Genomic DNA, 56,658 nt, shown 5'->3' with positions numbered 1-56,658 from the left:
AGGGCTTCCGGAACCGAGCCCCTAATACGAGTTTACGCTGAGGCGCCCTCTCAGGAAGAACTTGAGGAGCTAACAGAGGCTGGTATATCCCTCATAAGTGTATAATTTTTAAGCTTAAACTCCCCGGAGGTAGTTAGGTTGGCAAACATAGTGGTTTCCCCCATGACCTTTGAACCCGTATACTCCCAGGATGCGGAGATAGTTGAGAGGAAGGGCACGGGACATCCCGATACAATATGCGATTCCATAGCGGAGGAGCTCTCCGTTGAGCTCTCCAAGCTTTACCTTGAAGAGTTCGGTGCTGTGATGCACCACAACGTTGACAAAGCCCTGCTTGTGGGAGGGGTAGCCCATCCCGTATTCGGCGGGGGCGAGGTCATATCCCCGATAGAGATATACCTGGTGGGCAGGGCTGTTAACGAGAGAGAGGGCAGACCGCTCCCCGTTGAGGAACTCGCCATAGAGGCTACCCGCAGGTGGATAAGGGAGAACGTGAGGAACCTTGACCCGGACAGACACATAATAATCAAGCCCAGGATAAAGCCGGGGAGCAGGGATCTCGTTGACCTATTCCTGAGGTTCCAGCAAAGGGGAGAAGTCCCCCTCGCCAACGACACATCTTTCGGTGTCGGTTTTGCTCCCTTTGACGACCTGGAGAGGGTCGTGTTTGAAGCGGAGCGCTTCCTCAACTCGGAGGAAGTCAAGAGGGAACACCCTGAGGTAGGCGAGGACATAAAGGTGATGGGCGTGAGGATAAGGGACAGGATAAGGATAACCGTAGCCTGCGCCTTCGTCAGCAGATACGTGGAGAGCCTTGAGGATTATCTCGGGAAGAAGTCCGTGATACACGGTAAGCTCAGGGAGCTCGTGTCAGGGCTGACCGATAAAGAGGTTGAGGTCTTCATAAACACAGCGGACGACCCGGAGCAGGGTTCAGTCTACATAACTGTTACGGGAACTTCAGCCGAGCAGGGTGACGATGGACAGGTGGGCAGGGGCAACAGGGTCAACGGGCTGATAACGCCTTACAGACCCATGAGCCTTGAAGCTGCCGCCGGAAAGAACCCCGTATCCCACATAGGGAAGATATACAACGTGGTGGCAAACCTCATAGCGGACAGGGTAGTGAAGGAGATAGAGGAAGTTGAAGAGGCTTATTGCTACATAGTATCCCAGATAGGAAAACCCATAAACGAACCTCAGGTGTGCGACGTTAAGGTGAGAACCGCAAAGGACCTCCCCGGTATAGAGGGGGAGATTGCAAGGATTGCCCAGGAGGAACTTGACCGGATGCCCAACACCTGGGAGAGGTTCTTGAAAAAGGAATTCTCTGTAGCCTGAGATGCTTACAATTTCCTTGACAGTAGGGTCATAACGCTGTTATATTTTTGACTACCTTTTTGGAGGCGTCTATGGGAGAGTACGGGGCTCTTTTTGTCTTTGCGCTCATAGCGGTTACTATCGGGCTCGTGTTCGCTTTCCTGAACGATATCTTAGGAACACGCAGGAAGGATCCCATGGAGGACTACCCTTACGAGTGTGGAGTTCCCCTCTACGACCCGGAGGCGCGGGGAACCTTCAAACAGGGTTACTACCTTTTGGGGCTCTTGCTCATACTCTTTGATATAGAGGCTGCCTATCTTTTTCCATGGGCGGTGGTGTTTAAGGAGATAGGTCTCTACGGGCTTATAGAGGCTGCTCTCTTTATATTTATACTCGCCCTTGGCTTTCTCTACGCCTGGGCTAAGGGTGCGCTCAGGTGGCAGACCTGAAGAGGAGGTAACGGCTATGGCCAGCATAAACTCAAACGGCTTTGTGACTACAACCGTGGACGAGCTCCTGAAGTGGGGCAGGAGGAACGCCCTCTGGCCCGTGACCATAGGGCTCGCCTGCTGTGCTATAGAGATGATGCACGCTGCTGCGTCTCGCTTTGACTTAGACAGATTGGGGGTGATATTCAGGGCTTCTCCACGCCAGTCGGACGTCCTAATAGTGGCTGGAACTGTGGTGAATAAGGTCGCTCCCATGCTGAAGCTGATATGGGATCAGATGCCCGACCCAAAGTGGTGCATATCCATGGGTGGGTGCTCAAGCGCAGGGGGACCCTTTCCCACCTACTCAACCCTTCAGGGCATAGACAGGATAATACCCGTTGACGTTTACGTTCCCGGCTGTCCTCCCACACCGCAGGGGTTGATCTACGGAATACTTCAGCTCCAGAGGAAGATAAAGGAGCAGGGCGTAACCAAGTACGACAGGGCTTTTGACCAGTTCAGGAAGGACGTTGAGAAGGAAGGTCTCTTCGTTCCTCAGGAGATGAGCGTTTAAGGAGGAAAGGGTGCCTTGGATTAACAGAGCTTCCGTTGACAGGATAGGGCAGGAGTTCGGAGGTGATGTAAGCTTCTCCTTCGGGGAGCACGCCACCTCCGTGGAGGTTTCACACCTCAGGTTTAAAGAGTTTCTCCGGCACCTAAGGGATAGGGAACGCTTTCTCCACTTCATAGATATGACATGTATAGACTTCCCCGAAGACCCCCGCAGGTTTCAGGGCGTTTACATCCTGTACAACCCCGACGAGAACGAGAGGCTAATCGTAAAGACCTGGGCTAACAACGGGAAACTCCCCACGGTGTCAGACCTGTGGCCCGGCGCCAAGTGGGCTGAGAGAGAAGCCTACGATATGTTCGGCGTGGAGTTCGTTGGGCACGAGAACCTTAGAAGGATGTTCATGTGGGAAGGATACGAGTACTTCCCTCTCAGAAAGGACTTTCCCATAGAGGGTATACCTGAGCAGGAACTTCCCTCCCTCACGGAGGTTCTTCAGGGCAGAACAGACCCACCTTCTCATGACTATGAGCTTTTGCACACCAAGGTTCCGACACTTGAAGACCTTGAGAGGACGGAGAAAGCTCGTCTCCAGAAGAAGGCTCAGCTCGTTCTAAACTGGGGACCCCTCCACCCGGGGACTCACGGGACTATATGGTTCTTATTTGACCTTGAAGGCGAGTTTGTAGTTCAGAGTGATGTGGTTCTGGGACAGCTCCACAGGGGAATGGAGAAGATAGCGGAGAACGTATATTACTTCCAGTTCCTACCCTATACGGATCGTATGGACTACATCTCAGCTATATGCAATGAGCTCTCCTACGTGACCGCTGTTGAGAAGCTTCTAAACATAGAGGTACCCGAAAAGGCAAGATACATAAGGACTATGTTCGCAGAGCTCCAGAGGATAAACTCCCACCTGCTGTGGCTCGGGACGGGTGCCCTTGACCTCGGAGCACTGACGGTTTTTCTCTACTGCTTCCGTGAGCGTGAGAAGATAATGGACCTCATAGAGGGGAACGCAGGATACAGGCTCACCACCGCCTTCCTCAGGATAGGGGGTGTTCACTACGACCTCGCTCCTGGAACCCTTGATGCAGTTAGAGCCTTCATAAAGGACTTTCCCCAGAAACTCAAGGAGTACCACATGCTCCTTACAAGGAACAGGATATGGCTCAGGCGAACCAAGGACGTGGGCATCATAACCAGAGAGGACGTTTACGCCTACGGACTCTCCGGTCCCGTGGCCAGGGCTTCCGGCGTTCCCTACGATCTCAGGAAGCTTGAACCTTATGCAGCCTACGACGAGGTTGATTTTGATGTTCCCGTGGGAGAGGTGGGCGACGTTTACGACAGGTATCTGGTTCGTATGGAGGAGATGGCTCAGAGCGTGAGGATTATAGAGCAGTGTGTTGATAAGCTTGAGAAACTTCCAAAAGACGCACCTTACATAAACAAGGATCACCCTGCGGTTATCCCTCCCAAGGAAGATGTCTTTATGTCCCTTGAGGACATGGTTCAGTCTTTCAGGGTTGTGGTGCACGGTGAGAGCGCACCCGTAGGAGAGGTTTACTCCTCCGCTGAGAACCCGAGGGGTGAGCTCGGCTTTTACATATATTCCAGAGGCGGAAGCAAGCCTTACAGACTAAGGATAAGGTCTGGGGCTTTATACAACCTCTCCGTATTTCCCAAGCTTATAGAGGGAAGAACCATAGCGGACGCCATAGCCTTGCTGGGTAGCTTAGACCCTGTGGTGGGAGAGACGGACAGATGAGCGTGAAGGACAGGGCTATCTCTTACGAGGATATTGCGAGTATACCCGAGGGGTATGAGGTGATAGAGGGGAAGTTGAAAGAGTTGGCACCTGCAGGTGGGGAGCACGGATATTTTGAACAGAAGGTAAGTAGGAAGATTGATGAGAGATTTGAGAGTAGCGGCTACGTCCTTGTGGGTGAGGTCGGCATAGTCATATCCAGGGATCCTCTCACCGTCCGGGCGGCGGACATAGTGTATATCTCCAAAGATAAATTAAAGAGCGTTCCTAAGGGTATGCTGGAGGTTCCTCCAGACCTCGTGGTGGAGATAATATCTCCCTCCAATACCTTTGAAGAGGTTGAGGAGAAGGTGGCGGACTACCTTAACTTCGGTGTAGGTAGAGTCCTCCTAATAGACCCGAATGCCAAAAAGGTTACGCTCATAAACGAGGATAGGAAGATAGAGATAAAGAACTTTGACGAAGAGGTTGAGATCCTTCCGGAGCTGAAGGTGAGAATGTCCGATCTTGGAGGTTCTGAATGAACGAGTTCGTGATCTCACTTGTAGTGACGCTCGTGAAGATAGGGGTTCTTTTGGGTGTTGCCCTCGGGCTGGGCGCCTATCTGACGTGGTTTGAGAGGAAGCTCGCTGGACACATACAGGCGAGACTGGGACCTACGGTGGTAGGACCCTTCGGTCTGCTACAACCTCTCGCTGACGGGCTCAAGCTCATGACCAAGGAGTCCATAATCCCGAGGGGAGCGGACGTTCCCGTTTACTACCTCTCAATAATGATGGCGGTGGCACCCGCCATACTGCTCTTCTCGGTCATACCCTTTGGTCCTGAGTTCACCCTCTTCGGATACCAGATAAAGCCCATCATATCGGACGTGAACATAGCCCTTCTGGTGGTCTTCGCCATGGGCTCGCTTGCGGTTTACGGGACTATATTCTCCGGATGGGCTTCCAACTCTAAATACGCCTTCATAGGTTCCCTTCGTAAAGCGTCGGTGATCATCGCCTACGAGGTGGTATTGGGCTTTTCCGTTTTGGGTGTGATACTGCTGGCGGGCACCATGAGCACCGTCGGTATAGTTGAATCTCAGATAGAGAGGGGTGTCTGGTTCATCTTTTACCAGCCCGTAGCCTTCATACTCTTTCTTTTCTGTATGTTGGCTGAGTCCGGAAGGGTTCCCTTTGACATACAGGAGGCTGAGGCGGAGCTCGTCACGGGATACAACGTTGAGTACGGGGGCATGAGGTTCGGAGCCTTGCCTCTTGCGGAGTGGTATCTGAACGTTATGGCTCTCTCCGCCATAGCGGTGGTTCTCTTCTTCGGCGGTTGGTCGGGACCCAACATACTGGGTGCCTTCTCTCCGTACTTCTGGTTCCTAACCAAGATGTTCGGGCTTGTCTTCTTCGTGATATGGCTTCACTGGACGCTCCCGAGGTTTCAGGCTAAGGACATAACCGAGATAGCCTGGAAGATAATGCTGCCCCTTGCTCTCGCCAACGTACTGGTGACCGCTGTGGTGGTTTACGCCTTTGGAGGTGGACAATGAGGATAAAGAGGCTCAGCAGAAAGGACTACCTCAACATAGCGGAAGCTATCTTCTTCATAGATTTTCTCAAGGGGCTCTCTGTCACCCTAAGGAACCTCTTCAGGAAGCCCATAACGACCGAGTATCCCAAGGAGAAATTAACACCTCCAAAGAGGTTCAGGGGTGCTCACGGACACTTTGTGTGGGACGGAAGTGAGCCGGACTCACTCAAAGCGATAGAGAAGTTTATGAGCTACGAGAGGGGCAAGAGCAGGTGTGTTGCCTGTTACATGTGCCAGACCGCCTGTCCAATGCCCACACTCTTCAGGATAGAGGCGGTTCAGCTACCCGACGGCTCTAAGAAGGTAACGAGGTTTGATATGAACCTGCTCAACTGCCTCTTCTGTGGGCTCTGTGTGGACGCCTGTCCCGTGGGCTGTCTCACCATGACCGACCTCTACGAGCTCGCTGGATACTCAAGGAGAGATGAGGTGTTAAGGATGGATAGGCTTGAGGAACACGGCATAGACTTTACCAAGAGGAGAGGTGATGAGCCAGATAGGATATGGCCTAACGACCAAGAGCGTGAAAAACTTTGGGGGAAGATAGAGTGGAGTGGTTGATACTTGGCGTCCTTGGTTTTTGGCTTCTTGCGTCCGTCTTAGGGGCTGTTCTCGTTAAGAGCCCTGTTCACTCTATACTCTTTTTCCTTTCCGCAGTTTTAGCTATGGCAGGGATATTCCTAAGTCTGGGGGCGGAACTTCTTGCGGGTCTTCAACTGATAATCTACGCGGTGGCAATAGTGGTCTTCTACGTTCTGGTCATAACGACCATACCTTGGGAGAAGGTAAAGAGGTTTGAGGGCGTTTACAGAAGGGAGTTCCTCATGGGGCTCCCTGTTGTGCTAGTCGTTTTTGCTCTTATGGGATATATGGTTCTCAAGGGAAAGCTCGCTCAGCCCTCAGAGGCTGTGCAGGACAACGTGAGGGAGCTTGGAAAGACCCTCTTCACCTCCTATCTCTTTCCCTTTGAAGTGGCTTCAGTTATACTTTTAGTCGCCATGATAGGAGCCATACTCTTAGGGAGGAAGGAGGAATGACCATAGAGAAGGCATACATACTGCTCAGCATACTCATATTCCTCATAGGCCTATTTGGGGTTATCGTAAGGAAGAACCTTATAACCATACTGGTGAGCACCGAGATAATGCTCAACGGGGTTAATCTAACCCTCGTGACAGTGGATAAGTACCTCGGGAAGGTGGACGGGCAGATATTTTCCCTGTTCATACTAACCGTGGCTGCGGCTGAGGTGGCTGTCGGTCTGGGACTTGTTATTTCTATATTCAGGCTGAAAGGATACGAAGGCTCTTCGGAGACAGTTCATCTGAGGGATTGAGGTATGGAAGGTATCTTCGTCATACTTATGCCACTTTTTGCGTTTTTGATAATAGCCTTCTTCGGGAGGCGTATAGGAGACCTGACCAGCGGAATACTCGCCGTATTGGGAAGTGCTTTCTCCTTCGTTTTCTCTCTTTACATGGTCTTTAAATCCCTCCACACACCTGTACAGATAAAACTCTATGAGTTCTTACCCTTAGAGGGCTACACCCTCACAGTAGGCTTTTACTTTGACGCCCTATCATCAATAACAACAGCAGTAGTCACCTTCGTAGCCACACTCATATTCATCTACTCCATAGGCTACATGCACGACGAATTCGGAAAATGGACATACAAATTCTACGCCTACCTATCCCTGTTCCTCTTCGCAATGCTACTAATAGTCCTCTCCGACAACCTCCTCGGAATATTCTTCGGCTGGGAAGGAGTCGGATTAGCCTCTTATCTATTAATTGGCTACTACCACAACCTAAAGAAAGCCACCAACGCATCCTTAGAAGCCTTCGTAATGAACAGAATAGGAGACTGGCTATTTATCTTTGGAATAATAGCCACCTTTTTAATATTCAACACCCTTGACATAGTAGAAATATTCCAAAAAATACCCACAACCCAGAGCGCACTAATAGGCTTAGCAACACTCCTTCTCTTTGGAGGAGCGGTAGGGAAATCAGGACAACTACCACTGCACACATGGCTACCCAACGCAATGGCAGGACCCACGCCAGTCAGCGCACTCCTGCACGCAGCCACCATGGTAGCAGCAGGAGTGTACATGGTAGCCAGACTATACCCACTATTTGAAGCAGCACCACAAACACTGAAAGTAGTGGCGGTAATAGGAGGACTAACAGCCCTCTTTGCGGCACTTGCAGCCACATCACACACAGACATGAAGAAGATAATCGCCTTCTCCACCATGTCCCAACTCGGGTACATGTTTCTTGCCCTTGGAGTGGGGGACAAAGGAGGGGCTATGTTCCACCTCACCACCCACGCCTTTTTCAAAGCGCTCCTATTTCTCGCAGCAGGTTCTGTGATAACAGCCTTTCACCACAAACTATACGACATATACAACTTTGGGGGACTTAAGAAGTACATGCCCGTGACCTATGCCAGCTTCACCATAGGAGCCTTAGCCCTTGCAGGAGTGTTCCCGCTATCGGGCTTCTGGAGTAAGGACAGGCTGATAGGGAGCTACTACGAAGCGAGCTTTGTGTGGGGTCTATTAGGAACCATAGTAGCATTCCTAACCGCCTACTACATATTCAGGGAAGGGTTTGTGGTATTTCATGGGGAGGAGAGGTTCAGGAAGATAGATCCTCACGAGCCCAAGGAAGTGAGTTCTGTTATGACGGTGCCTATGGTGATATTGGGGGTAATGGCTGTAATAGCAGGATTTTTTGAGGGATGGTATGTACATGCTGTTGGTGGTGAACATAAGGAGATCCATCTGAATGTTGCTGTGACCTCCGTGGCGGTCGGTCTGACGGGAATACTGATCGCCTATCTCGTATTCGTTAGAAGGGTGGTGTCTCCCGAGGGTATGGCGTCTGTTCTCGCACCCTTGAGGGTTACCTTTAAGGAGCAGTTCTTTACCGAGAGGATATACCACAAGGGTATAGCAGGCGGTTACATGGTTCTATCAAAGGCAGCCTTCTACGTGGGAGATCGCTTTATCATAGATGGGTTCATAAACACAGCCTACAAGCTCTTTTTCAGGTTCGCCAAGGACGTTTGGAAGACCTTTGATATAAAGTCCATAGACATATTTATCCATTGGCTCGCTCTGAGTATGTTCCGCTCTGGAAGGGTTCTCAGGAACTTGCAAACTGGACTGCTGAACAACTACGTTCTCTTTTTGCTGGTTGGAATAATAGTCGTGCTCGGTATAATGCTCTATGCGCTTGACAGGGTGAAGGGGTGAGCTGAGATGGACATAGTTAGGACGGACTTTCCCTTTATCAGCCTATCGCTGGTGATTCCGGCACTCTTTGCCCTCGCGGTGGTGTTCGTCCCTGAGAGGTTCATCAGGGCGGTTTCCCTCCTTGGGGCTGGCTTGACCTTTCTCGTTTCGCTGTGTGTCCTGTATCTGTTTGATTACTCAAGGACTGCAGCCGTCCAGTTTTACGAAGAGTATGTGATCCTTGAAGAGCTCAGGGTTAAGCTCTCCCTCGGTCTTGACGGTCTTTCACTCCTTATGTATTTCCTTACCACGCTCGTCTCCCTCGTGGCTATAGTGTGGTCGGTGAGGGACAGGCAGATAAGCTTCAGGCTCAGAGAGTACTTCTTCGCCTTTCTTATGACGGAGAGCTTTCTGGTGGGTGTTTTCGCCAGCTTTGATGTGCTGGTGTTCTATGTTTTTTACGAGCTTACACTCATTCCCATGCTCTTCGCCATAGGTGTCTGGGGATACAAGCTCAGGCTTTACTCCGCCTACAAATTTTTCATATACATCTTTGCCTCTTCCCTGTTCTTGCTTTTAGGGATAGCGTCCGTTGCTGTGGTTCACTTTACCAATAAAGGCACGTTCTCCTTCAGCTACTTTGATCTGCTCAAGAACTCTTACACTCCCGGTCTTGAGATATTCATATTTCTGCTTTTCTTCATAGCCTTCGCAGTAAAGACACCCCTTGTGCCCTTCCATACCTGGCTTCCCGATGCTCACGGAGAGGCTCCAACCGCGGGTTCCGTAGTCCTTGCGGCGATACTGCTTAAGATGGGGACTTACGCCCTCCTCAGATTCAACATAGGGCTCTTCCCCGACGCAACGGTTAAGCTCATGCCCTTTATGGTTGCTATAGGCATAATCACAATTATTTACGCTTCCTGGATGACGATAGTTCAGAACAACATAAAGAGGTTCGTTGCTTACTCTTCAGTCTCCCACATGGGATTTGTGGTTACTGCCATGTTCCTGCTCAACCACGAAGGTCTGAGGGCTTCCGTGATGGAGATGTTCGCCCACGGGATGACCAGTGCCAGCCTCTTTATGATCGCAGGCTTTATATACGGGAGGCTGCACACCTTCAACATGGAGAACCTGAGGGGTTCTGTGAAGTTCATGCCCGTGTTTGCGGTGATAGTCGCTACCACTGCTTTTGCTGCCATGGGGCTTCCGGGAGGCTCGTCCTTCTGGGGTAAGTTCCTGACGATGCTCGCTGCCAAGGAGTACTCCTACCAGCTCGCTCTCCTCGTCCTGGCGGGAGGTTTCTTCAGTGCCGCTTACGTCCTCTTCATGCTGAAGACCCTCTTCCTTGACGTTAAGGAGGAGAGCATACTCATACACTTCACGGACGTGAGGGGCTTCAAGCTCGCCTCCTTCGTTATGCTTGTTGTGCCCATCCTTGTAATAGGTTTCTTCCCTCACCTGTTTTTCAACATGTTTGAGGGTTCCATAGGTTTTATACTCAAGAACTTGCTCGGACTGGAATGAGGAGAAGGGTATGGATATAGGACAGCTTATAGGTGCCATACAGATACCGAGGCTTGAGCTATTCTTGCCTGAGCTGATAGTGTTAGTTACAGCCTTCGTCCTATTCACCTTAGATCTGATACTCTCATCACCCTTGAAGAGGGTTGTCCTGCCCTCCCTCAGCGCCATAGGGTATATACTCGCACTGATGTCCGTGGGCGTGACCCTTCAGTACGAGGGGGATACCTTCTACGGCACCTTCACCAACGACTCCCTCGGGGTTCTCGCTAAGGTCTTTGAGCTGACCATAGCTATAACTGTTCTTGCTTTCTCCCACAGATACTTTCAGTCCAAGCGCTCCTTTTACGGAGAGTTCTACTATATGCTCGCCTTCACCCTTTTGGGTGCGATGATACTCGTCTCCTCTTACAACCTGATAATCATATACGTTTCCCTTGAGCTGGTTTCTATCGGCTTTTACATGCTCACAGCCCTCCTGAGGGGCTCCTTCGTGTCCAAGGAGGGAGCCTTCAAGTACCTTATACTCGGAGGTCTCAGTATAGCCTTAGCCTCTTACGGTGCTGTCTTCATGTACGTTTATTCGGGCTCCATAGACCTCAGGGATATACTGAGATACTCGGGAGAGGACTACCACTACCTTATCCTCGGTCTCGTCCTGTTCCTTATAGGCTTCGCCATAAAGATTGGGGCGGTTCCCTTCCACTTCTGGCTACCGGACGCCTACCAGGGTGCTCCCACGCCGGTGACCGCCTTCATGGCTTCCGTGGGTAAGCTCGCCTTCTTCATACCGGTGGTCAGAATAATGCCTCTCATACAGGAAAAGTTCTCTCTCGCTTGGATGCTCACTGTAGGGGTCATAGCGGCTGTCACGATGCTCTACGGGAACTTCGTCGCTCTCGTTCAGAAGGACATAAAGAGGCTCCTCGCCTACTCTTCAATAGCCCACTCTGGCTACATCCTTGCCGCTGTGGCTGTTACGCGCGAGATAGGTCTTAAGGCGGTCATATACTTCCTCGTGGTTTACGCCGTGATGGCTACGGGCTCATTCTTCGTGGTGGCTGTACTTGAGAGGAACGAGGACTGGAACAACGAGATAAGGGAGTTTTCAGGGCTCAGGTTCAGCCTTCCCTACTTAGCCTTTGCCTTTCTCGTATACATGTTTGCCCTTCTCGGTGTTCCTCCAACGGTGGGCTTTGTGGGGAAGACCCTCGTGTTTATGGCTCTTTCCTTTGACAAGCTCTGGTGGCTCGCCTTCGTTATGATACTATCCACCGCTATATCTACCGGTTACTACGTGAGGCTCGTAGTTCTCATGTACATGAAGGACAGAGAGAAGGAGGTCGCCATTAGGGACAGGAGCTACGCTGAGCTTGCCTCTCTCGTGTTGCTTACGCTCCTGACGGTAGTGTTGGCTGTGGTTCCGGGCGTTGTTTGGCAGTTGCTCAGCCCTGCAGCTGAGACTCTCTTTGCGAGGTGATGGGAATGGAGTACATAGGGTTTTTGATATTCTTCGCCATAATGGTCGGGATAGCGATCGTGATGATATCCCTGAACTGGCTCTTTGGTCCCAAGACGCCTCAGGAGTACGAGGACTACCCTTACGAGTGTGGAGTTCCCCTATACGACGAGAGCGCACAGACGACCTTTCACCAGGGCTATTACCTGCTCGGACTACTGCTACTCCTCTTTGACATAGAGGCTGCCTTCCTCTTCCCGTGGACGGTAGTTTACAGGTGGCTCGGCATATTCGGGTTCATAGAGATGTTTCTCTTCATACTTATACTGACCTACGGGCTTCTCTACGCGTGGAAGAAGGGCGCTCTCAACTGGCAGTTTGAAATGGAGGAAGTTTGATGCCGTGGGCAAAGGCTGAAGATTTTGCGGAGTTAAAGGGGCGCTTCCCGGAGCTTGAGGCTCACGATTCGGGCAAGGTCACGTCCCTTCACATAAAGAGGGAAAACCTTATAGAACTCCTTAAGGAACTCAAGAAAAGGGGTTTTAAGCTCTTTATAGACCACTCCGTGGTGGACTTAAAGGACATCCTGGAAAAGGAGAAGGACTTTAAGGGTGCCGTTAAAGAGAACCTCATAGCTTTCCCGGAGGACAGGCTCTCAAGGTTTCAAGCGTTCTACATCCTATACAACGTTGACGAGAAAAAGAGGGTTATAGTCAAGACGAGAAGTGACGGTAGCCTCCCCTCTATAGAGAAGCTCTGGTTTGCGGGCAAATGGTCGGAGAGAGAGTGCTACGACATGTTCGGCATAGAGTACGAGGGACACGAAAACCTCGTGCGAGCCTTCATGTGGGACACATACCCCTACTTTCCTCTCCGTAAGGACTTTCCCCTTGAAGGTTTCCCCGAGCAGGATCTCCCCTCCCTGAACGAGGTTCTGTGGGGGGACAAGCTTGAGGGGACGATGAACTACGAGAGGACGCACACGATAGTCCCAACCCTTGAAGACCTTGAGATAACCGAAAAGAGGAGGCTCAAGAAGAAGGCTCAGATAGTCCTCAACTGGGGACCCCTACACCCGGGAACCCACGGGACTATGTGGTTCCTCTTTGACCTTGAGGGTGAACGTATAGTCCAGACGGACGTGATACTCGGTCAGCTCCACAGGGGCGTGGAGAAGCTGGCTGAGAACGAGATGTACAACCAATTCTTGGTCTATACGGACAGGATGGACTACCTCTCCGCTCTGTGCTCTAACCAATCTTGGGTGGTAGCCATAGAGAGGATGCTCGGCATAGAGGAGGACGTCCCCGAGAAGGCTAAGTTCATAAGGACGATGATGTCCGAGCTCCAGAGGATAAACTCCCACCTCCTATGGCTCGGAACTTACGCCCTTGACCTGGGGGCTCTCACCATATTCCTATACGCCTTTAAAGAACGTGAGAAGATAATGGACATCCTTGAGGGCATAACGGGTGCGAGGCTCACCATATCCTATCCCAGGGTCGGTGGCGTTCGTATGGATCTGCCCGAGGGTGCCCTTGAGGTTATATCCGCCTTTGTGGATAAGTTCGTAAAGGAGCTTGATGACTGGGAGAGGATACTTACGAGAAACAGGATTTGGCTCAGGAGAAACAAGGAGGTAGGGATAATAACCCCCGAAGACGCCTACTTCTACGGTGTTACAGGTCCCGTGATAAGAGGCTCTGGCATTCCCTACGACATGAGGAAGCTTGAGCCCTACGATGCCTATGCAGAGGTTGACTTTGACGTTCCTGTGGGTGACATAGGAGACTGCTACGACAGGTATCTCGTTCGTATTGAGGAGATGCGCCAGAGCGTAAGGATAATAAGGCAGTGCGTTGATAAGCTGAAGACCATACCCAAAGACGCTCCCTTCTTTGCCGAGGTGCCCAAAGAAAAGAAGATAAAGCTCACCATAGACGGGATAGGTCTCAAGGTTCCCACGGGTGAGATATACTCCTCGGGAGAGAATCCGAGGGGAGAGCTGGGCTTTTACGTCTTCTCTATGGGTGGGGTAAAGCCTTACAGGGTGAAGGTTAGACCGCCCTCTTACTATAACCTGAGCATATATCCTTACCTTATGAAGGACAGAGTTATAGCGGACGCTGTTACCATACTTGCGAGCATAGACCCGGTTGTGGGAGAGACGGACAGATGAAGGAAGTTCGTTACTTGCCCCATTACACTTACGAGGACTACAGGAGCTGGCAGGGAGATTGGGAGCTCATAGACGGTATCCCTGTTGCCCTTGCCTCGCCTAAGTATCTACACCAGAGGACGCTTACGCGTCTGGCAGCTATCCTTGAAGAAGGACTTGAGAACTGTGATAGATGTAATGCTGTCGTGGAGCTTGACTACATAGTTTCCCACGATACCGTGCTCAGACCAGACATATCTATCCTCTGCGAGGAAGTTGAGGATTACATAGTTAAAGCTCCGAAAGTCGTGTTTGAGGTTGTGTCTGATTCCACAGTGGACAGGGATGAGGGGATCAAGAAGGAGATTTATGAGAAGGAGGGGGTTGGATACTACGTTCTCATTTATCCTGAAAAGAAGCTTGCCAAGGTGTACAGAAACACTGATAGAGGTTTTATAAAGCTTAAAGACGTCCAGAGCGATAAGGTAAGCTTTGAGGTAGAAAACTGCAAGCTGGAAGTGGACTTCTCAAAAGTATGGTTGTAGGAGGCTGTGGATGGAGAGCGTGGTGGCTGGTGTGATAATAGCGGTTATAAAGATACTCGTTATTCTGGGTATAGTGCTCGGTGTGGGAGCCTACCTCACCTGGGTTGAGCGTAAGGTCGCTGCCCACATCCAGAGGAGACCGGGACCCATGGTGGTCGGCTGGCACGGACTACTGCAGCCCCTTGCGGATGGAGTGAAGCTAATAACCAAAGAAGACCTATTTCCAAGGTACGGGAATAAATTCCTCTACAACCTCGCCATAATACTCGCCCTCGTGCCAGCAACCCTCGTCTTTGCGGTCGTTCCCTTCGGTCCAGAGTTTGAGCTCTTCGGGTACAAGATAAAACCCATACTCACGGACGTGAACGTTGCTCTCCTCTTGGTCTTCGGACTCGGTTCCCTTGCGGTCTATGCCATAGCCATAGCGGGCTGGGCTTCCAACTCCAAGTATCCTCTTATAGGCTCCATGAGGAAGGCGGGGATAATAATCTCCTACGAGGTTGCCATAACCTTCGCCGTGATGGGACCCCTTATACTCGCCGGGACGCTGTCAACCTACGAGATAGTCCAGAGGCAGATTGAGCAGAACCTCTGGTACATATGGGTTCAGCCTATAGGTTTCGTGGTGTTTCTCTTCTCCCTCTTGGCTGAGACGGGGAGGGTACCCTTTGATATACAGGAGGCGGAGGCTGAGCTCGTGACGGGCTTCACCGTTGAGTACGGGGGCATGAAGTTCGGTCTCTTCCCCCTCGTTGAGTGGTACGTGGAGGTTCTCTCCCTTTCCGCTATAGCTGTAGTCCTGTTCTTTGGAGGATGGTCTCCCATAAATATACCCTTCATGGGTTTCGTTGACCCCCTGTTCTTCCTGGGACCTTTCTCCCCTTACGTGTGGTTCCTCCTCAAGGTGACCGTTCTCTTCCTCTTTATACTCTGGTTACACTGGACGCTTCCCAGGTACAGGATAGACCAGATCACGGAGATAGCCTGGAAGGTTATGCTCCCCTTAGCCTTGATAAACATAGTTTTAACCGCTATAATTGCTCCGGTGGTTTGGAGGTAAAGGGATGATCAAGAGAGTGGCGGCAAAGCCTCTTAGCTGGCTGGAGAGGGCTTTGTTCATAGATTTTATAAAGGGTCTCTCGGTTACCATAAGGCACGCTTTCAGCAGGACTATAACGACTCACTACCCTTACGAAAAGCTGACTCCCCCGAAGAGGTTCAGGGGGTTCTTCGCCCATAAAGTCGTGGACGGAAACGAGCCCCAGCCCGCTTACGACGAGTGGGTTGAGAGGTTCAAGATAGAGGTCGTACCCGGTAAGAGCAGGTGTGTCGTCTGTATGCTGTGTAAACGTGCCTGTCCTGTTCCCCAGCTCTTTGAAATAGAGGGTAAGAAGCTGGACAACGGAAGGAGGGTCGTCTCTGTCTTCAACATGAACCTTATGCTCTGTACCTTCTGTGGCTTCTGCGTTGATGCCTGCCCTGTGGACTGCCTCTATCAGACGGACATACACGAGACAGCGAGCTACACGAGGAAGGATTCCATACTTGACCTGGAACTTCTTGAGAAGATAGGCAAGGACTGGCAGGCGAGGAGGGAGAACGAGCCGGACAGGATATGGATAGACGACAGACAGAGGGATAGACTCTGGCACGAGAACAAGGTGAAGCTGCCCGAGGTAGAGATCAGGGGGAGGCATGAATGGTAAGGCTGGTCATATTCTTGATATTCTCGGCATGGGCGATAATCTCGGGTGTAGGTGTGATCACCTTTACGAACCCTATATACGTTATCCTCTGGCTTCTATCGGCGCTGATAGCGGTTGCGGGTATATTCTTCACGGCGGGAGCTGAGCTAGTTGGAGCACTCCAGCTTCTCATATACGCCGTCGCGATTGCTGTCTTTTACGTGTTCGTTCTCACCGCTGTTCCCTGGGAGAAGGCTATAAAGAAGGGTAGCCACTACAGGATGGAGGGTGTCCTATCCCTTCCGTTGGTCGTGCTGCTCTACGTTGAGATGGCTATAGTCTTCTTTCTGGGAATTACAGCCTCCCCGGAGGGTAAGTTCAGAGCCTTCATAGAGAAGCTGGGCAATACGGAGGTAGTAGGTTCTATCCTCTTTACGAGGTACTTTTTCGCCTTTGAGGTTGTGTCTCTGGTGCTGCTTATAGGCATGATAGGAGCGGTTTTAATAGGAAGAAAGGAGAGTCAGACCTATGAAGACAATACCCCTTGAAGCTTACTTTGTGGTGAGCATGATACTCTTCGGGCTCGGTGTTATAGGGCTCGTAGCCCGGAGGAACCTCGTAACCGTTCTTATGAGCCTTGAGCTCGCCCTGAATGCGGTGAATATAGCCTTCGTGGGTGCGGATGCCCACATGGGGCTCGTTGAGGGTCAGATATTTGCCCTCTTCATAATAGCCTTGGCTGCCGCCGAGGCAGCGGTGGGCTTGGGTATAATCATCGCTATATTCAGGCTCAGGTATGTGGAGTCAACCGACGAGATTACGGACATGAGGGGGTAATAGATGGAATTTGTGGTTGTGTTCTCTCCGCTCGTAGCCTTCCTGGTCATAGGTTTTCTGGGCAGACAGATCGGAGACAAGGCGAGCGGTGTCATAACGGTGATCGCGAGCGCTATTTCTTTTGTATCCTCCCTCTTCGTTCTTTCCCACTCCCTCCACACACCTGTACAGATAAAACTCTATGAGTTCTTACCCTTAGAGGGCTACACCCTCACAGTAGGCTTTTACTTTGACGCCCTATCATCAATAACAACAGCAGTAGTCACCTTCGTAGCCACACTCATATTCATCTACTCCATAGGCTACATGCACGACGAATTCGGAAAATGGACATACAAATTCTACGCCTACCTATCCCTGTTCCTCTTCGCAATGCTACTAATAGTCCTCTCCGACAACCTCCTCGGAATATTCTTCGGCTGGGAAGGAGTCGGATTAGCCTCTTATCTATTAATTGGCTACTACCACAACCTAAAGAAAGCCACCAACGCATCCTTAGAAGCCTTCGTAATGAACAGAATAGGAGACTGGCTATTTATCTTTGGAATAATAGCCACCTTTTTAATATTCAACACCCTTGACATAGTAGAAATATTCCAAAAAATACCCACAACCCAGAGCGCACTAATAGGCTTAGCAACACTCCTTCTCTTTGGAGGAGCGGTAGGGAAATCAGGACAACTACCACTGCACACATGGCTACCCAACGCAATGGCAGGACCCACGCCAGTCAGCGCACTCCTGCACGCAGCCACCATGGTAGCAGCAGGAGTGTACATGGTAGCCAGACTATACCCACTATTTGAAGCAGCACCACAAACACTGAAAGTAGTGGCGGTAATAGGAGGACTAACAGCCCTCTTTGCGGCACTTGCAGCCACATCACACACAGACATGAAGAAGATAATCGCCTTCTCCACCATGTCCCAACTCGGGTACATGTTTCTTGCCCTTGGAGTGGGGGACAAAGGAGGGGCTATGTTCCACCTCACCACCCACGCCTTTTTCAAAGCGCTCCTATTTCTCGCAGCAGGTTCTGTGATAACAGCCTTTCACCACAAACTATACGACATATACAACTTTGGGGGACTTAAGAAGTACATGCCCGTGACCTATGCCAGCTTCACCATAGGAGCCTTAGCCCTTGCAGGAGTGTTCCCGCTATCGGGCTTCTGGAGTAAGGACAGGCTGATAGGGAGCTACTACGAAGCGAGCTTTGTGTGGGGTCTATTAGGAACCATAGTAGCATTCCTAACCGCCTACTACATATTCAGGGAAGGGTTTGTGGTATTTCATGGGGAGGAGAGGTTCAGGAAGATAGATCCTCACGAGCCGAAGGAAGTGAGTTCGGTTATGACAGTGCCTATGGTGATATTGGGAGTGATGGCGGTGATAGCGGGATTTTTTGAGGGATGGTATGTACATGCTGTTGGTGGTGAACATAAGGAGATCCATCTGAATATTGCGATTATGTCGGTAGGGATAGCTATACTCGGCATAGTACTCGCCTACGGGGTCTTCGTGAGACGCTTCCTTGACCCGGAGAAGACTTACGACTCTCTAAAGGCGCTCCACACCACTTTCAAGGAGCAGTTCTTCACCGAGAAGCTCTACCACGGCATACTCGCTGCGGGTTATATGAGCTACTCAAGGGTTCTCTTTGCGGTAGGAGAGAGGCAGTTCATAGATGGTGTGGTGAACGGGCTTGCCAACATAGTCCAGTCCGCCGGTCAGGGGCTGAAGTTCCTGCAGGCTGGTAAGCTCAACTGGTATGCCCTCAGCCTTGCCGGAGGATTTGCTATACTTGTTCTGCTTCTTGTCTTACTAATATACGGAGGAGGATACTGATGGATCAGCTCCTTAGCTTGATAATATTCCTTCCGCTCATCGCTGCGGGAGTTATAGCCATAGTAAGGAACGACACCTTTACCAAGCTGGTGTCCGTGGGAGTGTCGGGTATCGTCTTCCTGCTCTCGCTGGTTCTGTTCTTCAACTTTGACTTCACCAAAGAGGGCTTTCAGTTCGTCACCAAGCTGAGCTGGATACCCACCCTCGGCATCTCCTACCACATAGGTCTGGACGGGATGGCGGTCTCCCTGATAGTTATGACCGCTCTCTTGTTCCTCGCCGTCTTTATATGGTCTTGGAAGATAGAGGACAGACCCGTCCTATACACAGCCCTGTTCCTCCTCCTTGAGACCGCATGTCTGGGGGTATTCTCAGCTCTGGACTTCTTCCTCTTCTATATATTCTGGGAGGGGATGCTCATACCCATGTACTTCATCATAGGCTTCTGGGGGCACGACAGGAAGGTCTATGCGGCTAACAAGTTCTTCATATACACCTTTTTCGGAAGTCTCTTCCTTCTGCTGGGTCTTGCCAGCATCATAGTCTACGGGTACTTTGCGACGGGTCAGATAACCTTTGATTACATTGAGCACGCCAAGATGGGCTATCCGCTATGGATACAGCTCGCCGCATTCCTGCTCTTCGGTATAGGTTTTGCGGTGAAGATACCCATGTTTCCCGTCCACACTTGGTTACCGGATGCCCACGTTGAGGCTCCAACCGCAGGTTCGGTCATACTTGCGGGAGTTCTCCTGAAGATGGGAACCTTCGGTTTTGTGAGGTACTCCCTTTCCCTATTTCCGGACGCTTCCAAGTACTACATACCTCTCATATTCACCCTGAGCGTGATAGCGATAATCTACGCAGCGATGATGGCGATAGCCCAGACCCACATAAAGAGGCTTATAGCCTACTCCTCCATATCTCACATGGGTATCGTGACTCTCGGAACCTTTGCCCTTGACAAGGACGCTCTCAACGGGGCGGTTTACATGATGATAGCCCACGGGCTCTCTTCCGGAGCTCTCTTCTTCGCTGCTGGCTTCATCTACGACAGGATACACTCCTACAACATGGACGACCTGGGGGGTCTCGCCAAGTACCTGCCCAACTTCGCCATATTCTTCATGATCGCTGGTCTTGCGGGTATAGGTCTGCCAGGTCTTGCGGGCTTCATAGCGGAGTTTCTGGTTCTGCTGGGAACCTTCAAGGCTCACCCTGTATGGGCTGTGATAGCTGGAACGGGAATGATCTTGGGAGCTGCCTACTTCTTGTACATGTACAAGCGTGTGATGCTGGAGGAAGAGACCATATCCGACCACAGGAGAGAGAAGTGGGCACAGCTCAGGGACGTGGAAGTCCACCACGTCATTCCCTTCGTTCTCATACTGCTGGTTGCCTTCGTGATGGGGCTGTATCCCGCACCCTTCGTGAAGATGGTTGACCACACGGTAAAGCTCGTCTTTGGAGGTTAAGAGTTGAACTGGAACGCCCTTCTACCCGAGATAGTTCTTTCCATAGGTGTTCTCATAATCTTTGTCCTTGAGCTCGTACTAAAGGAGCGCTACTACAAGTCCCTTACCATACTCGGCTTTGTGGCGATAGTCGCCTCAGCCTTCTCGGTTCTGTTCGTTCACTACCCTGCCAGCACCCTGTTTGACGGCTTTACGGTGAGCGGTTTCAACCTCATAGCCAAGTTCTTCCTGCTGGCGGTTACGGGTCTCGTCCTGATATCTTCTTACGACTTCTTTATGAAGAAGAACTCCGTTTACAGCGAGCTCTCTTACTTGTATCTCATAGCCCTGCTGGGCTTGATGGTGATGTTATCCTCCGAAAACCTCGCCATAATCTTCGTGGGACTGGAGCTCGCCTCCATAACCATGTACATACTCGTGGGGCTCTTCAAGCGTGAGTACTTCTCCAAAGAGGGGGCATTTAAGTACCTTGTTATAGGGACTACGGGAACTTCCATGTTCGCTCTCGGGTCTGGTCTCGTTTACGGGTCTACCGGGAGCCTTCTGCTGGGCATTCAGAGGGGAGAAGACCCTATATTCGCCCTCGGGGTTCTTCTCATAATGTCCGCCCTCGCTCTGAAGGTCTCTGCGGTTCCCTTCCACTTCTGGACGCCCGACGCCTACGAGGGTGCACCTACGCCTACCACTTCCTTCCTCGCCACGGTGCCCAAGATAGCCATGTACTTTCTCTTCGTTAAGCTCACCGTCTATATGTTCTCTGCCCTTCCCAAGTGGGAGTTTCTCATAGGTGTGGTGGCGATAGCTTCCATGTTCTACGGAAACCTGATGGCTTACGCCCAGAGGAGCGTGAAGAGACTCCTTGCGTACTCTTCCATAGCTCATGCGGGTTACTTTACCCTCGCCCTCACAGTTGTGGACAAGCTACTCATGACTTCTCTGCTTTTCTATGTGTTCGTTTATGCCCTTGCCACCCTCGGTGCCTTTACGGTGCTCTCGGTTCTTGAGAAGAAGAGGGGCTGGACTCATCACTTCCTTGACTTCAAGGGCATAGCTAAGGAGCATCCCTTTCTGTCTTCCGCACTCGCTTTCTTCCTATTTGCTCTGATTGGTCTGCCTCCCATGGCGATCTTCGTGGGTAAGCTGGGCATATTCATGGGTCTGGTGAAGAACGAGCTCTTTCTGTATGCGATACTCTTCGTCATCGGTAGCTTAATATCTGCGGGGTACTACCTGAAGGTTATAGTATATATGTTCCTTCACGAGAAGGAGAGGGACTGGGGTGCAACGGGCATATCCGCAGGAGAGTCCTTTGCTCTCTTGGTCTCCACGGTGGCGGTGCTGATATTCGGTCTCTTCCCGCATGCGGTCTTGGACTTCCTGCTTAGGTTGGTTTAAAGAGCCCGTGGTTATCCAGTCCATTCACTATGTCTTTTAAAGGCTCTTAGTATTCTGTAAAAGTTCCATAACAAAACAGCGCTTGCAACTACAAAGCCTAAAAAGGCTAAAGCTTGCAAGACTTCATTCATTACCTTCTGCCTCCTTCTTTAATTTCTCAAATAGCTCAAGAATTTCAAGCGTGAGTATGGCTATCATTGAGGATGTTGTTACGATGGCTACTACACCAACAAGTAGCAAGAACGCCTTTAGAGCGCTGTTGAGTGTCATAAATAAACTGGCTGATCCACCGCTCGCTGCTATCAATACAACCCACAGGATCTTCAGATACTCGGTTAGGAACCTGATCTTTTCCTTTATGATCTCTCCCTTCTCCATAATAGCTCCGTATGCTCGTTTCCAAAAATTATGATTTAAGCTCCTGAAGGCAAGTGTTGACTTTGATAAGCTCCAACTCAATCTTCCCAGAACTCTCTGAGTATCCTTTCCCTGCGCTTCTGTTCCTTGCGGTACTTGAAGTAAGCGATGAGGCTGAGGACGAGGATAACTCCCAGCACCACGGGGAGAATCGCTATGCCTATTATGAGCACGAGGGCGGTTATAAATCCCACTACGAAGCCCGATAAGAACATGAAAAGGCACTGCAAGGTCATGGGAAATAAAATATAACAGGTTATGATAAGGCTTGCTGTTCTTGGTTCCACGGGATCTGTGGGAACTCAAACTCTTGAGGTAGCAGAGAAGTTCCCGGAAGAGGTTAAGGTCTCCGCTCTCCTTGCCCGCAGGGCTTCCGATAAACTCCTCCAGCAGGCTCTCAAGTTCAAGCCCGAGCTTGTTGTAACCTACGAAGAACCTTCCTCGGAGTGGGTTTCCTCACTGCCTGAGGGCTGTGAATACATGCACGGGGACGAGGGGCTTGAGAAGGCGGTTTCTATCTCCGACAAAGTTATGAACGCAGTTGCAGGGGTGCATGGGATAAAGCCCGCCTACGTGACTCTTCAGAAGGGCAAGACTCTCCTCGCTTCCAACAAGGAATCGGTTATATGTCTGGGTGATCTCGTCCGCAAGAACAGGGATAGGGTGATACCGGTGGACAGCGAGCACAACGCCCTCTTTCAACTGCTTGATGGCGTGGACAGGGAAGATGTTCGTTTCGTTTATCTCACCGCCTCCGGCGGTCCTTTCAAAGACTGGTCTCTTGAGGATATGAGGAGGGCAAAGGTAGAGGAGGCGCTCAACCACCCTCGCTGGAGTATGGGTAGCAAGATAACCATAGACTCCGCGACCATGATGAACAAGGGCTTTGAGATGTTGGAGGCTATGAACCTCTTTGACCTGCGGTTGGAATCTATAAAGGTGGTCATACACCCGCAGAGCGTAGTTCACGGCGTTGTGGAGTTGATAGACGGGTCTTTTTTAATGCACGCCTCCCAGACGGACATGAAGGTTCCCATAATGCACGCCCTCTTCTACCCGGATAGGAAGCGCTATCCCTTCGGGAGGGTTACACTGCCTCGGCTGTCGCCCATGAGCTTTGAGGAGGTGGATACGGACAAGTTCAGGGCTTTATACCTCGCCCGCTGGGCTGGTGAGATGGGTGGTGTTTACATACCCGTCCTGCTGGGTGCGGACGAGGAGGCTGTCGCCCTCTTCCTTGAGGGTAAGGTGGGTTTTCTGGATATAGTTGATCTGGTGGAGAAGACCTTATCTTCCGTGAACATAAGAGATCCTCAGGACATAGAGGGTATCCTTGAGGCGGTTGAGTGGGGGAGGAGAAAGGTCAGGGAGATATACGAAAGCGAGCATGCAGAAGCGGTATAGATAAGAGCCCCCATACCGCCGAGGAAACGAGTAGAAAGGTGTGGGCTATGAATCCGACTTTCAACCCTTCCCTTATCTCAACACCCATGAGCTTCAGGGGTATCAGGAAGCCAGCCTCGTAAGTTCCGTATCCCATGAAACCGTGAACGGGCAGAATGGTGGTAAGCTCCCCTCCCGCAAAGGCGAAGGAGAATCTGAACACGTCTGTATTCAAAAGAACTGCAACCAGGACGTAGACGGAGAGGGCTTTTAAGAGAAAGGATAGCGTTGAGAGCACGGTCAGCTTAATGGAGAGCGAAGGGGTCAGCTCCCTTCCGATAAACTCTCTGAACTCTCTGAGCTTTCCTACGGGTGGTATAAGAATCCTTAAGAGAGGGATAGAGGGGGAGAGCAGTGTAAGTGTGAGGAAGCCCAGAACGAAGTGAAGTGCACCCAGGAGAAGGGCGTAGGAGAGCAGGAACAGGGCGAGAAGTCCCAGGAGGTCGTAAGCTCTCCCTAAGAAAAAGCTCCATAGCGAGCTCTTGAGCTCAACGCCAGACCTCTTGGCGTAGTAAAACCAGCTCAGCTCTCCGGTTCTGGCGGGGAGTAGGTTGTTAAAAAATATGTTGGCGGAGTTTATCAGGAACGCTTCCCTGAAGCCGAGCTCTCTCAGTATGACCTTCCAGCGAAGGCTCCTCGTTAGCTGGCTTAGAGTGTACAGAACGAAAGCAGAGGATACCTGCAAAACCCCTAACTCTGAAAATGCGTCCGTTATCTCATGGAGGGGCACGGTGTAGAGGAAGAGGGAAAAGAAAACGAGGGATATAAGAAGAGGAAGAAGAAATTTCTTTATCAGCCTTCCTCCGGAACGTCGTGTATTACTATGGGCTTGCCCGCCCACTCGGAGAGTATATTGATCGCTACCTGAACTCCTATTCCCGATGCGACCGAGAACATGGAGCTCCCTCCCGCGAGCAGTCCTGCAACGTAGAGACCGTCTCTCACCCTGTAGTCTTCGTCGTGCTTGAGCATTACCCTTCCAGGTTTTGGAGACCTTGGGTTCTCAACCACCTCTACACCATCACACTCTATCTCAAACCTGTGGAAACCGCTCGCAAGGACGACGAACTCGGACTCAAACTCCTTCCCGCCCGAGGTCTTAACCCTGAAGTTTCCCCTCTCTCCGGAGACCCTCACAGCTTCATCTTCAATGAAATCAACACCACCGTAGGTCTTTATCTGCTCCCTTATCTTCTCAAGGAGCTCCTTTCCTGTCGTCCCCTGAGGGATCCCGGGGACGTTGTTGAATAGAGCCCTGTTCATATCGGAGCGACCGGTGTCAAGAACGAGATACCTCCTGTCTTCTGCCCATTCCCAGCCTCTGCCCTTTGCGGAAGCTAAGGTGAGGGCACAGGACAGCCCGGAAGCGCCACCACCGACGATGACAACGTCGTACCTCATAGCTTCCTATTATATCTTCTCTTCCGCTTCTCTGAGTAGTTCCAGAAACTTCTTCTCCACCTCCTCGGGAAGTTCCTTACCGTAGGCTGTCTGGAAATACTCCCTGTAAAGCTCAAGGGGGTCAAGCCTTCCAAGCTCGGAGAGCTCCCCTCCTCCAACCGTATCTTCCGTGAGCTGTTCAATCTTTATGAGCTTCTCACCCAGCTCTTCCCTGAGCTTCTCTATGAGATAGGGCATCTGGGTTCTGTCTCTGACCTTTATGGAGAGTTTAAGATAGCCTTCTCTGCCTTTCAGCTCTTCAATCCTATTCAGGACTTCTTCTTGCTCCAGCTCAAAGGCGTTCAGGGGGTTTTTCAGGGAGAGCTCAACGGCTTCAATCTCCGGCTGACTATCCTCAAAGAGTATCACGTTGAAGAACTTCTTGTCTCCCGCCTCAGAGAAGTCCAGCTGGTAGAGTGAGCCAGTGTAGTAGGCATAGGTGGGAGCGTTCTCTATCCTCTGGTACCTGTGGACGTGCCCGAGGGCAACGTAGTTGAACACCCCATCAAGGCTTGAGGGCTGAACTGCGTAGTGCTGGGTTATGGTGGCTTCCTTTTCCGTTCTCGTGTACCGGGAGCCCGCGACGAAAAGGTGGGCGAGGAGCACTTTAAACCTCGCATCCTTCACCGATTCGGCGAGGAACCTTATAAACCTACCTACGAGCTCTGCGTAACTCTTCTTTGAGTCCTCCTCTGCGGCGGTTATGACCCTCTCCGACGGGTAGGGGAGGCATGCCACCTTCAGGTCACCCAGAGAGTAAAGGAAGTGCTCTCTGTTCGGTCTGTCGTAAATGTGGACGTTGGCAAGGCGGGAAAGCCCCCTTATGCTCTTCATGAAGTCGTAGCTGTCGTGGTTCCCTGCTATCACAACGACTTCGGTACCGAGGTCTTTCAGCTTCAGGAAGAACTCAAATATGAGCTCCTTTGACTCGTTGTCCGGGTTAGCCTTATCAAAGACGTCACCGGCGATCAGGAGAACGTCTACTTTGCTCTCCTTTGAGCAATCGATCACCTGGGAGAGGGCGTACTCAAGGTCTGGGTTCCTGCTGACCTTTCCGAGGGTCTTTCCTGCGTGAAGATCAGCTATGTGTAAGAGTCTCATGGTTCTTCAGTATCCTCCTGAGCTTTTCCATGAAGCTCGTCTCCTCTCCGTAGTACTCTTCAAGGTAGTGATACTTCTCCTTGCTCCTCTCATAAACTATATCAACGACCTCCGAGGGGTCGTCCGCCACGCTCATCAGGTTTATGTCCTCCCTGTCTATGGTTCCGAAACCTACCATCTTGTCCTCCATATACCTTAGGAGGGGATTCCAGAACTCACTTCCGAAGAGTATGAGAGGGAACCTGTAGCTCTTGCCCGTCTGTATGAGCGTGAGAGCCTCAAAGAGCTCATCAAAGGTTCCAAACCCCCCCGGGAATATCACGTAGGCGAGTGAGTACTTTATGAGCATAACCTTACGGACGAAGAAGTAATCAAACTTGAGGGAAAGGTTCTGGTACTTGTTCGGGTGCTGCTCTCTCGGAATCTCTATGTTCAACCCCACCGACAGGGTTCCGCTGTCGTGAGCTCCCCTGTTGGCAGCCTCCATTATCCCGGGTCCACCTCCCGTTATTATGGCGTAGCCCAGCTTCCCGAGGTTGAAGGCTGTCTCGTAGGCTAACCTGTAGTACTTATCCTTTTCCCTACTCCTTGAACTTCCGAAGAATGTTACCGCGGGACCAACGTTGGCGAGCTCGTCAAAACCCTGAACGAACTCGCTCATTATCTTGAGAACACGCCAGGTGTCCCCCTGCCTTAGTTTAAGCTCCTCTATTATTCTCAGGCTGTCTTTACTCATAGATGTCTTTCACGAGCTCTCTGAGCTTGAGCTCCTCTCCGCTTCTGGGTGTATTTGACCTCACAGGATACTTGCGAATGTAAACGCCCTTCCTCTTCTTTGAGTACTTGACGCTCTTCTTGGTTTTAGCTACGTAGGTCTTCTTTTTCTTCTTTCCAGCATTCCAGCCGGGTATTACGAAGAGAAGGGTGAGCAGCAGCATGAGTATGCTTTTCATGGATTTCCCCCTTTAGACGCGCATCGGCATAATTATACATCTGTAAGGGTCACTCTCGTAGTCATCGGATTCAAGGAGGGCGGCTGTATCTGGGGTGGTAAATTTGAACCAAGCCTTTTCCGAATCAAGGGCTTCAAGGGCTTCAAGGATGTACCTGCCGTTGAACCCTATCTCAAAGGTCTCCCCCACGTAGTCAACATCAAGCTCCTCTCTACCCTCTCCGAACTCAGGATCCATGAACTCAAGCACCGCAAGGTTGTCGTTCAAGGTTATCTTCACGGGGAACACCTTGCCCTCAGCCAGCCCCGAGAGCCTCTTCAGAGCCCTCTTGGTCTCCTCCACGTCCAGGAGCACCTCCGCCGAGAACTCGTGGGGTATGACCGCAAGGTAGTCTGGGTACTCACCCTCAAGGAGCCTCACTATGAGCTTCCACTCCTCGCTCGTGAAGTAGGCGAAGCTCCCGTCCTCACTCTTCGCCACCCTGACGTCCTCTATGCCCGTCAGGAGTCTCTGGATAACCTTCAGGCTCTTCCTCGGTATGAGAAGCTCGTAGGAGAAGGACCCTTCGGGTTCAAAGAGAGAGAGCCTGTGCCCGTCCGAACCGACGAAGTGAACCCTCCCTTCGTGCCCTTTCATGTACATGCCCTGAAGGGATATCCTCGCCTCCTCCTTGGCAATTGCGTACTCGGTCTTGGCTATGCCCTTGAGTATTAGGTTGCCGCTTATTGCCTCCTCACCTTCCACAACCTCTGGGAACTCAGGAAAGTCCTCGGGCGAGACCGTGGGGAGCTTGAACTTGCTCCTCCCGCCTGTTATCACGAGCTTTTCACCCTCAGTTTCTATGTAAAGCAAAGCTGAGTTCAGATTCCTCACTATGTCGGATAGACTTCTTGAGCTAACACAGACTGAACCGCCCTCCTCTATGTCAGCCTTCACGCTCAGGACGAGGTAGTTTTCAAGGTCTGTGGCTCTGACGACGAGCCTGTCTCCCTCCGCGGTAAGCAGGAAGTTTGTCAGTATAGGCAGGGCTGACTTCTTTTCGGTAGCCTCTCTCGCCTTCTTAAGAGCCTCCTCAAATTCCTCCCTGTCAATCTGAAGCTTCATCCTTTCCCTCCAGCCGAAAGTTCTTATCTATTTTACTCTACGCCTCCGGCGTTTACTTCACTCGTTCACTCAGGTGTGTTTTTGGCACGCTCCTTGCAACTTTACATTCAGGAGGACGGAAGATGAAGATAGTGATAATCGGAAACGGGATAGCGGGAACAGCGCTGGTTGAGGAGATACTCCAGGAGACGGACGGCAAGGACGTAAGGTTACAGGTATTCGGAGACGAGAAGTACATAGGCTACAACAGGATACTGATAACGGACGTTTTGGCGGGCAGAAAGACCCTGAGCGAGATATACATCAAGAGATGGCAGTGGTACGAGGAAAGGGGCGTTCGCCTTGAGGTTGGAAAGAAGGTTGATAGGCTCTTTCCTAAGAAGAAGCTCTTAGTGACTGAAGAGGGGGAGCTCTTCAGATACGACAAGGCTATAATCGCCACAGGTAGCAAACCCTTCATACCTCCCTCCATTAAGGGCACGGACAAGAAGGGAGTCTTTACTTACAGAACCGCAGGTGACGTCTTCAAGATACTTGATTACGCAAGGGTCTCGGACAAAGCGGTGGTAATAGGCGGTGGACTGTTGGGCTTAGAGGTCGCCAAGGCTCTGAGGGACGTGGGTCTTGAGGTCTATCTGGTTCACCTCCTTGACACCCTTATGGAGCAGCAACTTGACAAGACCGCCAGCGACCTGCTCAAGAGAGACCTTGAGAACATGGGCATAAACGTCCTTTTAGAGAAGAACACCAAGGAGATACTTGGTGACAAGAAGGCTGAAGGCGTGAGGTTCGCGGATGGGGAGGAGCTTCCCGCAGACTTCGTGGTGATAGCGACGGGGATAAGACCCAACGCCGAGGTGGGGGTAAACTCCGGACTGAAGGTAAACAAGGGCATAGTGGTTGACGACTACATGGAGACCTCCGCCAGCGAGGTCTATGCGGTTGGTGAGTGTGTAGAGCACAGGGGACAGACCTTCGGTTTGGTGGCTCCCATAATGGAGCAGGTTAAGGTCTGCGCTCACAACGTAGTTCACGGCAACGAGAAGAAGTACGAGGGTTCCACCACCTACGCTATGCTCAAGGTGGCGGGCATAAACCTGTTTTCCGCAGGGGATTTCCTTGAGAAAGAAGGCGACGAGGTTATATCCTTCCTTGACAACGGAAAGAGCATATACAGGAAGGCAGTTGTTAGAGAGGACAAAATTGTAGGCACAATTTTGTATGGGGACATAAAGGGCAACAACTACCTCCTTGACCTGATCAAGAACGCCAAAGACATATCCGACGAGAGACCCTTCTTCCTCATAAAGCACATAGTCCCGCAAGACCTCACGGAGGTAGATGAGCTAAAGGACACGGATATAGTCTGCAACTGCAACGCAGTCACCAAGGGAGACATAGTCAAGTGCATACAGGAGGGCTGTAAGACCCTTGAAGAGATACAGGAGAAGACCAAGGCATCAACCTCCTGCGGTAGCTGTCAGGAGCTTGTGGAACAGATACTTAAGCAGTTCGTAAAGGAGAAACCCGAAAGGGTCAACAAGATTGAGGTTATAAAGAACGAGCTTCACCCGTTTGATGAGGAATTCAAGGAGCGTATGAAGAAGTACTTTGAGGACGGAAACTGGGAGAACATACCCGAGGACGACAGGGACGTCCGTCTCAAGTGGTACGGAATCTTTTACAGGAAGGCTACTCCCGGCTACTTCATGGTGAGGATAAGGGTTCCCAACGGCAGGCTAACCTACGAACAGGCTAAGGTGGTCTCTCACCTATCGGAGAAGTTCTGCAGGGGCGAGGTGGAGATAACCTCCCGTCAACAGCTCCAGATAAGGTGGATAGAGCTAAAGAACCTGCCAGAGATACTGGAGGCTCTAAACAGCGTGGGACTCACCACCCTCCAGACGGGTATGGACAACATCAGGAATGTTACCGGAGACCCTCTCACAGGGCTTGCGGAGGACTCTCTCATAGACACGGTCAGGCTCTCTCAGGAGATAACCAAGGTTTTCCTCGGCAAGAAGAAGTACGCCAACCTGCCCAGAAAGTTCAACGTGGCGGTCTTAGGCTCTCAAACCGACTCCATAAACGCCCAGTTCAACGATATATGTCTCTATCTCGCTGAGAAGGACGGAAGGCTTGGCTTTAACCTCTACTTAGGAGGGAAGATAGGTTCGGGTGGATCTGTGAAGGGTGTGGACATGGACGTCTTCGTAGAACCTTACGAGGCACCCGATATATGTAAGGTCGTATTTGATATATACACCACCTTCGGTAATAGGGACAACAGGTCTAAGAACAGGCTCTTCTTCCTCCTGCAGGAGTGGGGCGTGGACAGGTTCAGAGAGGAGATGGAGCAGAGGGTTTACAAGCCTCTACCCTCCAAGGGTCAAGACCTCGTGAATGCCAGAGGTGAGAGGGAAGGGATTATTAATCTCAGGAACGGCACCTTTGCGGTGTCCGCCATAGTCCCTGCGGGTAAGATAAAGGCTAAAGACCTCAGAACCGCCGCAGAGCTGGCAAGGAAATACGGAAGCAGGGAGCTCAGGCTCACGGTCTATCAGAACCTTTACATTCCCAACGTTCCCGAAGAGAACCTTGACGCACTGCTCAAAGAGGAGTTCTTCCAGAAGTATCCCACCACCAGCTCGCCTTTCATGACTCACCTTATAGCCTGTGCGGGTAGCGATACCTGTGGCTTCGGTGTGATACCCAACAAGAGCGATGCAGTGAGGGTTGCCCACTACCTTGCCGAAAGGGTTAAACTGGACACACCTCTCAGGATGCACTGGTCTGCCTGCGCTAAGGGTTGCGGTCAGCACGGCTGTGCGGATATAGGCTTTGTGGGAACCAAGACCAAGATAGATGACGAGGCAGTCCTTGCGGTGGACATCTTCGCAGGAGGCTCAACAGACCTTGAGGGCTTCAAGGTGGTTCAGGGACTTCCCTTGGACAAGGCTGAGGAGGCAACGGAGCTTCTGGTCAACTACTATCTTGAAAACAGGCAAGACGGCGAGACCTTCGCCCAGTTCGCCCACCGAGTCGGCGTTGACGCCCTGAAGGCTGTGATAATAGGCTTGGGCGTGGGGGTTTAGTTCTTGGTTTTTGGGAGGGTTTGTTGATGTAGGTTGAGAACTGTATAGTTTTCTATAATATTAGGCATGGGAATCTACAAATTGGCTGAGGGAGACGAAACCTCTGCTGTAAAAGATGTGATAAGCCTTATTCCCTACAATCAGTGGGAGATGAAATGTGAGCATCAGAGTAGAAAGAAATAATAGTCACATAGATGAGTTTATATGCGAACAGTTCGCATATCTTTCAAAATTGGTGGTATATATGAACAGGTCGGTTACGAACGAATTGGGCGACAGCCAAAGGAGGAAAAATTATGACAGGTAATATAGAAAGACTATATGAGCCTCTTAAAATAAATGACTTGAAAAAGTTAAAGTATTTAGGATTTAGAGAACATGAAGAATTTTTTAAAAGAAATCCTCATTTAAAGGAAGCTTACTATAACTCGCTAATCGGAATAGTTTTATGTCAGGGAGCAGCCTCCCATTACCTCAACCCGAAAGTGGGCATAAAGGACTTTGATATTTGGCATTTCTATGTAGAAGATGAAAATATTAACTTTCCGTATAGAGCTCATAGAAGAATTGAGAATGGGTACAAAGGTAGGCCAATAGACTTTCTTAAGAGGACAATTCCAAAAAGCGTTTATCAATTATATTCTAATGATCCTGGGGAAGTTATTATAAGATATTTACTTGAAAGAAATACAAAGACCAAAAATTTGCTTTTGAAGAAAGCTGTTATTGGACTTTTTCCGGATAATATATTTGGTAAAGTGCTTTGGAAAGGAGACTTATGATATGTGTCCGTTGCCTAACAAGCGGGTATCTATCCTCGTCCAAATCCTTTGCTATCGCTTAGGACTTCAGATACCCGTCTCTCGTTAAGTTCCTATTCCTTCTTATAACCTTCATCATTTTCTTTATACTCCCATCCGTCCGACCACAACCCAATATGGCACACTTCTTGCACCTTTTGACGATGATGGCACCCGCTTTGGAGAAGCTCACAATCTTTAAATCTCATAGAAAGGAGGTAAGAGATGGGATACGTCAAGCCGGAGGCGGTAGTGGAGAACATGATTCAGGCGGGAGCCTACAAAGCCAGCCTCTCCGCTAAAGACCTGCTTATAAGGGGTTTCTTGGCTGGTTCACTGCTGGGGTATGCGGTCACCGTTGCCTTCTCAGCGATAGCCCAGTCGGACATGAGGATAGTGGGTTCTCTGGTCTTTCCTTTGGGCTTTGTTATGATAGTTCTCTTGGGGCTGGAGCTTGTGACGGGAAACTTTGCCCTCGTTCCTCTTGCGGTTCTTGAGAAGAAGACGACCTTCGGTCGTATGCTCTACAACTGGTTCTGGGTTTACATCGGTCACATATTCGGAACCTTTTTCTACGGATTTCTCTTTTACATAGCTGCAACAAAGATGGGAGCCGTTCCCGAACCGGTGGTGGGTAAGATGATAGCCAAGGTTGCGGAGGCGAACACCCTCGGGTATGCAAAGCTCGGCTTCGTGGACGGCTGGACGGTGGCGATAGTCAAGGCGATACTCTGTAACTGGATGGTGACCATAGGTGCAGTTATGGCGATGGTTGCCCAGCACGTCATAGGTAAAATAGCGGCGATGTGGTTTCCCATACTCACATTCTTCGCTCTCGGATTTGAGCACGCCGTCGTTAACATGTTCCTGATGCCCACGGGTATGCTCTTCGGCGCCGACATAACCCTCTACGACTGGTGGTTCTGGAACCAGATACCCGTGACCATAGGCAACCTCATAGCGGGCTTCACGCTCACGGGAATGGGACTTTACCTAACTCACAGGAAGAAAGAGGTTGAAGAGACCGCTGAAGCGGTGAAGAAGGTAGCTTGATATGGGAAAGGTCTATCTCGTAGGTGGGGGTCCCGGCGACCCTGACCTCCTTACCATAAAAGCCTACAAACTCCTCCAGAGCGCGGATGTGGTACTCTACGACGCCCTTGTGAACAAAGACATCCTGAACATCACCAGACCCGACTGCCTGAAGATATACGTGGGCAAGAGGGACAGCAGACACACCCTCCCGCAGGAGGAGATAAACCAGCTACTCTACAAATTTGCAGGCGTTTACGACAAAATTGTCCGTCTGAAAGGTGGAGACCCGTTCGTCTTCGGAAGGGGCGGAGAGGAGCTTTTGTTTTTAAGGGAAAGAGGGGTTGAGGTTGAGGTGGTGCCCGGCATAACCTCGGCTGTCGCTGCGCCCTCCTCTGCCCTAATTCCCATAACCCACAGGGAGTTAGCCTCCTCCTTTGCGGTGATAACCGGTCATCCGAACAGGGGTATAAACTGGGCTGACTTCGTCAAGGTGGACACCCTGATAATCTTGATGGGCGTTAGGAACAGGCAGAAGATAGCGAGGGAACTGATAGAGGCAGGCAGAGACCCAGACCAGCCGGTAGCCTTCATAGAGAAGGCAACTACTACCGACCAGAGGGAGGTCTTTACAACCCTTAAAGAACTATCCCAAAACCCACCGGAGGTCAACACTCCCGCCGTCATGGTGGTGGGAGATGTGGTGGGCATAAAGAAGCGACTTGAAACCTTCTGTAAAGGCGGCCTTCCGGTTACACTTTAAGTATGTACTCCGTTGACGGCGTTTTTAAGAAGCTCACCAGACTGAAGGAGAACCTTCAGGACTTAACGGAGGAGGAAGCCTACGGGATATTTGCTGACATCCTTGAGGGTAAGCTCTCGGACGTAAAGATTTCCGCATTCCTAACCGCCATGAGGATAAAGGGGGAGACCGGGGAGGAGCTTCTGGGTGTATTTAGGTCTATAAGGGAGAAGATGGAGTTTCCCCCTCAAAAGCCTGAGGCTCTTGACCTCGCCCTCAACTACGATGGGAAGAACAGGACTCTGTACATACTTCCCTCCGCCCTATGGCTATGTTCCAAACTCGGTCTTGATTTCACCAACCATTTCGCCCTCAGAACCCCCACCAAGGAGGGAGTTACTCTTTACGAAGTTGTAAGTGCGCTGGGTGTGGAGCTGAACGTTCACTTCTGCGACCAGAGAGACTATGCCCCCGCGCTTCACGATCTCATGCCTCTCCGCAGGGAGCTCGGCTTCAGGAGTCTGATAAATACGGTAGAGAAGTTCCTAAATCCCTTCGGGACGAAAAGGGTGGTGGTCTCCATATTCCACAAGCCCTACTTTGAGAAGAATGCTGAACTTCTGGAACTCCTCGGTTTTGAGGACTACACGATAATAAAGGGGCTTGAGGGTGGTATTGAGCCCCTGCCCGACAGACCCACCTACATAAAGAGGAAGGGAGAGGAGCTTGAGTCGGTCAGTCCCGGAGAGCTCGGTCTCGCCATGCCCAGAAGCGTTCACACCGACAACGTCCTTGAAGACTCGGTTGAGCTAAACAGGAGGATAATTGAGGGCGAGGAGAGAGGTGAGTTTTTCAACTGGGCTGTCTACACCGCAGGTGTCCTTCTCTACTCCCACGGGCGGTGCACGAGTGTTAAAGAAGGCGTGGAGCTCGTCCTGAAAGATACAAGTCTGTAGTCGCTCCCCACCGAACCCTACACCCTAAATCCTCCTGTGTGGCACGGTTTTTGCAAATGTAAGGGTGGTATGGTTGAGCTCCTTGCGATCATAAGGAAGGAAAGGTCTTACGATCTGAGGAGAGCCCTCTCGGATAGAGGAGTGCCCTACGTGTCCTGGAGCGTAAAGGGGCGCGGAAAGGAGGGAGGACTCAGATACAAGGGCTTGATAAGGGAGAAGGTATTAATGCCCTTCCTGCCCAAAAGAGCCTTCTCCATATTTCCCGAGGAGGGAGAGGTTGATGATGTGGTCAATCTTGTCATAGAGAGCGCCCACACGGGTGCTTACGGAGATGGAAAGGTATTTCTTCTGTGTTCTGAAGAGGAGGATAGCGTCATGAAGCTCGTTAAGGCGGTTATAAGACCCGAGAAGTCCTACGATGTGGTTAAGGCTCTTGAGAAAAAGGGCTTCAAAGCGATGACCATGTGGGACGTTGTCGGTAGGGGTAAGGAAGGCGGTGTACAGGTGGGGCAGACAGCCTACGACGAACTCGCCAAAACCCTCCTTATGATAGCGGTTGAGGATAAGGACGTTGACAAGGTCATAGACACCGTGACGAAGGCTTCCAGGACGGGCGCTTACGGAGACGGCAAGGTTTTCGTTTGCAACATATCCAAGGTATGGACTATAAGGACGAAGGAGGAGGGTCTGTGAACCTGTTTTCCGAACTCATCTCTGCCGTCAGAAGAGGCAATCCCAAGGCTCTCTTCGCCAGCTTCATATACTTTGACCACTCCTTCAGTATATGGCTGCTCCTCGGTGCCCTTGGACCCTTCATAGCCGAGCACTTCGGTCTTTCAGGAGCCCAGAAGGGCTTCATGGTTGCGATACCTGTCATAGCCGCTGCCATCTTCCGCATAAACTTCGGGCACATGTTCCAGTTTGTCGGGGGAAAGTACATAGCAGTTATGGGCATACTGCTCTCCTTAGTTCCCAACACCTACATGCTCCTCAGAGGGTTCAGCGTGTCTTACGAAGACCTGCTCTGGATGGGCGTGTTCCTTGGTGTCGCCGGTGCGAGCTTCGCCATAGCCCTGCCCATGGCCGGCAGCAACTACCCGAGGGAGGTTCAGGGTTTAGTCCTCGGGCTCGCAGCCGCTGGGAACATAGGGGCTGTCCTTGACGGGGTCCTCTTCCCTCCGATCGCTAAGGCGATAGGCTGGGAGAAGACCTTCGTCCTCTCGGGAGTGCTCCTGCTGGTGGCTCTTATATTTGTGGTGCTGTGGGCTGAGGACAGGACTGAGAAGTCCGAGGGGAATAGGGCTTATCCCTTTATTGCCTTCTTCCTTACGCTCGGCTTCATGGCTCTCATATCCTTAGCCTTTTACAAGGGCTGGTTTGGAGTGGCGGGAAATGTCGGCAAGTTGCTCATTCCCCTCCTCGGTGCCGGCTTTGCCATACTCCTGATGCCGCTTTCCTTTAAGAAGGTCTTCCTTGAGAGGGACACATGGGTTCTCATGCTCGCCTACTCAATAACCTTCGGTGGGTTCGTGGGAATGTCCTCTTACATAGCGATGTTGCTTAGGGACGTCTACGGAGTGTCTAAGATAGAGGCGGGTGCCCTGATGTCCCTGCTCGCCTTCACGGGAGCCATGATAAGACCTCTCGGTGGGCACATAGCCGACAGGGTGAGCGGTGCGACCGCCCTGATATACTTCCTCGGAGGCATAGCCCTCGTGAATGGACTCTTCGCCTTCTTCACACCGCCCTTCCTGCTCGGTCTGGTCATGTTCCTCGCTCTTTATATCTTCTACGGACTCGGAAATGGAGCCATATTCCAGTTGGTCCCTCACCGGTGGCCCTACCAGACGGGCTTGATGACAGGTCTTATAGGTGCGGCGGGAGGTATAGGGGGCTTCTACCTGCCCACCGTGAACGGTATAGTCTTTGAAGCGACCGGTTCTTACAGCCTTGCTTTCGCCTTCTTTGGGGGTGTTGCGGTCTTCTGTCTCCTTATTGTCAAGTTCCTCCATGCCCAGTGGATGGAGTGGGCACACGTGCGCTACGACTACGAGAAAGAGCAGCTCGTTGGTATAGACCCTAAGAGCGGTAGAGTGGTCATGGAGATAGCGGGATGAAGAACTTTCAGTGCCCTTACTGCGGTGTAGGTTGTGGTCTTTACATTGACGAGAGGGGAAAGATAAAGGGAGACTTTGAGCACCCTGCAAACCGCGGGGATATATGCAAGAAGCCCATATACCTGACAAAGGTACTTGACAAAGGCAGGGTGGGTAAGCCTCTTTACAGGGAGAGCAAGGATGAAGAGTTCAGGGAGGTCACTTGGGAGGAAGCTTACGCTATCCTCAGGGAGAGGCTCTCCTCTCTGAAACCGGAGGAGACCTACTTCTACCTCTCGGGGCAGCTCCTTACGGAAGACATCTACGTAGCCAACAAATTTGTAAAGGGTTTCCTTAAGACCAACAACATAGACGCCAACTCAAGACTGTGCATGGCTACCGCCGTTGCCGCCTATAAGCTCGCCTTCGGCTCCGACGGACCGCCCTGTACCTACGAGGACATAGACGATGCAGATGCCTTCCTCTTCATAGGTTCAAACGCTGCCATAGCGCACCCTGTCCTCTTTAAGAGGGTTCTGAAGAGGAGGAGAGAAACGGAGCAGATGGTGGTCATCACCGTAGACCCCGTTGAGACCGAGACCGCCAAGAAGAGCGACCTCTTCATACAGATAAACCCGGGCACGGATACGGTGTTCCTGAACTCCGTCCTCTATGTCCTGCACGAGGAAGGCTGGATAGACTTTTCCTTCGTTGAAGGATACACAGAGGGCTTTGAGGAAGCTCTTCAGCAGGCTAAGAACTTTCCTCCAGACGTTGCGGAGAGTATCTGTGGCGTTAAGGCTGAGGACGTTTACCTCGTCGCCAAACTCTTTGCCCAGAGCAGGAAGCTCATATCCTTCTGGTGTCAGGGACTTAACCAGTCAGTCAACGGCACCATGAAGAACTTAGCCCTTATAAACCTCCACCTAGCAACGGGCAGACTGAACGAAAGGGGGTGCCCTTTCTCCCTGACGGGTCAGCCAAATGCCATGGGTGGAAGGGAGGTAGGCTACCTCTCCAACGGACTTCCCGGATACAGGGACGTGCGGAATGAGGAGGACAGAGAGTTTATGGAGAAATTCTGGGGGGTTGAAGGCATAAAGCCCGAGCCGGGTCCCACCATAACGGAGGCGATAGACCTCGCCCTTGAGGGAAGGTTAAAGTTCCTCTGGGTGGTGTGCACGAACCCCGCGATCTCTCTGCCGAACTCCGATAAGGTTCGCCGGGCTCTGAGGGAGGTATTCCTCGTAGTTCAGGATTCATACTTCAACGACACCTCTCAGCTCGCCAACCTCGTGCTTCCAGCAGCCCAGCTGGGGGAGAAGGAGGGCGTTATGACGGGTTCCGACAGGACGATAACCTTCTGCGAGAAGTTCTCTGAGCCCTATGGAGAGTCAAAGCCGGACTGGTTGATATTTACTGAGCTCGCAAAGGTGATGGGTGCGGAGCACCTCTTTCCTTATAGTTCCCCGTCTCAGGTGTTTGAGGAGTTCAGGGAAGCCACGAGGGGTAGGCTCTGTGACATCAGCGATCTGTCCTACGACAGGCTCCCCGCTAAGTGGGGCAGCAGGTGGCTTTATGGAGGGCTGAGATTCCCCACCGAGAGTGGTAGGGCGAGGTTCCACCCAGCGTTCTTTGACGTGGCAAGAGAAGAAGGGGAGTTTATCCTTATAACGGGGAGACTCAAGAACCAGTGGCACACAATGACGAGAACGGGCAAGAGCCCGGAGCTGCTCAAGGGTGAGATCCCACCCTTCGTGCTTATGAATCCTGCAGACGCAGGGGAACTGGGCTTGGAGGAGGGGGACGAGGTAGTCTTAACTTCCAGAGGTAGGGAAGTTCTCAGGGTGGTTAGGTTCGGTAACGTCAAGAGGGGAAGTCTCTTCACGCCTTTCGGTTATCCCTTAGAATTCGGGGAACCAACGAACCTGCTCACCACCGACAGGGCAGACCCATACTCTAAGGAGCCGGACTTGAAGTACGCGGGGGTCAGGGTAAAGGTGTTAGCTCGTCGCCCACGCTGAGCTCTTCTCCCTTAAGCACAGAGGTGTTCAGGCAGAGCCTGTAGAAGGTGTCTTCAAACCTTCCGCGGGGTGACCAGGGGGGCAGGGTTTCCTTACGTTTCTCTATGAACTTTTTGACGAAGCCTCTCAGCTCTTCGCCGGTGTACGGGTCTCTCGTTGGGACGGGACACCTCTTTGATATGCCTTCCCCTGAGAAGATAACCTCGCCTATGTAGAACTTTTTTGGAGAGTCCTCTCCCACGAGGGAGTCTTCCCAGAAGGGAGGGACGCCTTCTATCTCAAGGTTTGCTCTAAAGCGTCTCCTAACGTTTTCTTCCTCAAGCCCGAACCATCTCCCCACCTCTCTGAGGGTAGCCCTGCTAACTATAGTGGGTCCGTGAGCCTTCCTGTCGTCGGGAAATCCCTCCGTAGACCTGCGGAGGTAAACCCTGTAGCCGAACACCTCTGAGAAGAAGTCCTCTATAGCCTTGACCTCCTCCAGCGTGAACTCGTAGCTCTTCCCTTCGTACCTGAACAGTGCCACGCCCGTGTCAAGATCAATTTCGCTCCTTATGCGGTGTATCTTCTTCTCGCGCTTACCGCTCACCACGTTACCCTCTTCATCAAAGAGGGCGAACTCCCTGTCGTGAAGCAGCGAGCCCGAAGGAGTCAGGCGTGCACACTTCACCTCAACGGGGTCAAGCCCCTTTATGGGATAGAGGAGTATCCTGCTCAGAACGGGTTTACTCATCTCGGTAATTTTATCCCGTACTTCTGAATTCTGTAACTTACTTGACGGGGTGTCATTCCAAGCCGCTTTGCGGCTTCCTTTATGACGAACCCGCTGTCCTCAAGAGCTTTCTCTATGAGCTGTCTCTCCACGTCCCAGATGGACTCTCCGTTTGTGAAGATAGGTCTATGGGTCTTCCTCTCTTCCTTCTTCCTTCTGAGCTCAGGGGGCAGGTCTTCCTCGGTTAGCTTCCCGTCGCTGTCAAGTATGACCATACGTTCCAGTATGTTCTGGAGTTCCCGAACGTTCCCTTTCCACTCGTACTCCATGAAGGCGTCCATGACCTCGGCGGATATGCTCACCTCTTTCCCGTACTCTTTCTTGAAGCGCTCCAGAAAGTGCTGGACGAGGACGGGGATGTCGTCCCTGCGCTCTCTCAGAGGCGGTATAAATATGGGGACTACGTTGAGCCTGTAGTATAGGTCTTCCCGGAACTTGCCTTCCCTGACCATGTTCTCAAGGTCTCTGTTCGTTGCGGCGACTATGCGGACGTCAACCTTTACAGGTTTTGAGCTCCCGAGACGCTCCACCTCCTTCTCCTGGAGGACTCTCAGCAGTTTTACCTGAAGGTGCAGGGGCAGTTCGCCCACCTCGTCAAGGAACAGGGTTCCCCCGTTTGCGAGCTCAAACTTGCCCTTCTTTGACGAGTAAGCGCCCGTAAAGGCACCCTTCTCGTACCCGAAGAGCTCAGCCTCAAGGAGGTTTTCCGGTATTGCACCGCAGTTTACCGCTATGAAGGGTTTGTCAGCCCTCGGGCTGAGGAAGTGAATAGCCCTCGCGAACACCTCCTTGCCAACACCGCTCTCTCCCCTCAGCAGGACGGTCGCACTTGTGGGGGCTACCCTGTGGACTATCTCAAGGACACCCAATATCTCCCTGCTCCTTCCCACTATTCCCTCAACGTGGAGCTCGTCGTATATACGCCTGAGCTCAGCCTCAAGGGCTCTCTTCTCGTCCTCAAGGGCTTTCTTCTCCTCTTCAACTTTTCTCTCAAGGGAGAAGCTGTTCGCTATCAGTGTAGCTATCATGTTCAGCAGCCTCGTGTAGTCGTCAAGGGACTCCCTGCCGGAGACCTCCTTGTCCACGCTCAGGACACCGACCACCCTTCCGCCGCTCTTTATGGGCACCGCTATGAAGGCTACCTTCTTCTTCTTCAGGTTCTTCCTCTTCCACAGCTTGTTTAAGAACTCGGGCTCCTGGGATATGTCGGGTATAACTATGGGAACACCGTGCTTCCACACCTTGCCTGTTATTCCCTCTCCTTTCTTGAAGCCGTCCTTTGGAAACCTGCCGGAGGACGTAGCTCTGACAACTATCTGGTCTGTAGAGGGGTCGTGCAGGGTCAGGGTAACCCTGTCAAAGCCCAGAAGCTTTTTAAGGAGCCTCAGGACGTAGGGGACGGTCTGCTCCAGGTTGAGACTACCCGAGAGTATCCTGCTCACCTCGTAGAGGGTCTCAAGCTCAAGTTTGCAGTTCATAGTTATTAATATAGGGTCTTGGGTAAATTCACAGAGTGCCTTGGAATATAATACTCTGCAGGAAAGATATGGGGAAGGTCTTGGTCGTCCTGCTTATCGTCCTCGGGTTTTGCTTCTCCCAGGAGGGGCTGGACTTAGAGAGCCTCGCCGAGGAGGCCAAAAGGAAGGGGGAGGTCGTCCTCAACTTTCAGAACACCGACATAGGTGAGCTCGCCCTCTTCATGGGGGAGCTTGTGGGCAAGAACGTCGTGGTTGATCCGGCGGTCAGGGGTAAGGTCACGCTCGTATTCTCAAAGCCCCTTAGCCTCAAGGAAGCCTGGGACGTCTTTACCTCCGCCCTGTTCATGCAGGGGTACGGCGTGGTTGAAGGTAAGAAGACCGTCAAAGTTCTGCCCGTGAACGAGGCTGTCACGGTGGCTAAGTTCAAGAGGAAGCCCGCTGAGGGGGAGCTCGCTGTCCTCGTCTTCAACCTAAGGTATGCCGATGCCCAGACCGTCATGAACGCTGTGAGACCCTTTCTATCACCCTTCGCGAGGGTTTCCATGCACAGTCCTTCAAACTCCCTCATAATTGCGGACGTGGGGGAGAACATAGATAAGGCGAGGAGGATACTGTCAAGCCTTGACAGGAGCGGTATAGAGGGAGAGGTCAGGGTTTACAGGCTCAGGCACCTCTCCGTTAAGGATGCGGTTAAACTGGTGACACCCCTGAACTCCGTCTTCAGCAAGAGGTTTGGAATCCCCCTCGTGGTCTCTTCAAGCGACGAGGCGAACGCCCTCGTTGTCTTTGCCCCTGCGGAAGCCCACGGCGTAATAGAGGAGATAATCTCCGAGATAGACACGCGAGAGGTCGTATCCGAGGTGAGGAGCTTTTACATAATACCCCTCAAGTTTATATCGGCGGAGGAGATCGCCGAGAGTCTCCAGAGTCTCCTCGGTGGCGGTAGGGGTCGCGTCAGCAGGGCTGTGAACAGACCCGTGCAGAGAACCCAGAAGAAGGGAGGTAGCCCTCAGAGGAAGCCTCAGGGTAACGTCAGGACGCAGGTTGTCAAGAAGATAGGCTTCATAACTACCAAGGAGGGAATGAAGATAGGCTTTGACAGGGGAACCAACTCGGTGATACTTTACGCTACCAAGAGTGAGTACGAAGGTATAAGGAGCCTGATATCGGGGCTGGACGTCAGGAGGAAGCAGGTTCTCATAGCGGCAACTATAGTGGAGGCTTCAACCAAGAGCCTCCTTGATATAGGCGTAAGGTGGCAGATCCTCGGGAAGCGAGGAGGGGCGAGCTTCAGGGGCACATCGCTTTCCAACATATACAGTTCCTTCGCTTCCGGGAACTTCCTGATGGGTGTTTTCTCCGACGTTGGCAGGACGGTGACCGTCGGTGATGCGACCTTCTTCTTCCCAGACCTCGTCCTCCTGTTCTCGCTCCTTGAGACGGGTTCAGGCTTTAACATAATCTCAAACCCTCGCGTCCTCACCCTTGACAACCAGCCTGCGATAATAAAGGTGGGTCAGGTGGTACCCTACGCCGAAGGCGTCAAGTTTGATATAAACGGACAGCCCATAATAACCTACGACTACAAGGAGGTCGGGCTTGAGCTGAACGTCACGCCGCGCATATCCGGGGACAACCTCAGGCTGACGATAGGTCTCAACCTTGAGGAGATCATAGACTTCGTGACCAACGAAATAGGGGCGACCAGCTACACCGTTCCCGTTACATCAAACAGGGAGGTTAACTCGGACGTGGTCATAGAGAACGGGCAGACAGTCATACTGGGCGGGCTCGTGAGCACGAAGACCCTGAAAACTATGGAGGGCGTTCCGGGGCTGTGGAGGATCCCCATTCTGGGCAGGCTCTTTCGCAGGGACGTCAAGCAGAAGGACAAGACCACCCTCTTTATCTTCATAACCCCCTATGTGGTGTCCTCTCCCGAGGAGCTGACGAAGATAACCGAGGAGCACAGAAAACTCTCGGAGAAAATCAAGAAGATGCTTGAGGAGAAAAAGAAGAAAGAGCAAGAAGAGGAGGATGAGGAGGACTTCTATTTTTAAGGTCTTTATCTTCCTGCTGGTTACAATAACAATATTCCTTGTATCACTACTCTTTGCGGTTCCCAAGTCCGTGCTCCTGGACAAGCTCCTCTCCCAGCGGAACGTCCACCTCTTTGCGGACAGGGTAGAGGAGGGCGCCCTGGGTTTCTCTCTGGAAGGGGTGAGAGTCCTGTACGGCTCAATGTCCGTGTTTCGCTTTGATAGGCTCAGCTTAGGGCTTTACCCTGTAGGTGTGAAGATGCTGGGCACCTGTGAGGGCGGTAGCCTCCTCGCCCGGATGAGCGGGAGTTTGAGCCTGGAGATCAAAAACTTCACCTGCTCCGGGCTCGTGAAGAGGGCGGAAGGGCGTCTCGTTATCTCCGAAGGCGTGAGGGGAAGGTTGAGGCTGGAGGGGCTCAGCCTTAGGGGTGTGAGCGTTGACGCGATAGAGCTTGAGTTTACGGGCGAGAGCTTCAAGGGAGTCATAGACTATGCTGGAATGACCCTTACGGGTGGCGGGAGGATAAAGCTGAAGAAGGAGCTGGCTAACTCCTCCCTTGATGCGAGCTTCAGGGGAAACCTGGGAACTCTTACGCTTAAGGGAACCCTCAAGAATATATCTGTTCAGCTCAGGTAGGTGATGTATATTTAATACGTTCGCCATGTGTGGTATTGCAGGAGTTTTCAACAGCCCCCATGCCTCTCAGTACGCCTTCCTCCAGATATACTCCCTCCAGCATCGTGGTCAGGAGAGCGTGGGTATAAGCAGCTGGGATGGTAAGGACATAAGGACGGTGAGGAGGGCTGGAAGGGTTCTTGAGGCTATAAAACAGGAAGAACTCAACCTTCTGAAGGGCAACAACGCCATAGCCCATGTCAGGTACTCCACCGCAGGAGACTCCGGGGCAACGAACGCCCAGCCCATAGTTAGGGACACACCCTTTGGCAGGATGGCTGTGGTGCACAACGGGAACATAGTGAACTACGTGAGCCTGAGAGAAGAACTCCAGAGCAGGGGCGTGGAGCTCTCCTACAGCTCGGACACGGAGCTCTTTCTTGCACTCCTTGAGAACGGAGAGGAGTACGTCCCTCCGTGGATCAGGCTACATCCCAGGGATGTGGAATTTATGCCCCGCCTTCTGTACTCCCTGAAAAGGATTGAGGGAGCTTACAGCTTCCTGATGCTGTATGGGGACAGGATCGTAGCCGGGAGGGACCCTTACGGGTTCAGACCCCTCAGCATAGGCAGAAAGGGAAAAACGCTGCTCTTCGCCTCCGAAAGCTGCGCCTTTGACATCCTTGAGGCTGAGTTCTGGAGGGAGGTCAAGCCCGGAGAGGTCATAGTTGTGGACGAAACCGGCATAAGGAGCTACTTCCCCTTCCAGCAGGAAAGGAGGGCTCAGTGCATATTTGAGTTCGTCTACTTCTCAAGACCCGACAGCTACATATTTGGAGAGTGGGCATACAACGTCAGGAAGGAGCTGGGGAGACAGCTCGCCCGCGAGGACGAGGTTGAAGCTGATGTCGTGGTGCCCGTTCCTGACTCCGGCGTCGTTCCGGCGCTCGGCTACGCTGAGGAGAGTGGGATGCCCTTTGAGATGGGGTTGATAAGGAACCACTACGTTGGCAGGAGCTTCATAGAGCCCACCCAGGAGCTCAGAAACCTGAGGGTCCTGATGAAGTTGAGTCCCAACAGGGCTGTCCTGAAGGGAAAGAGGGTCGTGGTTATAGACGATTCCCTCGTAAGGGGAACCACCTCCAAGAGGATCGTGAACATGCTCAAGCGTGCCGGGGCTAAGGAGATACACATGAGGATAGCCTCGCCGCCCGTCGTGGGACCCTGCTATTACGGCATAGACACGCCCACCAGGGAGGAGCTCATAGCGAACCAGATGTCCGTTGAGGACATCAGAAACTTTATAGGGGTTGACTCTCTTAGATACCTTTCCCTGGAAGGTTTGAGGGGCTGTGTTAAAGACAGGAAGGAGTTTTGCGATGCGTGCTTCAGTAACGAGTATCCTATAGATATAAACAGGGTGGCCATAGAGAGGAAGAGAGGGTAGTCACTCCTCTCTGAGCCAGAGCTTCAACATCGCTGCCACCTTCTTTGGTTCCTTCCTCGCGACCTCCGTTATGGTCTTAACTATCTCCAGTTCCCTTGCGGTCTCCCTCAGAGCCTCGGCACCGCTTATGGTCGCAACCTCTTCGGCGGACACCTCAACCGCCACCGGGGCAGGGGCTTCCTTTTTCCTCAAGAACCTGAGCAGTCCGAACACCAGAAGCAGTGCCATAACTGCACCCACTACGCCGGGTATGAGGAACTTCTTCCAGGTTGGTATGGGGGGTCCCATCTCCTCGGCTATGGCTGGCTTCTTGAAGGGTACCGCAACCACGGACAGGGTGTCTCCCCTCTTGGGGTCAAGTCCCACCGCCGCAGAGACTATCTTCTTTATGCTCTCCTCGTTCACGTCCTTGAGTTCTTTATTGATTATCACGCCCACGCTCAAGCGCTTTATCTTGAGGGTGTTGTCCACCGAGATAACCTCTTTCTTGCTGACCTCGTAGTTTGTTATGGTCTCCTTCTTCTCGGTTAGAGTTCCACCCTGTCCCTGAACCGCTCCCGTCCCGGGGGGTATGTTGGCAGCTGCTCCGGGCACGCCCCCCACCGGAGCTCCGGTGGTCTTCTCCTTTCTCTTCTGCTCGCTCACCACGGCGGTCATGTCCGGGTCGTAGGTCTCCTCCCGCCTTTGAACCTTTGTGAAGTCCAGCTCAACGGACACCCTAACCTTGACGTTTCCGTATCCGAGGGCTTCTTCCAGCGCCGTCTGAACCTTTCTCTCTATCTCCCTCTCAAACTCTCTCCTTATCTTCAACTGCTTGTTGGATATCTCCTCCTTACCTTCGTCCAGGTTTGCGGTAAGGTTCCTCCCCTTGTCGTCTATGACGACCACGTTCTCTGGCTTCAGGTTCTCAATGCTCGCCGCAACAAGGTTCCTTATAGCTTTGACTTGCTCCTCCGTTATCTCAGCACCCGGTCTGAGCCTTATGAACACCGACGCGCTCGGCTCCTTTTCGTCCCTGAGGAAGATGGACTTTTCCGGCAGGGCTATGTGGACACGGGCGTCCTCTATGTTCTTGAACCTGAGGATAGTCCTGACGAGCTCTCCCTCTATAGCCCTTTTGAAGTTTACCCTCTGCTGAAATTCCGATAGACCTATGGTGCTCTTGTCAAAGAGCTCGTAACCTATCACACCCTTGTTGGGTATTCCCTTGGCTGCGAGCTTGAGCCTCACATCCCTCACTTTGTTCTCCGGGACGAGGATAGTCCTCCCGTCTCTGCCCACCTTGTACTTCACACCCTCCTTGTCAAGCTCGGTGAGGACGGCGTTCATATCCTCAGGGCTGAGGTTGCTGTATAAAACTGCGTAGTCCGGTTGCAGGGAGTATATGAGTACGGTAACGAGGAGGGAGAAAATGACCGCCGGCAGACCCACCACGAGAGCCTTCTGAGAGAGGGGCATAGCCGAGAAACGTTCCTGAATGTTCTTGAGGGTGCTGTTGAGGTCTGCCATCTTACACCTGCATTCTCAGGAGCTCCTGATAACCTTCAAGGAGTCTGTTTCTAACCTCTATCATGAGGTTTAGAGCCACTCCCGCCTTCTCAAACTCTATGACCATCCTGTGGAGCGGCACATCTTCACCTCTGAGTACCGCCTCCTTAACGTTCTTTGCGTTCTCCTGCTGGGAGTTTACCCACAGGACGAACTCTTTCAGGGCGTCGGCAAAATCTTCGGGGCTCTTTACTTCCCTTCCCTTCTCCTTAAGGAAGGTCTCAAAGGCTCTGTAATTTATTCCACCTATCTCCATAGCTCTATGGTTCTGTTAGCCATATCCTTCGTGAGGTTGAAGGCGTTAAGGTTTGCTTCGTAGCTTCTCACGGCGGATATCATGTCCGCCATCTCTTTAACGAGATCAACGTTGGGTAGTCTGACGTATCCCCTTGCGTCAGCCCTTGGGTTGTCGGGGTCATAAATGACCTTGAAGGGGGCGTCGGACTCCCTTATCTGGGTTACAGCGACGGGTATCTCTCCCTTCTTTACCCTCTCGGGGTTGTATATAGCCTGGAAGACTACCTCCAGCTTTCTGAAGGGTTCACCTGTTTGCTTGTAAGCTTCGTAGTTTGCAAGGTTGGACGCTACGGTGTTCATCCTTAACCTCTGGGCGTACATGCCTGAGGCGCTTATCTCAAAGGTTCTGAAGAGGTCGTTCATCTCCTACCACCCCTTATGATGTTGTTGAGCTTGTTTATGTTGCCCGATATCATCTTCATGTAGACCTCGTAGGCTATCCTGTTCTGGGTTAGCTTAGCCATCTCCTCTTCCACGCTAACGTTGTTCCTGTCGTTCCCCACGAGGTTCCTCTTCACCTCCACAACCTTGAATCCCTCTCCTCCGGAGGGCTTTATATGCTTTCTGCTCGTTGTCTTTAGGGGTATCCTGTCAACCTCGTCCTTGAATTGCAGGTCTTTCGCCCTGTAGTTCGGTGTGTCCGCGTTGGCTATGTTGCTCAGTATGACCTTGTGCCTCTTCCAGGTAAAGTCAACACGAGGCTCTACCTTCCTTATGCCCTTAAACAGGTCCAACTCAGCCCTCCCATAGGCTCCTGATAACCTTGCTCCATATATTATCTTCCTCTTTCGCCCGCTTTACAACCCATTTTAGCGTTTCGGAATCCTTCAGTCTCTCACTTATGACCGCCACCCTGAACATAGCCCACCAGTAGTTATCCCCTTCCGCATACAACTCAGCCACCCGCCGGTAGTATCTGAGGGCTTTCCTGAGGTCTCCTCTATCGTAATACAGGTCGGCGACCTTCGTAAGTACGAGGGGTGCGTAGTGGGAGAACCTTTCCCTTTTGAAGTCAACCTCTGCGAGGACTTTTTCCAGCTCCTCCGGAGAGTCCTGCAGGTATGCGCTCAGCAGCCTTGCCTCAAGGAGGTCTTCCCCCTTGAGCAGGGGCAGACTCTCAAGAAGGTACTTAACAGCCTCCTCCCTGTTCCCTTCTATGAGGCTCAGCTGTGCGTATAGGAACTTGTATACGCCCTCGTCCTTCACGTAGGGTAAGACCTTGACCACCTTCCTGTCTCCCAAGAAGACCATAGACCTTGCGAGGAGCTCCATGCCCGCCGGCGTGCCGTAAATTTTGAAGTAGCTGCTTCGGTTGGTCTTAAATAGTTCGTTCAGGAACTCAGCGTCCCCCCTGTTGAAGAACGCAAAGTTTTTCAGGGGTTCCCTCGCCTTCTCAACGTACCTGTCAAAGGTGAAGAGCTCGTTCTCAAAGACGAACTCCCTTAGGGTAAGCTCCTTTACCCTAAGAAACTCTCTCTCCTCGTCGTTCAGACTCTTCTCCTTGAGGGACAGGTAGTATATTCCGAGGGCTGGGATCTCCCCGTATATGTCCTCCACGTTCAACCACCCGAGCTGGAGAAGCTTCTCTCTGTAATTACCGAGCTTCTCCCCGTAGACTTTGAGGAACTCATCGTATAGCCAGAGGGAAGAGAAGAGAGTCTGCGAGAGCTTGTTGTAGAAGAGCTTGTCCTCTTCGGTTAGCTTTTTTAAATTTGCGAAGGCTTCCCTGAAGTTCTTGGTCTCAAGGTTTATTCTTGCAAGGTAGAAGTTGGCTTTGTCTTTGTAGAACTTGAGGGTGTCCTTCTTCAGGCTGAGCTCTAAGTACAGAAGGGCTTTTCTCCAGTCCCCGAGCTTGTAGTGGGCTACGCCCATCCTGAATAGGAGGTGGGGGTCTTCTCTCAGGTAGGTGTTCGTGTTCATGGCGTAGGCGAGGTACTCAACGGCGAGGCGGTACCTTCCTAAGTTGAAGTTGTAGAAGCCTAGGGTCATGTAGTATATGTCAAGGTAGTCCTCTGGGACTCCTTCCGTGTCAAGCTTCTTCAGGTAGTTGTAGCCTTCTATGCTTCCGTCAAGGGACGCGGCGTAGCCGTACTTTATCATGTACTCTACCTTCTCCGTCTCCCCGTAGAGGTTTGCGTATATGTTCTTTGCCGTGGCGTACCACTGGAGAAGCAGGTAAGAATCGCCTATGAACTCTCGCTGGGTGTAGATGAACCTCGGGACTTTGTAGTGAAAGGGATACTGATTCAGGTAGCCTATGGCGGCGAGAACACCTTTCTTACTGCCGAAGGCGTAAGAGTATAAGGCGTAGCTCTTACCGAGGTAAAGGTAGGAGAGCTCCCCGTAATAGGACTTAGGGTTCACGCTGTAAGCTCTGGAAAAGTAAACGAGGGCGTCCAGATAGTTGAGTATCTTGAGGCTCTCTACACCCTCCTCAAAGTACCTCTTTGCGAGTTCCGGGCTTCTAGTCTGCTCCGCGTTATAGGAGTAGGTTGAGATTAGGACTATCAGAAGAGCTACGAAGAACTTTCTTATCAACTCCATCCTCTTCCTTTATGTTAACCCGCTCGGAGCGCTTTCCGCCCCTTGAACCCTTACCTGTAAGCTCACTCCCGTTAACCTTGAGGCTCTCCAGGCTTATCCCGAGACTCTCCAGGTTTCTGCTCAACCTCTGGACGTCTAAGTAGGACAGGTGCCTCTGTATGTCTTGGTTGATCCGTATATCAACGTTGAGGCTCTCGCTCTGGAACTTGAACTTAAGGTGTGCGTCCTCAAACCTCACGTTTATGTGTTTGACCTCGGGTTTTCCCGGTGGCTGGTAGGTGTGCTCCCTGCGGTGAACCTGCACAGCCTCTTCCTCCGCTACGCTGGTGTCTCCCACGCTTGAAAAGAAGGCTGCGCCGTCCCTTTTAAACTCCAGAGAGCTTTCCCCTTTAGTCTTAACCGCCTCTACCTCTCGCTGCCTTTTTGCCGGGCTGGTTTTGGCTTCGGCTTCACTGCCCAGCGTAACCTCTGTGCCTCTGGGCTTTAGCTCCCTCTGCGGCTTTTCACCCTGCAGGGACTCCTTTAGCGTTTCCTTTTCGGGAGTGCTCTCCGTTATCCTGTGTTTGATCTCCTTCGGCTCCTGAACCTTCGGCTCTGACTCATCTGCTTTAATGGGGGCATTCCCCTCGGGGGCTATTTTCAGAGCATTCTTTCTATCTTCCCTTTCCGCGCTAACGCTGAGCTCTTCTACCGTTTCGGGAGCCCTGCCGTCCGTGACCTGCTCCTGATCCCTCCTATAATGTTCCCTTGGGAGTGTTGGATCTCTGGGTTGGACTTTCTCGTTCTGAGGTGCAGGCTCCTGTATGAGGGTTTTCACGTGAACGCCCTCTTCATCAGGATAGACACCTTCGGTGTGGGTTTCCTGTGTCTGGGACAAGCCCTTGTTAGCGTTGTCAGCGTTTATTTTCACTTCCTCTTCGTTCACCTGTGCCGGTGCGGACACTCCTGCGGAGGCAAGCCCCTCCACAGTCCCATACCTGCCCTCGGCGGTGATACGGCTCTGTCCCTGGGGTGTTTTCTCATCGTGTCCCTCAGTGCTGAGCTCTGAGTTCATGAAGGCTTTGATCAGCCTGAGGATCTCTGGAGGTATGCTCTGCTCTTGATTTAGGGTTTGGGGTTGCTGAGTGTCCGCCTCCTCTGAAGGGGTTTGTCCCCCGAACTCCCCCATGATCATGGCTATCACGTCCTCAAAGTTGACCTCCGGGTTCAGGGAAAGGTCAATGCCGAGTTCCTGGAGGAGCGGTAAGATTTCCCCCGACTCAACTCTGCTCAGCATAGCTCTGAGAATGTAATCGGCACTTCCTCCAGATGTTATAATTTTTTGCCTGTGAGCTATGGGTATAGTTGTTCAGAAGTTCGGAGGAACTTCCGTAGGTAGCCTTGAGAGGATAGAAAACGCCGCAAGGCGTGTAATCCAGGCTCTGAACAGAGGAGACAGGGTGATAGTTGTGTCCTCGGCTATGGCTGGGGATACCGACAGGCTCATAGAGCTTGCAAGGAAGATAACGGAGTTTCCCAACGAGCGTGAGATGGACATGCTCCTCGCCACAGGTGAGCAGAGGGCTATATCCCTGTTTGCCATGACGCTCAGAAAGCTGGGATATCCGGCGGTGAGCCTCTGTGGTTGGCAGGTGCCCATAATCACCGACGACGTCCACACGAAGGCGAGGATAAAAAGGATAGGAACCCAGAGGCTAAAGAACCTTCTCAACGAAGGTTACGTGCCGGTGGTTGCAGGGTTTCAGGGCATAACCGAGGACTGGGAGATAACCACGCTCGGCAGGGGAGGCTCAGATACAACGGCTGTTGCTCTTGCCGCTGCTGTCGGTGCGGACTGTGAGATATACACGGACGTGACGGGTGTGTTCACCGCCGACCCGAGGGTGGTGCCCAACGCGAAGAAGATACCCTACGTGTCCTACGAAGAGATGCTTGAGCTCGCCTCCCTCGGCGCAAAGGTCATGCAGATAAGGAGCGTAGAGTTTGCCGCCAAGTACGGGGTTAGAATACATGTGAGGAGCTCCTTTGAAGAGGAGGAGGGAACCTGGATAGTTCCGGAGGATGAGATCATGGAGAAGGTAGCGGTCAGAGGCATAACGGTTGATACCAAAGAGGCGAGGATAACCGTCGTTAGGGTTCCAGACCAGCCGGGTATAGCTGCAAAGCTCTTCAAGGCTCTCGGAGAAGCCCACATAGTCGTGGACATGATAGTTCAGAACGTATCCCACGAGGGTTTCACGGACATGTCCTTCACGGTGAGCAAGAACGATGCCCCCAAGGCCGAGGAGATAGTGAGAAAGGTTGCGACTGAGATAGGGGCGAGCGAGGTGGTCAGAGACGACAGGGTAGCCAAGGTATCCATAGTGGGGCTCGGCATGAGGAGCTCCTACGGGACCGCTGCAAAGATGTTTGAGGTTCTCTCCAAAAACGGTATAAACATAATGGCTATATCCACCTCGGAGATAAAGATATCCTGCCTGATAGACGAAAAGTACGCCGAGCTTGCGGTCAGGTCGCTTCACGAGGCTTTTGTGGAAGACGGGGAGGAGATAAAGGTGGAGAACGAGGGCTGAGGTGGAACTGAGCAGGGTAGAGGAACTCCTCAAGAGACTGAAGGATATAAAAGTACTGGTCGTAGGAGATGTGATACTTGACCGCTACCTAAGAGGGAAAGTGGAAAGGATATCCCCCGAGGCGCCCGTCCCCATAGTTGAGGTTGAAGAGGAGGAGCTCAGGCTCGGGGGAGCCGGCAACGTTGCCAGCAACCTCGTTGCCCTCGGTGTAGAGACCTACATAACTGGGGTTGTGGGCGAGGACAGCTCCGGAGAACGGTTGATAGAGCTCCTTAAAGAGAAAGGGATAGAGTCAAGGCTATTTAAGGACGAGAGACCCACAACGGAGAAGATCCGTGTGGTATCCATGTCCCAGCAACTCCTAAGGATAGACAGGGAGGATAGGAGGAAGGTCGGCGGTTCAGCTCTGAAGCACATAAGGGAGGTGATCCTTGAGAACGACTACGATGGGGTTATAGTCTCCGACTACGCCAAGGGCGTCGTCACCCACAGGGTCATGGAAGCTATAAAGGACAGGGAGGTCTTTTGCGCCATTGACCCCAGACCCGTTAACAGGCAGCTTTACTCTGGGGCGAGCCTAATGACGCCCAACGAAAAGGAGCTGAGGGCTATGACAGACCCCTTAGGCGAGGAGGGCGTTGAGACACTGGGCAAGGTGTTGAAGAAGGAGCTTGAGCTGGAAACCCTCGTAGTTACGAGGGGCGCTAAGGGAATGATGCTCTTCGGAGAGGAGGTCAGGAGCTTTCCCGCGAGAGCACGAGAGGTTTACGACGTTACCGGGGCAGGCGATACCGTTATAGCCTCGCTGACAGCCTTTCACTTGGCGGGGGCTACCTGGGAGGAAGCCTGCGAGCTCGCAAACGTCTGTGCGGGAATAGTTGTCGGTGAGTTCGGGACGGCGAGCGTAACTCCGGAAGAGCTACTAAGGGAGCTTGATGAGAAGGGGGAGTGAGTACGAGGAGCGTGCCTGCCTCTATCTGCAGGACAAAGGTTACTCAATAGTGGCGAGGAACTACCACTGCAGGAGCGGAGAGATAGATATAGTTGCCCGGCAGGGCGGAGAGCTTGTGTTCGTTGAGGTAAAGGGAGGGAAGGACACGAGCCTTGGACACCCGGCCGAGAGGTTCAATCCCAGAAAGCTTGACAGAATAATAGCCTGCGCCTTCAGGTTCATGGAAGAGATGGGTCTTGAGGAGCCTTTCAGGGTAGACCTCGTGGTAGTCTTGGAAGACAGAATAGAACACTACGAGAACGTGGGGTATGAATTTTAAGAGACCCCGCCGGAGGCGGGGTGATTTGAATTACTCAAGGATCTCTAAAACGACCCTCTTACCGGTCTTTCTCCCCATAGCGGAGAGAAGCGTCCTGAGGGCTCTTGCTATCCTCCCCTGCTTGCCTATGACCTTCCCGAGCTCTGCGGGGTCAACTCTGAGCTCAATAACTATAGTCTTTTCTCCCTCAATCTCGGTGACCTGCACCTTTTCCGCGTTGTCAACGAGAGCCTTTGCTGTGGTCTCAACTATCTCCTTCATTGCGCTCATGAGTGCACCTCCTTGGTGGTTTTCTTCTTGGGTACCCAGTAATCACCGACCTTTTTGAGTTCACAGTTTTCAGGAACCACATCCTTGAGAATTCCCGCAGCTTCAAAGATAGCCTTAGCTCTGTTTGCGACCTCAACACCCTTGGCGATCCACTCCTTAACCTTCTCAGGTTTTATATCAAGGATCACCTTCCTCTTGGGGTCGTAGGTGCCGAGTATGTCAATGTAGTTGCCCTCTCTGGGGGACTTTGCGTCCATAACGACTATCCTGTATATGGGGTGGTGCCTGCGTCCGAACTTAGCGAGCCTTATCCTTACTGCCATCTTCCGTCCTCCGATATTCTGAGCGGATAATTATATCATATCCTTAAGGGACTCTCTCAGGTCGTCTTCAGCCCTGGAGAGTATGAGCTCTACGGACTCCTTTATAGTATCCTTGTCTTCTTCGTAAGCTGTGATGAGCGCGTTCCTGAGTATGTCCTCCTGCAGTCTCATGTCATCAAAGGAGCGAAAGATCTGCGCGAGCTCCTCTCTCCTGCCGAAGGGCATCCAGAGGGGTATCAGGTAAGCGATCTCTTCCTCGTAAAGTTCGTAGCCTATAAGCGCCTTTATGACTTTCTGGGAGCTGAGCTCCGAGAACTGGGGCTCCTCCGTAAGCAGGGGAGCTACACTCTCCGAGGATATAGTCCATGCATCTCTAAACCCTTCCAAGGGTATCTTCAGGACAGGGTTGTTCACCTTGGCACAGGTGAGGATCATCGCTTGGGTCTCTGTATCAAAGAGGCTCAGAGCTCTCTTCCACACTTCCCTTTCCGGGTTCAGGGTGTCTATGCTGAGGGTCATCGCTACCATGTCTCCCACCACCTCTCCGTACTCCTCAACGCTACGAGATATTATGTTCAGAGACCTTTCCTTCTCTTCAGAGCTCGTCTTGTCGGTGAAGGCGATATGCACCAGAGAGCTTACGTAGGATGTCAGCAGAGCTCCCTCAACGCCCTCTTCATCTCCCAGCACAGCCTCTCTCACGGTGCTGGCGAGGTTTGAACAGGTAGCCACTGAGTTCCTTACCTCTCCCAGCACTTCCTCCGAAAAGTCCTGTGTGAGCATATCCGCAAGGGCGCTGAAGGCTTGGTCAAGGGTCTCGGTGGGGAACATATACCCGTAGGGTGGTTCCTCTCTAACCTTTCTTAAATAACCCTCTAAAAGATCATGAGCCTCTTCCACTTTGCCCTCTATCAGCAGATCCGGTAGTGGTGCGAGATCCTGGGGAGCGTCTTCTTCCGATAGTAGCTTTGCCATCGTTCTGATTGAGTCAACTCTTCCCTCTTCGGTGAATCTCAGATAGAGCAGGAGCACCTTGGACAAGGTATCTTTCAGGAGAAACTGAGCCAGGACACTGGCAAAGGCTGTGTCCCTGTCGGAGAGGGCGGTGATCAGTAGCTTTGAGATCTTTTCGCCTTGAGATATGTTTCTGAGGGCGTTTAGAGTCTCCTGATACAGGAGTTCCTGACGCAGGGCTTCCTCAATCTCTTCGTTGAAGTCCTCTATCTCCACCTCTCACCTCCCGAACCCTCCGAAGGGAAACTTGGGCATGGGTATTCCTCCCGCTCCCTTTAGCTTTCTCATCACCTTCCTCATCTCCTCGTAGCGCTTCAGAACCTTATTGACTTCCGAGACGCTCGTGCCGCTACCCCTCGCTATCCTCTTCTTCCTGCTCATGTTGATTATGCGTGGGTTCTGTCTCTCTTCGGGGGTCATGGAGTTGATGATCGCCTCTATCCTCTTGAACTGCTTATCGTCAACCTTTACGTTCTTGAGCTGGGCACCTATGCCGGGCATCATACCGAGGAGTTTGTCAAGGGGTCCCATGTTCTGTATCATGCGGAGCATCTCTCTCAAGTCTTCAAGGTTGAAGTCCCCCGCAAGAACCTTCGTAGATAGGTGCTGTGCCTTGTCCTCGGGGATTACCTCCTGGGCACGCTCCACAAGAGACTGTATGTCTCCGAGACCCAGTATCCTCTGGGCTACCCGGTCGGGGTAGAAAGGCTCCAGGTCCTCTATCTTCTCACCCACACCTATGAACTTTATGGGGACTCCGAGGGTCTCCCTCACGGAGAGGGCTAATCCTCCCCTCGCGTCGCCGTCCATCTTGGTGAGGACTACGCCCGTGAGACCTAAGAGTTCGTGGAAGGTCTTTGCTGTTTCAAGGGCTGTCTGTCCCTGCATGGCGTCCGCCACGTAGATTATCTCCGAGGGCTTGACCTCCTCCTTTATGCTCCGGAGCTCCTCCATCAGCTCCTCGTCAACGTGAAGCCTACCGGCTGTATCAAGGAGGAGGTAGTCAACCCCTTCCCTTTTAGCCCTCTCTACAGCCTTCCTTGCCAGCTCAACTGCGGACAGCCCTTCCTCAAAGGAGTAGTATGGGACTCCAACCCTCTCGGCGAGCCTCTCCAGTTGAAGCATCGCAGCGGGACGCCTGACGTCGGTGGAGGAGACGGCCACCTTAAAACCCTTCTTCTTGAGAAGGTGGGCGAGCTTTCCTATGGTGGTGGTCTTACCCGTTCCCTGAAGACCAACGAAGAGAACCGTTCCCTTCTTAAGGTCTTCCTTTTCCTTACCGAGTATGTTTACGAGCTCTTCGTAGACTATCGTTATTACCTGCTCCGCAGGTGAGAGGTTCTTCTTTACCTCGGAGGACAGCGCCCTTTCCCTGACCTTCTTTAAAAACCTCTTGGTGACCTCGTA

At 52.0% G+C, this 56,658-nt stretch carries 58 protein-coding genes (2 of these 58 only partly in view); 38 read left to right on the top strand and 20 right to left on the bottom strand.

From position 1 onward, the window contains the following. The 23 genes from HG1285_RS15900 to HG1285_RS16010 form a co-directional block, all read left to right on the top strand. Window positions 1-105: the 3' portion of a phosphoglucomutase/phosphomannomutase family protein gene (locus tag HG1285_RS15900; RefSeq protein ID WP_008286021.1), read on the top strand. Its footprint begins 1,275 nt before the window's first position; the window shows 105 of its 1,380 coding nt (coding positions 1,276-1,380); the start codon falls outside the window, past its left edge; the stop codon is at window positions 103-105. Between the two features lie 33 nt (window positions 106-138). Then, entirely contained in the window at window positions 139-1,341 is a 1,203-nt protein-coding gene (locus HG1285_RS15905; RefSeq protein ID WP_008286020.1) for a methionine adenosyltransferase, read from the top strand. A 71-nt stretch (window positions 1,342-1,412) separates the two neighbouring features. After that, window positions 1,413-1,772 (top strand): NADH-quinone oxidoreductase subunit A, encoded by a 360-nt coding sequence (locus HG1285_RS15910; RefSeq protein ID WP_008286019.1) that lies wholly within the window; start codon window positions 1,413-1,415, stop codon window positions 1,770-1,772. 16 nt (window positions 1,773-1,788) lie between these two features. Beyond that, window positions 1,789-2,328, top strand: coding sequence for an NADH-quinone oxidoreductase subunit NuoB (nuoB, locus tag HG1285_RS15915; RefSeq protein WP_008286018.1), 540 nt, complete (start codon window positions 1,789-1,791; stop codon window positions 2,326-2,328). A gap of 43 nt (window positions 2,329-2,371) precedes the next feature. Next, window positions 2,372-4,099: an NADH dehydrogenase (quinone) subunit D gene (gene nuoD / locus HG1285_RS15920; protein WP_232219441.1), complete on the top strand. Its 1,728-nt coding sequence runs from the start codon at window positions 2,372-2,374 to the stop codon at window positions 4,097-4,099. Then, on the top strand, window positions 4,096-4,623 hold the full coding sequence (locus HG1285_RS15925; protein WP_008286016.1) for a Uma2 family endonuclease: 528 nt from the start codon (window positions 4,096-4,098) through the stop codon (window positions 4,621-4,623). The genes nuoD and HG1285_RS15925 overlap by 4 nt, the downstream gene beginning before the upstream one ends. Further along, window positions 4,620-5,642, top strand: a complete 1,023-nt coding sequence (gene nuoH, locus HG1285_RS15930) for an NADH-quinone oxidoreductase subunit NuoH (protein ID WP_008286014.1) — start codon at window positions 4,620-4,622, stop codon at window positions 5,640-5,642. The genes HG1285_RS15925 and nuoH (HG1285_RS15930) overlap by 4 nt, the downstream gene beginning before the upstream one ends. Next, window positions 5,639-6,244 (top strand): NADH-quinone oxidoreductase subunit I, encoded by a 606-nt coding sequence (locus HG1285_RS15935; protein WP_008286013.1) that lies wholly within the window; start codon window positions 5,639-5,641, stop codon window positions 6,242-6,244. The genes nuoH (HG1285_RS15930) and HG1285_RS15935 overlap by 4 nt, the downstream gene beginning before the upstream one ends. Next, complete coding sequence (locus tag HG1285_RS15940; RefSeq protein WP_032496260.1) at window positions 6,232-6,720, top strand: NADH-quinone oxidoreductase subunit J; 489 nt, start codon at window positions 6,232-6,234, stop codon at window positions 6,718-6,720. Before HG1285_RS15935 ends, HG1285_RS15940 begins: the two co-directional genes overlap by 13 nt. Beyond that, the gene (gene nuoK, locus HG1285_RS15945; protein ID WP_008286011.1) at window positions 6,717-7,019 is read left to right on the top strand and encodes an NADH-quinone oxidoreductase subunit NuoK; all 303 of its coding nucleotides are present in this window, start codon (window positions 6,717-6,719) and stop codon (window positions 7,017-7,019) included. Before HG1285_RS15940 ends, nuoK (HG1285_RS15945) begins: the two co-directional genes overlap by 4 nt. Window positions 7,020-7,022: 3 nt before the next feature. After that, window positions 7,023-8,951 (top strand): NADH-quinone oxidoreductase subunit L, encoded by a 1,929-nt coding sequence (nuoL, locus tag HG1285_RS15950; protein ID WP_008286010.1) that lies wholly within the window; start codon window positions 7,023-7,025, stop codon window positions 8,949-8,951. A 6-nt stretch (window positions 8,952-8,957) separates the two neighbouring features. Then, entirely contained in the window at window positions 8,958-10,460 is a 1,503-nt protein-coding gene (locus HG1285_RS15955) for an NADH-quinone oxidoreductase subunit M (RefSeq protein ID WP_008286009.1), read from the top strand. Window positions 10,461-10,470: 10 nt separating this feature from the next. After that, window positions 10,471-11,937, top strand: coding sequence for an NADH-quinone oxidoreductase subunit N (locus HG1285_RS15960; RefSeq protein ID WP_008286008.1), 1,467 nt, complete (start codon window positions 10,471-10,473; stop codon window positions 11,935-11,937). 5 nt (window positions 11,938-11,942) lie between these two features. Beyond that, complete coding sequence (locus HG1285_RS15965) at window positions 11,943-12,314, top strand: NADH-quinone oxidoreductase subunit A (protein ID WP_032496297.1); 372 nt, start codon at window positions 11,943-11,945, stop codon at window positions 12,312-12,314. Continuing rightward, complete coding sequence (locus tag HG1285_RS15970; protein WP_008286006.1) at window positions 12,314-14,095, top strand: NADH-quinone oxidoreductase subunit D; 1,782 nt, start codon at window positions 12,314-12,316, stop codon at window positions 14,093-14,095. Before HG1285_RS15965 ends, HG1285_RS15970 begins: the two co-directional genes overlap by 1 nt. Continuing rightward, the gene (locus HG1285_RS15975) at window positions 14,092-14,619 is read left to right on the top strand and encodes a Uma2 family endonuclease (RefSeq protein WP_008286004.1); all 528 of its coding nucleotides are present in this window, start codon (window positions 14,092-14,094) and stop codon (window positions 14,617-14,619) included. The genes HG1285_RS15970 and HG1285_RS15975 overlap by 4 nt, the downstream gene beginning before the upstream one ends. A 10-nt stretch (window positions 14,620-14,629) precedes the next feature. Continuing rightward, window positions 14,630-15,679 (top strand): NADH-quinone oxidoreductase subunit NuoH, encoded by a 1,050-nt coding sequence (gene nuoH / locus HG1285_RS15980; RefSeq protein ID WP_008286003.1) that lies wholly within the window; start codon window positions 14,630-14,632, stop codon window positions 15,677-15,679. A gap of 4 nt (window positions 15,680-15,683) precedes the next feature. Then, window positions 15,684-16,325, top strand: coding sequence for an NADH-quinone oxidoreductase subunit I (locus HG1285_RS15985; protein WP_008286002.1), 642 nt, complete (start codon window positions 15,684-15,686; stop codon window positions 16,323-16,325). Next, complete coding sequence (locus HG1285_RS15990) at window positions 16,319-16,852, top strand: NADH-quinone oxidoreductase subunit J (protein WP_008286001.1); 534 nt, start codon at window positions 16,319-16,321, stop codon at window positions 16,850-16,852. The genes HG1285_RS15985 and HG1285_RS15990 overlap by 7 nt, the downstream gene beginning before the upstream one ends. Further along, window positions 16,833-17,141, top strand: a complete 309-nt coding sequence (gene nuoK / locus HG1285_RS15995) for an NADH-quinone oxidoreductase subunit NuoK (RefSeq protein WP_008286000.1) — start codon at window positions 16,833-16,835, stop codon at window positions 17,139-17,141. Before HG1285_RS15990 ends, nuoK (HG1285_RS15995) begins: the two co-directional genes overlap by 20 nt. A gap of 3 nt (window positions 17,142-17,144) precedes the next feature. Then, complete coding sequence (gene nuoL, locus HG1285_RS16000; RefSeq protein ID WP_008285999.1) at window positions 17,145-18,989, top strand: NADH-quinone oxidoreductase subunit L; 1,845 nt, start codon at window positions 17,145-17,147, stop codon at window positions 18,987-18,989. After that, the gene (locus HG1285_RS16005; RefSeq protein ID WP_008285998.1) at window positions 18,989-20,464 is read left to right on the top strand and encodes a NuoM family protein; all 1,476 of its coding nucleotides are present in this window, start codon (window positions 18,989-18,991) and stop codon (window positions 20,462-20,464) included. The genes nuoL (HG1285_RS16000) and HG1285_RS16005 overlap by 1 nt, the downstream gene beginning before the upstream one ends. Window positions 20,465-20,467: 3 nt before the next feature. Continuing rightward, a complete protein-coding gene (locus HG1285_RS16010; protein ID WP_008285997.1) occupies window positions 20,468-21,859 on the top strand; it encodes an NADH-quinone oxidoreductase subunit N in 1,392 nt (463 codons plus the stop codon). 123 nt (window positions 21,860-21,982) lie between these two features. Here the strand turns inward: HG1285_RS16010 and HG1285_RS16015 are convergent, their stop codons facing one another. Beyond that, complete coding sequence (locus HG1285_RS16015) at window positions 21,983-22,318, bottom strand: hypothetical protein (protein ID WP_232219436.1); 336 nt, start codon at window positions 22,316-22,318, stop codon at window positions 21,983-21,985. Beyond that, the gene (locus HG1285_RS19370; RefSeq protein ID WP_008285994.1) at window positions 22,315-22,491 is read right to left on the bottom strand and encodes a hypothetical protein; all 177 of its coding nucleotides are present in this window, start codon (window positions 22,489-22,491) and stop codon (window positions 22,315-22,317) included. Before HG1285_RS19370 ends, HG1285_RS16015 begins: the two co-directional genes overlap by 4 nt. Window positions 22,492-22,534: 43 nt before the next feature. Between HG1285_RS19370 and dxr the strand changes: the two genes are divergently transcribed. Beyond that, entirely contained in the window at window positions 22,535-23,680 is a 1,146-nt protein-coding gene (dxr, locus tag HG1285_RS16020) for a 1-deoxy-D-xylulose-5-phosphate reductoisomerase (RefSeq protein ID WP_008285993.1), read from the top strand. Here dxr and HG1285_RS16025 read toward each other — a convergent pair. The 6 genes from HG1285_RS16025 to dnaN are packed head-to-tail and all read right to left on the bottom strand — an operon-like array spanning window position 23,640 to window position 28,317. After that, on the bottom strand, window positions 23,640-24,512 hold the full coding sequence (locus HG1285_RS16025) for a lysylphosphatidylglycerol synthase domain-containing protein (protein WP_157560438.1): 873 nt from the start codon (window positions 24,510-24,512) through the stop codon (window positions 23,640-23,642). The two genes, dxr and HG1285_RS16025, sit on opposite strands and share 41 nt — an antisense overlap. Next, entirely contained in the window at window positions 24,512-25,120 is a 609-nt protein-coding gene (locus HG1285_RS16030; protein ID WP_008285991.1) for an NAD(P)/FAD-dependent oxidoreductase, read from the bottom strand. The genes HG1285_RS16025 and HG1285_RS16030 overlap by 1 nt, the downstream gene beginning before the upstream one ends. Window positions 25,121-25,129: 9 nt before the next feature. After that, complete coding sequence (gene sbcD / locus HG1285_RS16035; RefSeq protein WP_008285990.1) at window positions 25,130-26,260, bottom strand: exonuclease subunit SbcD; 1,131 nt, start codon at window positions 26,258-26,260, stop codon at window positions 25,130-25,132. After that, window positions 26,238-26,996 carry a TIGR00730 family Rossman fold protein gene (locus tag HG1285_RS16040; protein WP_008285989.1) on the bottom strand — a complete coding sequence of 253 codons (759 nt, stop codon included), beginning with the start codon at window positions 26,994-26,996 and terminating at the stop codon, window positions 26,238-26,240. Before HG1285_RS16040 ends, sbcD begins: the two co-directional genes overlap by 23 nt. After that, the gene (locus tag HG1285_RS16045; RefSeq protein WP_008285988.1) at window positions 26,989-27,213 is read right to left on the bottom strand and encodes a hypothetical protein; all 225 of its coding nucleotides are present in this window, start codon (window positions 27,211-27,213) and stop codon (window positions 26,989-26,991) included. Before HG1285_RS16045 ends, HG1285_RS16040 begins: the two co-directional genes overlap by 8 nt. Window positions 27,214-27,225: 12 nt before the next feature. Beyond that, complete coding sequence (gene dnaN, locus HG1285_RS16050; RefSeq protein WP_008285987.1) at window positions 27,226-28,317, bottom strand: DNA polymerase III subunit beta; 1,092 nt, start codon at window positions 28,315-28,317, stop codon at window positions 27,226-27,228. A gap of 122 nt (window positions 28,318-28,439) precedes the next feature. Between dnaN and HG1285_RS16055 the strand changes: the two genes are divergently transcribed. The 8 genes from HG1285_RS16055 (at window position 28,440) to HG1285_RS16085 (ending at window position 39,062) form a co-directional block, all read left to right on the top strand. Further along, on the top strand, window positions 28,440-31,412 hold the full coding sequence (locus HG1285_RS16055) for an FAD-dependent oxidoreductase (RefSeq protein ID WP_008285986.1): 2,973 nt from the start codon (window positions 28,440-28,442) through the stop codon (window positions 31,410-31,412). Window positions 31,413-31,708: 296 nt separating this feature from the next. After that, the gene (locus HG1285_RS16060) at window positions 31,709-32,194 is read left to right on the top strand and encodes a hypothetical protein (protein ID WP_008285985.1); all 486 of its coding nucleotides are present in this window, start codon (window positions 31,709-31,711) and stop codon (window positions 32,192-32,194) included. Between the two features lie 243 nt (window positions 32,195-32,437). Beyond that, entirely contained in the window at window positions 32,438-33,265 is an 828-nt protein-coding gene (locus HG1285_RS16065; protein WP_008285984.1) for a formate/nitrite transporter family protein, read from the top strand. A gap of 1 nt (window position 33,266) precedes the next feature. Further along, on the top strand, window positions 33,267-34,007 hold the full coding sequence (cobA, locus tag HG1285_RS16070) for a uroporphyrinogen-III C-methyltransferase (RefSeq protein ID WP_008285983.1): 741 nt from the start codon (window positions 33,267-33,269) through the stop codon (window positions 34,005-34,007). A gap of 2 nt (window positions 34,008-34,009) precedes the next feature. Beyond that, on the top strand, window positions 34,010-34,942 hold the full coding sequence (locus HG1285_RS16075) for an anthranilate phosphoribosyltransferase (protein WP_008285982.1): 933 nt from the start codon (window positions 34,010-34,012) through the stop codon (window positions 34,940-34,942). A gap of 69 nt (window positions 34,943-35,011) precedes the next feature. Further along, a complete protein-coding gene (locus tag HG1285_RS19020; RefSeq protein WP_008285981.1) occupies window positions 35,012-35,635 on the top strand; it encodes a P-II family nitrogen regulator in 624 nt (207 codons plus the stop codon). Continuing rightward, complete coding sequence (locus HG1285_RS16080) at window positions 35,602-37,059, top strand: nitrate/nitrite transporter (RefSeq protein ID WP_050777655.1); 1,458 nt, start codon at window positions 35,602-35,604, stop codon at window positions 37,057-37,059. The genes HG1285_RS19020 and HG1285_RS16080 overlap by 34 nt, the downstream gene beginning before the upstream one ends. Then, entirely contained in the window at window positions 37,056-39,062 is a 2,007-nt protein-coding gene (locus HG1285_RS16085) for a nitrate reductase (RefSeq protein ID WP_008285979.1), read from the top strand. Before HG1285_RS16080 ends, HG1285_RS16085 begins: the two co-directional genes overlap by 4 nt. Here the strand turns inward: HG1285_RS16085 and HG1285_RS16090 are convergent. Then, complete coding sequence (locus tag HG1285_RS16090; protein ID WP_008285978.1) at window positions 39,028-39,792, bottom strand: MOSC N-terminal beta barrel domain-containing protein; 765 nt, start codon at window positions 39,790-39,792, stop codon at window positions 39,028-39,030. The genes HG1285_RS16085 and HG1285_RS16090 overlap by 35 nt on opposite strands. Beyond that, on the bottom strand, window positions 39,789-41,309 hold the full coding sequence (locus HG1285_RS16095) for a sigma-54-dependent Fis family transcriptional regulator (RefSeq protein ID WP_008285977.1): 1,521 nt from the start codon (window positions 41,307-41,309) through the stop codon (window positions 39,789-39,791). Before HG1285_RS16095 ends, HG1285_RS16090 begins: the two co-directional genes overlap by 4 nt. A 68-nt stretch (window positions 41,310-41,377) precedes the next feature. Here HG1285_RS16095 and gspD point away from each other — a divergent pair, with 68 nt between their 5' ends. Genes gspD through purF form a run of 3 tightly spaced genes read left to right on the top strand, consistent with a single transcriptional unit; the run spans window position 41,378 to window position 45,411 of the window. After that, a complete protein-coding gene (gene gspD, locus HG1285_RS16100) occupies window positions 41,378-43,369 on the top strand; it encodes a type II secretion system secretin GspD (RefSeq protein WP_008285976.1) in 1,992 nt (663 codons plus the stop codon). Then, window positions 43,311-43,985 (top strand): hypothetical protein, encoded by a 675-nt coding sequence (locus HG1285_RS16105; RefSeq protein WP_008285975.1) that lies wholly within the window; start codon window positions 43,311-43,313, stop codon window positions 43,983-43,985. The genes gspD and HG1285_RS16105 overlap by 59 nt, the downstream gene beginning before the upstream one ends. Before the next feature lie 25 nt (window positions 43,986-44,010). Next, window positions 44,011-45,411 carry an amidophosphoribosyltransferase gene (purF, locus tag HG1285_RS16110; protein WP_008285974.1) on the top strand — a complete coding sequence of 467 codons (1,401 nt, stop codon included), beginning with the start codon at window positions 44,011-44,013 and terminating at the stop codon, window positions 45,409-45,411. On the opposite strand, the gene fliF is transcribed toward purF, so the two are convergent. The 6 genes from fliF to HG1285_RS16140 are packed head-to-tail and all read right to left on the bottom strand — an operon-like array spanning window position 45,412 to window position 51,076. Further along, window positions 45,412-46,920, bottom strand: a complete 1,509-nt coding sequence (gene fliF, locus HG1285_RS16115) for a flagellar basal-body MS-ring/collar protein FliF (protein WP_008285973.1) — start codon at window positions 46,918-46,920, stop codon at window positions 45,412-45,414. Between the two features lies 1 nt (window position 46,921). Further along, window positions 46,922-47,215 (bottom strand): flagellar hook-basal body complex protein FliE, encoded by a 294-nt coding sequence (fliE, locus tag HG1285_RS16120; protein ID WP_008285972.1) that lies wholly within the window; start codon window positions 47,213-47,215, stop codon window positions 46,922-46,924. Next, window positions 47,206-47,619, bottom strand: coding sequence for a flagellar basal body rod protein FlgC (gene flgC / locus HG1285_RS16125; protein WP_008285971.1), 414 nt, complete (start codon window positions 47,617-47,619; stop codon window positions 47,206-47,208). Before flgC ends, fliE begins: the two co-directional genes overlap by 10 nt. After that, a complete protein-coding gene (gene flgB, locus HG1285_RS16130) occupies window positions 47,616-47,990 on the bottom strand; it encodes a flagellar basal body rod protein FlgB (protein WP_008285970.1) in 375 nt (124 codons plus the stop codon). Before flgB ends, flgC begins: the two co-directional genes overlap by 4 nt. 1 nt (window position 47,991) lies before the next feature. Continuing rightward, entirely contained in the window at window positions 47,992-49,800 is a 1,809-nt protein-coding gene (locus HG1285_RS16135; RefSeq protein WP_008285969.1) for a tetratricopeptide repeat protein, read from the bottom strand. Then, on the bottom strand, window positions 49,736-51,076 hold the full coding sequence (locus HG1285_RS16140) for a hypothetical protein (RefSeq protein ID WP_008285968.1): 1,341 nt from the start codon (window positions 51,074-51,076) through the stop codon (window positions 49,736-49,738). Before HG1285_RS16140 ends, HG1285_RS16135 begins: the two co-directional genes overlap by 65 nt. 58 nt (window positions 51,077-51,134) lie before the next feature. On the opposite strand from HG1285_RS16140, the gene HG1285_RS16145 reads away from it, so the two are divergent. The 3 genes from HG1285_RS16145 to HG1285_RS16155 are packed head-to-tail and all read left to right on the top strand — an operon-like array spanning window position 51,135 to window position 53,644. After that, window positions 51,135-52,373 (top strand): aspartate kinase, encoded by a 1,239-nt coding sequence (locus HG1285_RS16145; RefSeq protein WP_008285967.1) that lies wholly within the window; start codon window positions 51,135-51,137, stop codon window positions 52,371-52,373. A gap of 1 nt (window position 52,374) precedes the next feature. Next, the gene (gene rfaE1, locus HG1285_RS16150; RefSeq protein ID WP_008285966.1) at window positions 52,375-53,325 is read left to right on the top strand and encodes a D-glycero-beta-D-manno-heptose-7-phosphate kinase; all 951 of its coding nucleotides are present in this window, start codon (window positions 52,375-52,377) and stop codon (window positions 53,323-53,325) included. Beyond that, on the top strand, window positions 53,309-53,644 hold the full coding sequence (locus HG1285_RS16155; RefSeq protein WP_008285965.1) for a YraN family protein: 336 nt from the start codon (window positions 53,309-53,311) through the stop codon (window positions 53,642-53,644). The genes rfaE1 and HG1285_RS16155 overlap by 17 nt, the downstream gene beginning before the upstream one ends. Window positions 53,645-53,674: 30 nt before the next feature. Here HG1285_RS16155 and HG1285_RS16160 read toward each other — a convergent pair whose 3' ends face one another. The 4 genes in view from HG1285_RS16160 to ffh are tightly spaced (at most 30 nt apart) and all read right to left on the bottom strand, a layout consistent with a single transcriptional unit that may run on beyond the window. Then, window positions 53,675-53,914 (bottom strand): KH domain-containing protein, encoded by a 240-nt coding sequence (locus tag HG1285_RS16160; RefSeq protein ID WP_008285964.1) that lies wholly within the window; start codon window positions 53,912-53,914, stop codon window positions 53,675-53,677. Beyond that, complete coding sequence (rpsP, locus tag HG1285_RS16165; RefSeq protein WP_008285962.1) at window positions 53,911-54,237, bottom strand: 30S ribosomal protein S16; 327 nt, start codon at window positions 54,235-54,237, stop codon at window positions 53,911-53,913. The genes HG1285_RS16160 and rpsP overlap by 4 nt, the downstream gene beginning before the upstream one ends. 30 nt (window positions 54,238-54,267) lie before the next feature. Beyond that, the gene (locus tag HG1285_RS16170) at window positions 54,268-55,467 is read right to left on the bottom strand and encodes a hypothetical protein (RefSeq protein ID WP_008285961.1); all 1,200 of its coding nucleotides are present in this window, start codon (window positions 55,465-55,467) and stop codon (window positions 54,268-54,270) included. A 3-nt stretch (window positions 55,468-55,470) separates the two neighbouring features. Beyond that, window positions 55,471-56,658: the 3' portion of a signal recognition particle protein gene (gene ffh, locus HG1285_RS16175; protein ID WP_008285960.1), read on the bottom strand. It continues 132 nt past the right edge of the window; 1,188 of the gene's 1,320 nt are visible here — the last part of the coding sequence; its start codon lies beyond the right edge, outside the window; the stop codon is at window positions 55,471-55,473.

The organism is Hydrogenivirga sp. 128-5-R1-1 (assembly GCF_000171895.1).
Note: the sequence above shows the minus strand (reverse complement) of the source record. Positions and strands in the feature narration are given on the sequence as shown.

Bases quoted from the DNA above. Each gene is read 5' to 3' on its own strand.
- nuoK (WP_008286000.1), top strand. From the start codon at position 16,833: ATGAAGACAATACCCCTTGAAGCTTACTTTGTGGTGAGCATGATACTC.
- HG1285_RS15935 (WP_008286013.1), top strand. From the start codon at position 5,639: ATGAGGATAAAGAGGCTCAGCAGAAAGGACTACCTCAACATAGCGGAA.
- HG1285_RS19020 (WP_008285981.1), top strand. From the start codon at position 35,012: ATGGTTGAGCTCCTTGCGATCATAAGGAAGGAAAGGTCTTACGATCTG.
- HG1285_RS16005 (WP_008285998.1), top strand. From the start codon at position 18,989: ATGGATCAGCTCCTTAGCTTGATAATATTCCTTCCGCTCATCGCTGCG.
- nuoL (WP_008286010.1), top strand. From the start codon at position 7,023: ATGGAAGGTATCTTCGTCATACTTATGCCACTTTTTGCGTTTTTGATA.
- HG1285_RS15925 (WP_008286016.1), top strand. From the start codon at position 4,096: ATGAGCGTGAAGGACAGGGCTATCTCTTACGAGGATATTGCGAGTATA.
- HG1285_RS16085 (WP_008285979.1), top strand. From the start codon at position 37,056: ATGAAGAACTTTCAGTGCCCTTACTGCGGTGTAGGTTGTGGTCTTTAC.
- nuoL (WP_008285999.1), top strand. From the start codon at position 17,145: ATGGAATTTGTGGTTGTGTTCTCTCCGCTCGTAGCCTTCCTGGTCATA.
- gspD (WP_008285976.1), top strand. From the start codon at position 41,378: ATGGGGAAGGTCTTGGTCGTCCTGCTTATCGTCCTCGGGTTTTGCTTC.
- HG1285_RS16135 (WP_008285969.1), bottom strand. From the start codon at position 49,800: ATGGAGTTGATAAGAAAGTTCTTCGTAGCTCTTCTGATAGTCCTAATC.
- HG1285_RS16045 (WP_008285988.1), bottom strand. From the start codon at position 27,213: ATGAAAAGCATACTCATGCTGCTGCTCACCCTTCTCTTCGTAATACCC.
- purF (WP_008285974.1), top strand. From the start codon at position 44,011: ATGTGTGGTATTGCAGGAGTTTTCAACAGCCCCCATGCCTCTCAGTAC.
- HG1285_RS16075 (WP_008285982.1), top strand. From the start codon at position 34,010: ATGTACTCCGTTGACGGCGTTTTTAAGAAGCTCACCAGACTGAAGGAG.
- dxr (WP_008285993.1), top strand. From the start codon at position 22,535: ATGATAAGGCTTGCTGTTCTTGGTTCCACGGGATCTGTGGGAACTCAA.
- nuoK (WP_008286011.1), top strand. From the start codon at position 6,717: ATGACCATAGAGAAGGCATACATACTGCTCAGCATACTCATATTCCTC.
- HG1285_RS16080 (WP_050777655.1), top strand. From the start codon at position 35,602: ATGGACTATAAGGACGAAGGAGGAGGGTCTGTGAACCTGTTTTCCGAA.
- HG1285_RS16095 (WP_008285977.1), bottom strand. From the start codon at position 41,309: ATGAACTGCAAACTTGAGCTTGAGACCCTCTACGAGGTGAGCAGGATA.
- HG1285_RS16155 (WP_008285965.1), top strand. From the start codon at position 53,309: ATGAGAAGGGGGAGTGAGTACGAGGAGCGTGCCTGCCTCTATCTGCAG.
- HG1285_RS15910 (WP_008286019.1), top strand. From the start codon at position 1,413: ATGGGAGAGTACGGGGCTCTTTTTGTCTTTGCGCTCATAGCGGTTACT.
- sbcD (WP_008285990.1), bottom strand. From the start codon at position 26,260: ATGAGACTCTTACACATAGCTGATCTTCACGCAGGAAAGACCCTCGGA.
- HG1285_RS16065 (WP_008285984.1), top strand. From the start codon at position 32,438: ATGGGATACGTCAAGCCGGAGGCGGTAGTGGAGAACATGATTCAGGCG.
- flgC (WP_008285971.1), bottom strand. From the start codon at position 47,619: ATGAACGACCTCTTCAGAACCTTTGAGATAAGCGCCTCAGGCATGTAC.
- HG1285_RS16040 (WP_008285989.1), bottom strand. From the start codon at position 26,996: ATGAGTAAAGACAGCCTGAGAATAATAGAGGAGCTTAAACTAAGGCAG.
- HG1285_RS15960 (WP_008286008.1), top strand. From the start codon at position 10,471: ATGGATATAGGACAGCTTATAGGTGCCATACAGATACCGAGGCTTGAG.
- fliE (WP_008285972.1), bottom strand. From the start codon at position 47,215: ATGGAGATAGGTGGAATAAATTACAGAGCCTTTGAGACCTTCCTTAAG.
- HG1285_RS15965 (WP_032496297.1), top strand. From the start codon at position 11,943: ATGGAGTACATAGGGTTTTTGATATTCTTCGCCATAATGGTCGGGATA.
- nuoH (WP_008286003.1), top strand. From the start codon at position 14,630: ATGGAGAGCGTGGTGGCTGGTGTGATAATAGCGGTTATAAAGATACTC.
- HG1285_RS16030 (WP_008285991.1), bottom strand. From the start codon at position 25,120: ATGAGGTACGACGTTGTCATCGTCGGTGGTGGCGCTTCCGGGCTGTCC.
- nuoB (WP_008286018.1), top strand. From the start codon at position 1,789: ATGGCCAGCATAAACTCAAACGGCTTTGTGACTACAACCGTGGACGAG.
- HG1285_RS15975 (WP_008286004.1), top strand. From the start codon at position 14,092: ATGAAGGAAGTTCGTTACTTGCCCCATTACACTTACGAGGACTACAGG.
- rpsP (WP_008285962.1), bottom strand. From the start codon at position 54,237: ATGGCAGTAAGGATAAGGCTCGCTAAGTTCGGACGCAGGCACCACCCC.
- nuoH (WP_008286014.1), top strand. From the start codon at position 4,620: ATGAACGAGTTCGTGATCTCACTTGTAGTGACGCTCGTGAAGATAGGG.
- fliF (WP_008285973.1), bottom strand. From the start codon at position 46,920: ATGGCAGACCTCAACAGCACCCTCAAGAACATTCAGGAACGTTTCTCG.
- dnaN (WP_008285987.1), bottom strand. From the start codon at position 28,317: ATGAAGCTTCAGATTGACAGGGAGGAATTTGAGGAGGCTCTTAAGAAG.
- HG1285_RS15990 (WP_008286001.1), top strand. From the start codon at position 16,319: ATGGTAAGGCTGGTCATATTCTTGATATTCTCGGCATGGGCGATAATC.
- HG1285_RS16060 (WP_008285985.1), top strand. From the start codon at position 31,709: ATGACAGGTAATATAGAAAGACTATATGAGCCTCTTAAAATAAATGAC.
- HG1285_RS15955 (WP_008286009.1), top strand. From the start codon at position 8,958: ATGGACATAGTTAGGACGGACTTTCCCTTTATCAGCCTATCGCTGGTG.
- HG1285_RS16140 (WP_008285968.1), bottom strand. From the start codon at position 51,076: ATGCTGAGCAGAGTTGAGTCGGGGGAAATCTTACCGCTCCTCCAGGAA.
- HG1285_RS15985 (WP_008286002.1), top strand. From the start codon at position 15,684: ATGATCAAGAGAGTGGCGGCAAAGCCTCTTAGCTGGCTGGAGAGGGCT.
- HG1285_RS15970 (WP_008286006.1), top strand. From the start codon at position 12,314: ATGCCGTGGGCAAAGGCTGAAGATTTTGCGGAGTTAAAGGGGCGCTTC.
- HG1285_RS16090 (WP_008285978.1), bottom strand. From the start codon at position 39,792: ATGAGTAAACCCGTTCTGAGCAGGATACTCCTCTATCCCATAAAGGGG.
- HG1285_RS16055 (WP_008285986.1), top strand. From the start codon at position 28,440: ATGAAGATAGTGATAATCGGAAACGGGATAGCGGGAACAGCGCTGGTT.
- cobA (WP_008285983.1), top strand. From the start codon at position 33,267: ATGGGAAAGGTCTATCTCGTAGGTGGGGGTCCCGGCGACCCTGACCTC.
- HG1285_RS16160 (WP_008285964.1), bottom strand. From the start codon at position 53,914: ATGAGCGCAATGAAGGAGATAGTTGAGACCACAGCAAAGGCTCTCGTT.
- HG1285_RS19370 (WP_008285994.1), bottom strand. From the start codon at position 22,491: ATGTTCTTATCGGGCTTCGTAGTGGGATTTATAACCGCCCTCGTGCTC.
- HG1285_RS16145 (WP_008285967.1), top strand. From the start codon at position 51,135: ATGGGTATAGTTGTTCAGAAGTTCGGAGGAACTTCCGTAGGTAGCCTT.